This window comes from Pseudomonas sp. 1121_17 (assembly GCF_052850745.1).
The window spans coordinates 56031-113701 of the sequence record NZ_VXCX01000012.1; the positions used below are offsets into that span (position 1 = coordinate 56031).

Consider the following 57671-nt stretch of genomic DNA (forward strand, 5'->3'; position numbering starts at 1 on the left):
GTGACTCATAGCAACCGCATGCTTCTTGGCGTCAACATCGACCACGTGGCGACCTTGCGCCAGGCCCGCGGCACCCGCTATCCAGATCCGGTCAAGGCCGCGCTGGACGCCGAAGAAGCGGGCGCCGACGGCATTACCGTACACCTGCGTGAAGACCGCCGGCATATCCAGGAGCGCGATGTGCTGTTGCTCAAGGACGTGCTGCAGACGCGGATGAACTTCGAGATGGGCGTTACCGAAGAGATGATGCTGTTCGCTGAGCAGATTCGCCCGGCGCACATCTGTCTGGTCCCGGAAACCCGTCAGGAACTGACCACCGAAGGCGGCCTCGATGTGGCCGGTCAGGAAGCGCGGATCAAGGCGGCCGTCGAGCGCCTGGCCCGCACCGGCGCTGAAGTGTCGTTGTTCATCGATGCCGACGAGCGCCAGATCGAAGCTTCGCGACGGGTCGGCGCGCCGGCCATCGAGCTGCACACCGGTCGCTATGCTGATGCGCTGACCCCAACCGAGGTGGCCGATGAGCTCAAGCGCATCGCCGACGGCGTCGCGTTTGGCGTCGGCCAGGGCCTGATCGTCAACGCGGGCCACGGCCTGCATTACCACAACGTCGAGGCGGTCGCAGCGATCAAGGGCATCAACGAGCTGAACATCGGTCACGCGCTGGTGGCGCATGCGCTGTTTGTCGGCTTCAAGGCCGCCGTGGCTGAAATGAAAGCGTTGATCCTGCAGGCCTCGCGCTGATCGGCGTCACTCGGCACGAAAAAACAAGGTAAACCGGGTTGGCCCCTGCGCCTGGCTGCTGACTTCGACCTGGCTGCCGTGCAGTTGCATGATCGACTGCACGATCGCCAGGCCCAGGCCAGTACCGCCATCCAGGCGCGAGCGACCGCTGTCGGCTCGATAGAACCGCTCGAACAGGTGCGGCAGGTGCTCGTCGCTGATCCCCGGCCCGTGGTTCTCAACCCATACCCAGGCCTGCTGCGCATACCGGCCGATGCCAATGCTCACCACGCTGCCCTCGGGGCTGTGCCGTAGCGCATTGCTGAGCAGGTTGGACAAGGCCCGCTGGCACATCAACCGATCACCCAGCGCGGTGGCCCAGCCGTGACGCCTGATCTCGATATCCTTCACTTCAGCGCTGATGGCAAACAGCTCGCTGACCCGCGCGACTTCGTCGGCCAGCGCCAGCGGCTTGAGTTCGACCTGGGCCTGGGGCTGGCTTACCTGCGCGAGAAACAACATGTCGTTGATGATGCGGTTGAGCCGAGTCAGTTCTTCGATGCTGTCTGCCAGCACCTCGCGATAATCGCCGCTGTCGCGTGGGCGGGCGAGGGTCACCTGGGCCTTGCCCATCAGGTTGCTCAGCGGCGTGCGTAGCTCATGCGCGAGGTCGTCGGAAAACTGCGACAACTGGCGCACACCCTGATCGAGCCGATCCAGCATCACATTGATCGAGCGGGCGAGGTCGGCCAGTTCCTGCGGCAGGCCGCTGGAGGGCAGTCGATGGTCGAGCGCCTGCGCCGATACCTGGCCGGCGATCCGGCGAAAGCGCCGCAGTGGCTTCAGGCTGCGCTGCACCAGCTTCCAGGCACAGGCGCCAATCAGCAGCAGTAACAACGGCAAGGCCAGCAGGGTCGAGCGCAGGTAGGCGTGCAACAGGTCGTGATCGTCGGCGCGATCGAGGGTCATCATTACCCGCACCGGGGTGTCATCGCGCAGCCGCATCGCCTGCGTCACGCTGAGAAATTGCGCTCCGCTGCTGTCCTTCCATTCCTGAAAGGTCTGGCCGTCGCTCCACTGCAGCTCGCGCAGGCGCTGTGACTCCAGCGCCGGGCCCAGGCTGAGCAGGGGGGCATGGCGGCCATTCAGAGCAATCACGCTGAGGCTTAGGTTGTCATGGCCCATGACCAGGTCGAGCAGTGGGTGGGCGCGGCTGGCCAGGTCAGCGCTACGCAGGTCGACCCGCAGGTTGTGTTCTACCTGCAGCATCTTGCGCGCGAGGTCCTTGCGCGCGCGGCTGTCCAGTTCGTGATCAAGGGCAAACACCGCCAGGCATGCCAGCAGCAGCACCAGCGCGGCGCCCATTAGAGTGACGCTCAGACCAAGCCGCAGAGACAGGCTGGCGGGTTTCAACGGCGCGCCTCGAGCACGTAGCCAACACCGCGCAGGGTGTGGATCAGTTTGTCTTCGAAGGGGTCGTCGATCTTGGCCCGCAAGCGCCGGATCGACACCTCGACAACGTTGGTGTCGCAATCGAAGTTCATGTCCCACACCAGCGAGATGATCTGCGTGCGTGACAGCACCTCGCCGCTCTGGCGCATCAGCAGGTGCAGCAGCGAGAACTCCTTGGCAGTGAGGTCGATACGTGTGCTGCCACGCCAGGCCCGGTGGCGGCCAGGGTCCAGCTCCAGGTCGGCGACGCGCAGTGTGCTCGGCTGCACCTGCTGATCGTTGCGCCGCAACAGGCTGCGGATCCGCGCCAGCAATTCGGGAAATTCGAATGGCTTGAGCAGGTAGTCATCCGCGCCCAGATCCAGGCCCTTGACCCGGTCAGACAGGCGACCGTGAGCGGTGAGCATCATGATTCGCGTGGCCGACTCGGCGCGTAGCCGTTGCAGTACGGCCCAGCCGTCCAGTTCCGGCAGGTTGACGTCCAGAATGACCAGGTCATAGGCCTGCTGGCGGGCCATGTGCAGGCCGTCGATGCCAGTGTGTGCGCAATCCACGACATAGCCGTTTTCGCGCAGCCCCTGCTGAAGGTAATCGGCAGTCCGCAGTTCGTCCTCAATGATCAGTAGGCGCATGCTTGGGCTCAGGCAGAATTCGGGAGAGGGATTGTCGACCCTGAAGCTGGATCAAGGTCAAGCGCGCGATAGTACGCCAAGCCTGGGGTGGATCGGCGTGGATAACGGATTTGTAATCAGCGCGTCATCTGGCGGTTAGCCAGACTACGCGCTGAGCAGACAGGATGGGTGCGGCCGGGTTTACTTGCGCGCCAGGATCGTCGCCCGACGCGGGGCGGGCAGGCCTTCGATGGTGCGGCTGTGGTCCTGCGGGTCGAGAAAGTCGCTCAGAGACTGGTAGCGCATCCACTCGGTGCTGCGCTGCTCCTCGACACTGGTGACACTGACGTCGACGCAGCGCACGTCACTGAAGCCGGCGCGCCGCAGCAGGCGCTCCAGTGCCGGTACCGAAGGCAAGAACCAGACATTGCGCATCTGCGCATAGCGGTCTTCGGGAACCAACACTTGATTCTCGTCGCCTTCGATGACCAGAGTTTCCAGCACCAGCTCACCGCCTTTTACCAGGCAGTCCTTGAGCGCCAGCAAGTGCTCAATGGGCGAACGACGGTGGTAGAACACACCCATCGAAAACACCGTGTCGAAGCCTTCGAGGTTGGCCGGTAGTTCCTCAAGGGCGAATGGCAGGTGCCAAGCCGGCAGCTCGGGCAGGTACTTGTGCACCGCCTGGAACTGGCAGAAGAACAGCCAGTTGGGGTCGACTCCGATCACCATGTCAGCGCCGGCGCCGAGCATGCGCCATTGGTAGTAGCCATTGCCGCAGCCGACATCCAGCACACGCTTGCCGGTCAGGTCCAGGTGCGGGCTGACCCGCGCCCACTTCCAATCTGAATGCCATTCGGTGTCGACATGTACCCCAAACAACTCGAACGGGCCCTTGCGCCAAGGCGACAGGCCCATCAAGGCCTGCTGCAGCTGAGCGCGCGTCGCCTCATCGCAGGGGCTATGCAGACTTAGGCCATTGACCAGGTCAACTTCACTCGGCACCAGCTCAGGCAGCGCCTCGAGGGCGCCATGCCAGCGCTCAAGGTCACCGTGTCCTTTTTCCATCTTGCTGGCCAGTTGGGCTTGCAGGCCTTGTGACCAGGTAGCCAGGGGGGTGCCCGCCAGACGGCGGACCAGGGGAGACAAATCGATCATGGCAGGGCTATCAACGAGGCGAAGTTAAGGCATTGGAACCACGGCACTACCTTGGAGAACCCGGCGGCACGCAGGCGGGCCTGGTGGGTTTCGAGCGTGTCGGGTTTCATCACATGTTCAATGGCGCTGCGCTTCTGGGCAATTTCCAGCTCGCTGTAGCCGTTGGCGCGTTTGAAATCCAAGTGCAGATCGTTGAGCAGCGCCTGCTCCTGATCATCGGCGAAGTGCAGTTTTTCCGAGAGGATCAGCGCGCCTCCAGGCAGCAAGGCCTGGCGGATCCGCGTCAGCAGCTCCAGGCGCTGGCCGGGGGCGACGAATTGCAGGGTGAAGTTCAGTGCCACTACCGAAGCCGGCTCGAACTGCAGGCTGAGGATATCGGCTTCCATGACCTGCACCGGCAGCAACTCCTGGAACATCGAGTCCTGGGCAGTGAGGTACTGACGGCAGCGCTCGACCATCGCCGCCGAGTTGTCCACCGCAATCACTCGGCAGCCGTCGCTGCGCACATGGCGGCGCAGTGCCTGGGTAACCGCACCCAGCGATGCGCCCAGGTCGTACAGCGTGGTATCTGCCTGAGCAAAGCGTGCGGCTAGCACGCCGAGGTTTTCGACGATGGTCGGGTAACCCGGTACCGAGCGCTTGATCATGTCCGGGAACACCCGCACTACGTCCTCGTTGAAGGCGAAGTCAGGCACCTGGTCCAGGGGCCGGGCAAAGAGGCGGTCAGGGTCTGTGCTCACGGTGTGCTCGGGTGAAAAAAACAGGGGCGACATTCTAGCCAAGCCAGGCCTCGCTGCATATGGCCCAGGCGCGAACGGTCGTCCCCGCAGCACGAATTGCCCTGCGCTGGCCAGGCGCATATCCGTCAACCGGGGGCGAAAGGTACTGCTTGGTTGCAGGCGTTGTGGCGACTGTCAGCACGGCCCCTGCACCGTATTGTCGGGTGTTTCCCGAAACCCCCTTGCTCTGTGCCAGAGCTCAGTCCCCTTGCTTGAAGGCAGATGAGATTCACGGTGTATTTAGCGCACGATCACCTTGCACTCGAAGGTCTGTACCGGAACCACTTCTGGCGCCCAGGGCTGTTGATATACCAGCAACAGAGTACCCTCGCCGATGGCAGATGCCTGGAAGCGCCAGGTGGATTCCCCAGCAGTGCCAACCATGCCATTTTGTTCAGGCGTACTGTAGACCTCAGGGCCACGAGCTTGCAGGACTGCTGCGGCGGAATCCTTGAGTATCCAGCGATAGCCGGTGGTGGGGTTGCTTGGCAGCGTCACGGTCAAGCGCTGGCCAACCTGCACGCGCTGTGGGCATTCGCCTTCGGAATTAAGCTCGATGCCGTGTTGCGGCTGATGGCTGCAGGCGGCAAGCAGGGCAAGGCTCAAGGGAAGCAACAGGCGGATGGCAATCATGGGTGCTCCAAGGGCGATTCGGAGCCCTGAGGATAACCGAAGCGATCCACGCTGTAAGCCCGTCCACAGCGGAGCCAGAGCGGCTCCGCTGATTTCCACGGCAACGTTTCAGAACAGCACTTTGGCCACGTCGGCAAAGCGCTTGGCAAAGTGCACGGTCAGGCCCTCACGCAGATACTCCGGCAGCTCTTCAAAGTCGCCTCGGTTGGCTTCAGGCAGAATCAGCTCGAGAATCTTCTGGCGCTTGGCCGCTATGACTTTTTCGCGCACACCACCAATCGGTAGCACTTGCCCGGTCAGGGTCAGCTCGCCGGTCATGGCTACGCCTTTTTTCGGCACCTGATCGCGGGCCAGCGACAGCAGCGCACTGGCCATGGTTACCCCGGCGCTTGGGCCGTCCTTGGGCGTTGCTCCCTCAGGCACGTGCAGGTGGATGAACGCCTCGTTGAAGTAGGTCGGGTCGCCGCCAAATTGCTTGAGGTTGGCGCTGACGTAGCTATAGGCGATCTCCGCAGACTCCTTCATCACGTCGCCAAGCTTGCCGGTCAGCTTGAAACCTCGATTGAGGGCATGAATGCGGGTGGCTTCGATCGGCAGCGTGGCGCCGCCCATACTGGTCCAGGCCAGGCCGGTTATTACACCTTTGCCAGCCAGCACCTGTTCGCTGCGGAACACCGGCATACCCAGTGCCGCTTCAAGATCCTTGGGGCCTATCTTGAGTTTGGCCTGCGGGTCTTCAAGCAGCTTCATGACCGCCTTGCGCACCAGCTTGCCCAATTGCTTTTCCAATTGGCGCACACCCGCTTCGCGGGCATAGCCATCGATTACCAGGCGCAGCGCGGAGTCGCTGATACTCAGGCTGGTCTTGGCCACCCCGGCTTTTTCCAGCTGCTTGGGCCACAGATGGCGCTTGGCGATGGCCAGTTTTTCTTCGGTGATGTAGCCAGACAGGCGGATCACTTCCATGCGGTCGAGCAGCGGTCCGGGGATCGAGTCCAGGGTATTGGCGGTACATACGAACAGCACCTTGGACAGGTCCAGGCGCAGGTCAAGGTAGTGGTCGAGAAAGTCGACGTTCTGCTCAGGGTCGAGGGTTTCCAGCAAGGCCGAAGCCGGGTCGCCCTGGTAGCTCTGGCCCATCTTGTCGATCTCGTCGAGCATGATCACCGGGTTCATCACCTCAACGTCTTTCAGCGCCTGCACCAGTTTGCCCGGCTGGGCGCCGATGTAAGTACGGCGGTGGCCCTTGATCTCGGCTTCGTCGCGCATGCCGCCGACACTGAAGCGGTAGAACGGCCGGCCGAGCGATTCGGCGATGGACTTGCCGATGCTGGTCTTGCCCACGCCCGGCGGGCCGACCAGCAGCACGATCGAGCCGCTGATCTCGCCTTTCCAGGCACCGACGGCGAGGAACTCGAGAATCCGGTCTTTGATGTCATCCAGCCCGGCGTGATGCTGATCGAGCACCTTGCGTGCATGCTTGAGGTCGAGCTTGTCTTTGCCGTAAACGCCCCAGGGCAGGGCGCTGGCCCATTCCAGATAGTTGCGGGTGACGGCGTATTCCGGCGAGCCGGTTTCCAGAATCGCCAGCTTGCCCAGCTCTTCATCAAGGCGTTTTTTCGCGGCGGCTGGCAGGGTCTTGCCCTCCAGGCGCTGCTTGAACTGCTCAAGGTCGGCGCTGCGGTCGTCCTTGGTCAGGCCAAGTTCCTGCTGGATGACCTTGAGCTGCTCCTTGAGGAAGAACTCGCGCTGATGCTCGCCGATCTGCCGGTTGACCTCTGCCGAGATCTCGTTCTGCAGGTGGGCGACTTCGACTTCCTTGCGCAGCATCGGCAAGACTTTTTCCATGCGTTTGAGCATGGGCACGCAGTCGAGCACTTCCTGCAGCTGCTTGCCGGTGGCCGAGGTCAGTGCCGCAGCAAAGTCGGTCAGCGGTGACGGGTCGTTGGGGCTGAAGCGGTTGAGATAGTTCTTTAGCTCTTCGCTGTACAACGGGTTGAGCGGCAGCAACTCCTTGATCGCGTTGATCAAGGCCATGCCGTACGCCTTGACCTCATCGGTCGGCTCGGTCGACTGACGCGGGTACTCGACTTCGACCAGATACGGTGGGCGATGGTGTTTGAGCCAGGTACGGATGCGCACCCGGGTCAGGCCCTGGGCAACGAACTGCAGCTTGCCGTTCTCGCGGCTGGCGTGGTGGACCTTGACCAGGGTGCCGTACTCGGGCAACGCCGAAGTGTCGAAGTGACGGTGATCTTCGGGCGGCGTATCCATGAAGAACAGCGCCAGCGAGTGGTGATCGGTCTTGGCCACCAGGTCGAGGGTTTCTGCCCACGGCTCTTCGTTGACGATCACCGGCAGCACCTGGGCCGGGAAGAATGGGCGGTTGTGAATCGGGATGACGTAGACCTTGTCTGGCAGCTGTTGGCCGGGCAGGGCAAGGGCATGGCCAGGGATTGCGGCGCCTTCGAGGTGTTCGATTTCGCTGTGTTCGTCGGGCTGTTCCGAATGATCCTGCTGGTCGCTCATGAGGCACCTGAGTTAATGACTATGGTGCTTAGATGGGGTAAAGGCCAATGGGTTTCAAGCCAGCGTAGATGAAGACGTTAGTGCGCTATTTATAAGGGGCCAAAAAAAAGCGGAACCGTACAGGTTCCGCTTCTTATGCAGGTGATGCACTGGCGCGAGGATTAGTCGGCCAGTTTGTAAGCGATGATGTAATCGCCCATCTTGGTGCCCAGCGAGCCGTGGCCGCCGGCGGTGACCAGCACATACTGCTTGCCGTCCTTGCCGGTGTAGGTCATCGGTGTGGCCTGGCCACCTGCTGGCAGGCGCGCCTTCCACAGTTCGGCGCCGTTGTGCACGTCATAGGCACGCAGGTACTGGTCGAGGGTGCCGCTGAGGAAGCCGACACCGCCCGCAGTGACCATCGAACCGCCCATGCTCGGCACACCGACCGGCATACCGATCGGGATCGGCGTGCTGTCACGGGTGGTGCCGTTCTTGTGTTTCCACACCACCTTGTTGGTGAACAGGTCGATGGCGGCTACATAACCCCAGGCCGGTGCCTGGCACGGCACGCCCAGTGGCGACATGAAGGGGTGCATGATTACGGCGTACGGAGCACCGCTGTTAGGCTGCACGCCGCTGGTTTCACTTTCGCGCTTGCTGTCGGCAGCGACTTGCTCGCGCGGCACCATCTTCGACACGAAGGCCATGTAGTTGGGCGAGGTGAACATCAATTGGCGCACCGGGTCGATCGACACGCTGCCCCAGTTGAACACACCGACGTTGCCGGGGTAGATCAGGCTGCCCTGTTCCGACGGCGGGGTGTATTGGCCTTCGTAGCGTAGTTCACGGAACTGGATGCGGCAGAGCATCTGGTCAAACGGGGTGGCGCCCCACATGGCCTGTTCGGTCAGGTCCGGGCCCAGCAGGTTGAGGTCGGAGCGGGCCTGGGTCGGGGCGGTGTGGTCACCCTTGACCGCGCCCTGCGGCACCGGGATCTCGCGGATCGGCACAATCGGCGTGCCGTCGCGACGGTCAAGTACATACAGGCTGCCCTGCTTGGTTGGCACGATCACCGCTGGCTTGATGCCGTCATCGGTCTTCAGGTGCATCAGGGTCGGCTGGCTGCCGACGTCCATGTCCCACAGGTCGTGGTGAGTGAACTGGTAGTTCCAGCGGGCCTTGCCGGTGGCCAGGTCCAGGGCAACGATACCGGCGCTGTACTTCTCGGCGCCTGGGGTGCGATCCGCGCCCCACTGGTCAGGGGTCTGGTTGCCCAGTGGCAGGTAGATCATGCCCAGGTCTTCATCGACGCTGGCGATCGACCACATGTTGGCCGAGTTGCGGCTGTAGGTCTTGCCAGGTGCCAGTGGCTTGGTGTCATCCGGGTTGTTGCTGTCCCAGTTCCATACCAGATGACCATCGTGCACGTCATAGGCGCGAATCACTCCGGACGGTTCGTTGGTCGACTCGTTATCGGTGACATGGCCGCCGATGATCACCAGATCGCGGGTAATCGCTGCAGGCGACGTCGAGTAGTAACCACCTGCGGTGAACGGGCCAATGCCGGTAGTCAGATCGATGACGCCTTGGTTGGCGAAGCCTTCGCAGACCTTGCCGGTGTCGGCGTTGATGGCGATCAGGCGCGCATCGGCGGTCGGCAGGTACAGGCGGCGGGGGCATGCCTGGGCAACGACCTGGCCAGCATCGGAAATTTTCGGCGCCGGGCTGCCGTCACGGCTGACGTAGCGGTTCTCGTCATAGTAGGACGCACCCCGGCAGGTCATGTGGGCGAAGCCCTTGAAGGTGCCCACCGGGCTCTTTACTTGCGGGTCGAAGCGCCAGATTTCGGCGCCGGTGTCCGGGTCCAGCGCCAGCAGCTTGCTGTGCGCAGTACAGGCGTAGAGCATGCCGTTGACTTTCAGCGGCGTGTTCTGGTTGGTCAGCTCGACCGGGTCGTTTTCAGTGGGCAGGTCGCCGGTGCGGATGCGCCAGGCTTCTTCCAGGCGGTATGCATTCTGCGCGGTGATCTGGCGCAGCGGCGAGTAGCGGTCGCCGTGCTCGGTACGGCCATACGCCTGCCAGTCGCCGTCAGGCATGGCCGGGGCGGTGCTGGCCATTTCGCTGCTGTCGCGGTTGAACTCGCCGCGGATCTCGCCCGGGTGAGTGAATTGGCTGGCCAGAGCGGTGGCGCCGGCGGCAACTACTGCAACGCTGAGCAGCGCGGTGTTGACTCGGGAGGCCGGGCCAAGCAGCGGGCGGCGTGCCCACGGCAGCAGCAGGACTACGCCAAGGGCGAACCAGATGGCCAGGCGCGGCACCAGTTGCCACCAGTCCAGGCCAACTTCCCACAGCGCCCAGGCGGTGCTGGCCAGCAGCACCACGCCGTAGACACCAAGGGCGATCTGCCGTTTGGCCAACAGCAGGATGCCGCTGACGGCAAAGCCGATGCCGGCCAGCAGGTAGTAAAGCGATCCGCCCAGCTGACTGAGCTTGATACCGCCGGCCAGCAGGGCCAGGCCCATCAGCAACAGCAGCACGCCTAGCAGGCGCGGTAGCCAGCGGGTTCCGGTTTTGGCACCGTCAGTGCTCATCAAAGGTACTCCGTGAAAGTTGAGGTCAGAAACTGCTTTGAATCTTCAGGCCGGCGATCAGTGCGTCGTCGACTGCCGATACTCCGCCTGGATGGCGGATGTACTGCAGGTTGGGACGCACGGTGAGCCAGTCGGCCAGGTGCACGCCGTAGTAGAGCTCGGCGCTGTATTCGGTGTCTTGCACAGGCAGGTAGCCTGGGTTGTCGTAATCACTGGTCCCGGCCGCCTGATTGGCCAGGCGGGCGTTCTTGCGGTAGCCGGGGTTGACGTGCACGCGGGCGAGGGCGAAACCGATGTCGTCCTTGGCCCGGGCATCGAATGGCCCCTTGTACAGCACACCTGCCTGAACGTAGTTGTCGATGGCATTGGTCTCCTTGTCGTGCAATGTGGCATTGGCAAACAAGCTCAGGCCGCGTGACTGGTCGGACGCCTGCGAGGTCACCTGCTGCTGCGCGCCGAGCCAGAAACCGTGTTTGCTCGAGCGGCTGCGGAAGGCCGCGCCGCTGATGGCGGCGGGTTGGCCACTGCTGTCGCGCAGTACGTCCTGAGCCTTGGCATTACTGTAGTAGTAGCCGGCGCGATACTCCCCTGCAAGTCCATTGACCTGTGGGCTCCAGACCAGTTCGATCGGCATTACCGCGCCCTGGGTACCGCTGCCGCTGAGCTTGAAGCCATTGCCCGACTCGAGGTTGGAAGGGTTCTGCTCGAACACGCCGACCTGGGCGTACAGCGTAGCGCTCAGGTTGTAACGCACGCGCAGGGCCCATTGGCTGACCGGCCAGTTGTACCAGATGCCGCCAACCCAATTGCCGACCTGCGAGCCGCAGAACGCCAGGTTCTGGAAGTCGCAGGGGAAGCTGTTGAAGTCTTCGCCTTCGCCGAAGCGGCCAAATTTCACGTCGAGGACGCCATCGAAGTACTTTTGCTTGATCCACAGCTGAGTCAGGCGCCAGGTCTGGCCGCGACCCCAGACTTCCTGGGCGGAGGTAAAACCACCTACGCGCGGGTCGTTGATGCGGTCATTGCTGATGTTCTGGCCGTGGCGCTCGGTCACGGTCAACTGCACCTCGGTGGCGTTCCAGCCGAGGATCTTCTGCAGGTCAAGGTGGCTGCCAAAGGTGAACTGGTCGCTGTAGCGCGCGCTGCGGTCATGGTCGTAGCCGCCATGCAGGTTGCTGCCCATTTCACCCGTGTAGCCGAGGGTGAAGTCGTAGCCGCGCTCGCGCAGGTCACTGCGGCTGCCGTTCCAGTCGCCAAGCATCCACGGCGAGTCACTGGCGAACATTTCACCGGCAAGCGTGGCGGGCGTAACGCCACAGAGGAGTGTGGACAGGCCTAAGGCGGCATAACGACTACGGGGTAGCTGGAACATGAGATAGCGCTATCTTTGGATTGACGAAAAATACCCAAGTGCATCGAAAAGCACGCTCTTCGATGGCGTATGGCTGTGGGAATATGGGCTGAAGCGATTCAGTGCGGCGGCAGGATATAGCGGAAGGGGTAATTAAAAAAGACAAAATGTCGCACTTGATTGTTACTCCTGCAGCAACAATGGGCGTAGCGCTATGGCTGTGGTCACCATGGCCAGCTCAATCGAGCCAGCCATAACGGCCCCCAGTGCGGTTACTCAGAAGCTTGTACGCAGGCCAACCTCGACACTACGCCCAGGCGCTGGGGCAATGTCGCGCAAGATTGAACTGGCGTAGCGCACCGTCTGATTGGTCAGGTTCTCACCGCGAACAAACGCCAGCCACTCGCTCTGGCCGATATCGAAACGGTAGCCGACGCTTGCGCCCAAGGTGGTGTAGCCTTCAGTGCTGGTCTCGTTGGACGGCTTACGCTGCTGCGAGGCTGCATGTTGCACATCAACCCGCGCCTGCCAGCGGTCCAGTGACCAGAGCAGGCCGCTGTTGAGGCGTAGCGGCGCAATCCGTGGCAGCGGCTCACCCGTGTCGAGGTTGTTGGCGCGGGTGTAATCGCCTGACAGTTCCAGGGCAAAGCTGCCGTAGCGGTTTTCCAGCAACTGCCAGCGATCCTGCGCCTCGATGCCATAGAAGCGCGCACGCACACCTTGGTACAGGTATTCGGGAATATCACCGTGGTCATGGTCATGGTCATGGTCATGATCGTGATCGTGATCATCATCGCCATCATGATGATGCCCCTCACGCAGATTGCCGCTGCCGATCAGGCCAATGTAATTGCGAAAGTGGCTATAGAACACGCCGACACTGCCCTTGTGCGTGCCATTGTCAAAGCGCAGGGCCAGGTCGGCGGCGATCGCCTTTTCCTTGTTCAGGCTGGCATCACCCACTTCATAGGCGCCGGTCGCCACGTGCGCACCATTGGCATACAGCTCATAGAAGGTCGGCGCGCGCTCGGTGTAGCCGAGGTTGGCCGCCAGCGACCAGATCGGATCAAGCTGATACACCGCGCCTGAAGACAGGCTCACGGCATTGAAGGTGCTGGTGCTGTCAGCTGCCGCGAAGTCTTCGTTGCCCTTGGCATCCGGGTCTACCCGGGTGTGTTCCAGGCGGGCACCGAAGCTCAGGTTCAGGCGCTCGCCGGCCTGCCATTGCTCAAGCAGAAATAGCGCGAGGCTGTCGGTGTCGGTGTAGGGCACGAAGGCTTCTTCACCCAACGCGGAGAACTGATTGCGGCTGACCTGCGCGCCGATCACCCCTTCCACTGGCCCCAGCGGTTGATGCCTGGCCTCGATGCGCGCCTCGTAGCCCTTGTTCTTGAAGGTGGTGTGCACATCGCCGCTTTCGATCTCGCGGTGCTGGTAATCGGTGTAGCCAGCGTCGACCTTGACCGAGCTGAACGGGCCGTCGAGATCGCGCAGTTCAGAGGCGAAACCGTAGTGGTCCTGCTGCATATCCAGGCGCACGCCGGGCTCGGCAACCGAGCCGTAGTTGCTGTCGTAACGGCTGTAGGAGAACCCGCTGTAACCGTGCTCCCAGTGATAGGCGCCGCCAAGAGCGCCGCCATCCTGGCGACCGTCGCTGTTCTCCAGGCGGTGTTTGCTGCCCGGCTCGGCACTGTCGCGGACCTTGCCGCTGCGCGCATAGCCAGGAATGCGCAGGTCATTGAACTGGCGGCTGTTGGCATCCAGGTGCAAGGCGAAGTTGCCGTCACCGGCTTCGAGCTTGCCGGCGCTGCTGCGGGTGGTGTCGGCGCCGCCGTAGCGCAGCTCACCCGCACCGTGAATGCCGTCGATCGGAGCATCGGGGATGCGGTTGTCGAAGGTGTTGACCACGCCGCCGATGGCATTGCCGCCATACAGCAGCGCCGCTGGGCCGCGGACGATTTCAACCCGCTCGACGGTGACCGGGTCCAGTGGCACCGCATGGTCATACGACAGCGACGAAGCATCCAGCGCGCCGACGCCATTGCGCAGGATACGAATGCGATCACCGTCCAGTCCGCGGATCACCGGGCGGCTGGCGCCCGGGCCAAACCAGGTTGAGGCGACCCCGGGCTGCTTGTTGAGGGTTTCACCGAGGCTGGCGTGCTGCTGGTGCAGCAACGCGTCGCCTTCGAGCACTGTACTTGGCGCGGCAAGTTGAGCGTTGCCCAGCGGATTGGCAGTAATAACCTGTGGCTGCAGTTCAACGGCGTGGCTGGCGGGGGAGGCCAGCCAAAGGGCAGCGGCAAGCGGGGAAAGGCGCAGCGGTAGCGGCAACATGAGATCAAGCGTTCCTTGGCAAGGTATTAGTGTTGTTACACTATAACATTGCCTGATTGAGCGCTGGCCAGAGGTTTTTGCTTCTACACTCGTGTAATCTGCGCCTCTTTTCACCGCAGGAGCCTCGCATGAGCACGGCCAACCACAACGCATTGCACGGCAAGACGCTCGAGCAGATCCTCACCGAGCTGGTCGCTCACTACCAGTGGCAAGGCCTGGCCGAACGCATCGACGTGCGCTGCTTCAAGAGCGATCCGTCGATCAAGTCGAGCCTGGCCTTTTTGCGCAAGACGCCGTGGGCACGAGAGAAGGTCGAATACCTGTACATCAAGCTGCAGCGCAAAGGCTGAATGGCTCGTCATCAATGGCTGAGCCTGGCAGCGCTGCTGGGCTGGTTCGGCTTGAGTGTGCAGCTGTACCTGGTGTTGCTGGCGCGCTGGCAGGAGCAGGCCAGCCTGATTGGCGGGCTGATCAATCTGTTCGGCTTTTTCACCGTCTTAAGCAATACGCTGGTGGCGACCGTGCTGAGCTACGCGGCGTTTGGCCACGCCACGGCGGCACGGCGTTGGTTCTTGTCTGCGAGGGTCAGCTCAGGCATTGCTGCCAGCATTGTGCTGGTGTCGATTGCCTACAGCTTGCTGCTGCGCCACTTGTGGCATCCCCAGGGCTGGCAATGGCTTGCGGACGAGTTGCTGCACGACGTGATGCCGCTGCTGTTTGTAGTGTATTGGTGGCGAGTGGTGCCCAAGGGGGAGCTGCGCCTGTCTGACCTGGGCTGGTGGAGCCTGTATCCGGCGGTGTATTTCGCCTATACGTTGTGGCGTGGGCAGCAGATCGGGGTTTATCCCTATCCGTTCATTGATGTCGCCAGCCTTGGTTATGGGCAGGTGATGATCAATGCGCTGGTGGTGTTGGTTGCGTTCTGGGCGATCGGGCTGGTATTGCTGGCGCTGGATCGCTGGCAGGGGCGGCGAAGGACGCAGCCGCTACCCTGACCACGTCATTCCTGGGTCATGCGCGGTTCCTGTAGGAGCGGCCTTGCCGGGGCGCCGGACCGGTCGGAAAGGGCTGCGAAGCGGCCCCACATTTTTAGCTTCGCCGCTGATATCGCCGGGCCAGCTTCGCTGGCCTATCGCGACACAAGGCCGCTCCTTGTATCTCGACTGAGACTACTCGTCGTCAGTACTCCCATCGGCGCGCCAGTAGGCGGCGGCTTTCAAGGCATCCTCGTGAACGCCTTTTTCCAGCAGCAAGGTCTTGACCTGTCGAGTCAAAGACTTCTCCAGCGCGACCCAGCTGTACAGCTCGCCCTCCGGCAAAGGCAACTCGCTGATCACTGCCAGCAGGTCCTGCTTGTCACGTTGCACCCAGATCACCTCGACCTCAGCCTGGCTCGGCAACGGCTGGCGTTCCTGGTCGTCGGCAATCTGAATCAGCGCGAGCACCCGGCGACCTGCCGGCAACTCGTGCAAGCGCCGGGCAATGGCCGGGATCGCCGTCTCGTCGCCAATCAGCAGGTAGCTGTCAAAAATGTCCGGCACCACCAGCGAAGCCCTTGGCCCGGCTATGTTCAACACTTGGCCCGGTTCAGCCTGAGCAGCCCAGGTCGAAGCAGGGCCGTCGCCATGCAGGACGAAGTCGATATCCAGCTCGCCGCTGGCCAGGTCATAGCGGCGCGGGGTGTACTCGCGCATCGTCGGCCGAGCGCCACCGTCGCGGCCCGACTGGCGCGCGTCGATGGCCGCCTGTTCGGCAGCAGTCACGCCGAACAACAGCTTGATATGGTCGTCGCTGCCGAGGCTGACAAAGCCTGTCAGCTCCGGCCCGCCAAGAGTGATGCGGCGCATGCGCGGAGTCAGATCGGTCACCCGCAGTACCTGCAGCCGACGCTGTTTGATTTCGTGATTGACGCGGTGAATGCTGTTGTTCATCAAGTGTTCTCCGTGACGGAATCGGCCGGGCCGGCGGCAATGGCCTTGGCGGTGTCGTTGAGCAGGTTGCTGACCCGCTCGATCTCGGCGCTGCTCCAGCGGCCGCTGTGCATATGCAGGGCATGGCGCAGGTTGCCCACGGCCTCATGAATTTCCGGCGGGCGATCATGGCCACGCAGTGCCCGCTTGCTGACTTCGATGCGCATGCGCACACCATCGACGGCGACGGCTTGCTCGGTCAGGGCAGTGCGCCCGGCATCGGTAATGGCGTAAAGGCGTTTGCTGCCCTGGACCTGGCCGCTGATCAGTTCGGCTTCTTCAAGGAAATTCAGGGTTGGATAGATCACGCCGGGGCTCGGGCTATAGCTGCCATCGAACAACGCCTCGATCTGGCGAATCAGGTCGTAGCCATGGCCGGCCTGTTCGGCAAGCATGGCCAGCAGCAGCAATTTCAGGTCGCCGGGGGCAAATACCCGCGGGCCGCGTTCGCCGCGGGCGGGGCGGCGGTCGAAGGGATCGTGATCACGCATGGTTTAAGGGCTCCGTCTGCGATATATCGTTAGATACTACTCAAGATATATCTTAAGACAAGCCAAAGATAGCGATGATTCTCATTTGGTTATTCGATCAGTCACCACCCGGGTTGTCCGGGCGGTGACTGTGCTGTCAGTGATTGGCCGCTAACTGAGGTGGTTTGCACTCGGTGCTACTGCCTGGTTCGAGATACGGCATCAGGATCGGTGCCATCCCTTTCAGCGCCTGCACTGGCAATGCCGAAGTGAAGGTGAAGGCCTCCGCCGTGCGCCCAGGCACAAAGGCGGTGAGGGTGCCGAAGTGGTTGTCGCCCAGGAAGAACACGAAGGTTGCGGTGCGGTTCAGCGAGCGCGAACCGATCAGCCGACCGCCAGCGCCAAAGCTCTCGATGCGGTTGTCGCCGGTACCGGTCTTGCCGCCCATCACCAGTGGCGTGCCATCGTGCAGCTTGAAGCTGCCGGAGATACGCCTTGCCGTACCGGCGTCTACCACTTGCGACATCGCGCCTTTGAGCGCGCGTGCGACTTCAACCGGCAGAATCCGCTTGCCGCGGTCCGGATCGCTGATCAGCTTGGTCTCATACGGCGTATTGGCGGCAAAGTGCAGGGTGTCGAGGCGCAGTGTCGGCAAGCGCACACCGTCGTTCTGGATGATCCCGACCAGCTCGGACAGCGCTGCCGGACGATCGCCCGAGCTGCCGATGGCGGTGGCCAGGGATGGCACCAGATGATCGAACGGGTAGCCGACCTGCTTCCAACGTTGATGTATATCGAGAAACGCCTCGATCTCGACCATGGTCCGGATACGGCTGTCACGGGCACCTTGGTGGCGGCTCTTGAACAACCAGCCATAGACTTCCTGGCGCTCGAACCGACCGGCATTGAGCATCTCGCTCAGGCTCGCGCCGGGGTTTTTCAGCAGGTAACCGAGCAGCCACAGGTCAAGCGGGTGCACCTTGGCGATAAAGCCCTGGTCGGGCAGGTCGTATTTGCCGGGGCCGTAACTGTCGTACATCTGCGACAGGCGACCGTCGTCGAGCTTGGCCAAGGCTTTTTTGTCGCCCTTGCTGTGCGCGCGGACGAAGGCGTTGAAGGTTTCCTGGGAGGCTTCCGGGAACAGATAGCGGTGCACCGCTGCCAGCCGCTGGGGGGTGACCCGCATGCTGTCGAGGAAGGTATCCAGGCGCTGTTGCGAGGTCTTGCGCTGGTACTTTTTCCAGAACCGCATGAGGTAGTTGCTGCCTTCGCGATCAGCAAAGCGTGCCAGGTATTCCTGCCGACGCGGGTCGCCATCGTCCTTGAGCAGCATCGCCCGGTTGAACGGTTGCTGGTAGGTCACATAGCGGACGATGTCGCGCATCAGGCGAATGAACGGCAGGTTGATCGACTCGCGCAGTGCGTCCTTGAGGGTCGGGTTGCGACCGTTGTCTTCCTTGCGGAAGTTGTTGAACACATGCATGCCACCGCCGGTAAAGAATGCCTCACCGGTATTGGCCGAGTATTTGCGCTCAAGCGCTGCGTCGAGCATCGCATCGAGGTTTTGATTCTTGCTGTTGAGGGTCAGCCATTCCAGCGACCATTGGGTCAACCGGTCCAGCTCGGCGACATCCACCTTCTTCAGCTCGCTGACTGGCTTGCCGGCATATTTGTCGTGCAGCTCGGCGATGATCTGCAGGTAGGTGGTGAGCACTCGCAGCTTGGCAGTGGAGCCCAGCTCGAGCTTGCTGCCCTCGTTGATATCGAAGGCCTGGTCGGTGCTGTCGGTTTGCACACGAACCCGCGAGCCATCGGCGGTACGTTCGAACAGAGTGAAGCTGTAGCGCACCTGATCGGTAGTCTTGCTGGTCAGCAGGCGCTCGCCGATCAGGCCCATCTCCCCGGCAAAAGCTGGGTCGGAGAGTTTTTTCAGGTAGTCGCTGACCTGGTTCTGCAGATCACCCTGCAGGGTGCTGGTGGCCGACAGGTCGAGGCGGTCGAGGTCATACAGAGGCCGGTTGAGCATCCCGGCCAGGCGGTTGCGGGCCAGGCTGATGCCCTTGTTGGTGATGATCGGGACGATGGTCGGCTGCGCTACCCAATCGCGATAGCGCGCTTTGCTGGTCAACGCGGCATCCGCCAGTGGCCGCTCGATGATATTCGCCGCAGCCAGCACGCGAATATGCGAGTCGGTCAGTTCGGCCAGCTCGATGCGGCCTTTGGACAGGTAATGCGAAGGGCGGCGCTGGGCGATCATCAACGACAGCACCTGGCGCAAGGCCAGGCCCCGCTCGGCAAGGCTGTCGGCATCAGTGGCAGTCGAGGCGAGGGCGCGGTTGACCTGATCGAAGTCCGCGCCATACCAGACGCGCAAACCTTCGGCCATGCCGTGCACTTCGCCGTGGCCAGGTACTGCCGACAGCGGCACGCTGTTGAGGTAATCACGCACGATGCGCTGGCGCGACTCGGTGGTATCAGGGCCGCCCTTGTACGCGCGCACGCTGGCCGAGAGCATCTGGCGCAGTTTTTCGCTCCCCGAAACAGTCAGGCCGTCCGGTGAGTGGCGGTATTTCTCCAGCTGGGTGGCCAGCGTGCTGCCGCCGGCCGACTGGCCGGGCAGGGCGAAGTACTTGGCAATCTGGCTGTAGGCGGCTTTGGCGAAGCGTGGCCAATCCACTGCCGGGTTGTTGCGCGGGTCGGCCGGGTCGAGCAGGTCGCGGTTCTCGATAAACAGCAGGCTCTTGACCATCACCGGCGGGATCGCGGCAAAGTCCGGGTACAGGTGCTGCGGGTAGTTGTACTGGTAGAGCATGTCGCCGCGACAATCGGTGATGGTCAAACCCGCCTGGATCTTCTCGACAAAAGGCACGAACAGGCCATGGTCGACATAGTCCATCAATGCCGGAGAAAACCGGACCTGCTCGCTGATCAGGTAATCGCGCTTGAGCAGACGCGGCAGAAACTCACCCAGCGCGCTGTAGCCCAGGCGCTTGTCGAAAGGCCCTTCACCGGGGTAGACGATGGCATCGCTGGGGCCTGGCTCCAAGCTGTAGGTCAAGGTCGCGGCCAGGCGGCTGAACTCGCGCGATTGCAGGTTCGAGGTCTGCATTTCGTCATAGGCCGCAAAGCCGATGGCAATCATCGCCAGCAGCACGACGAGAATGATCAACCGCCACCACAACCTGCGCTGACGAGGTGGTTTTGGCTGCGGAGCATTATCCAGACCTGCTTCAGGTGCTTGGGTGCTGGAGGGTTCCGATTGCCACTGTGCGCCCATAGTCATCTATCCGGCCAAGTAATTTCGTCTTGCGTGTCTGAAGCTTAGACGCTGACCGCAGCAGGTGAAAATTTTGTGAGCGGCATCGGCGGCATGCCGCGCTGACACTGCCGACACCTGCTGCAAACGCTCAGGCGGCCTGCTCGCTGTGCGGCTCGAAGCTGTCGGCCCGAGCCAGTTGCCACATCCGCGAATAGAACTGCCCATCGACCTCGCCGGTGAGCAGCTCGCCCGGCTTGAGGAACACGTGCATCTGCGAGAACAGCTTGATTTCGGTTGCCGAAATCCGCCGTACCAAGTGCTTGGCCTCCAACTGCGCCGGGTGCTCCAGGCCAGCCGCCGCGAGCATTTCGGCCAGCGCGCGCAGGGTGTTGTGGTGGAAGTTGAGGACGCGGTTGGCTTTGTCCGGGACCACTAGCGCCCGCTGGCGCAGTGGGTCCTGGGTGGCGACCCCGGTCGGGCACTTGTTGGTGTGGCAGCTTTGCGACTGAATGCAGCCGATGGCAAACATGAAGCCACGCGCCGAGTTGGCCCAGTCGGCACCGATGGCCAGCACGCTGGCGATGTCGAAGGCGCTGACGATCTTGCCGCTGGCGCCGAGCTTGATCTTGTCACGCAGGTTCAGCCCGACCAGGGTGTTGTGCACGAACAGCAGCCCCTCACGCAGGGGCACGCCGATATGGTCGGTGAATTCCACCGGCGCGGCGCCGGTGCCGCCTTCCTTGCCGTCGACGACGATGAAGTCGGGCAGGATGCCGGTCTCGAGCATGGCCTTGGCGATGCCCATGAATTCCCACGGGTGCCCCAGGCAGAACTTGAAACCAACCGGCTTGCCGCCGGACAGCTCGCGCAGCCGGGCAATGAACTGCATCAACTCGATAGGCGTCGAGAAGGCGCTGTGACGGGACGGTGAAATGCAGTCTTCACCCATCAGAATGCCGCGGGTTTCGGCAATTTCGGCGGTGACCTTGTGCTTGGGCAGGATCCCGCCATGGCCCGGCTTGGCGCCTTGGCTCATCTTGATCTCGATCATCCGCACCTGCGGGTTGCGTGCCTGTTCGGCGAAGCGCTCGGGGTCAAAGCGACCGTCGGCGGTGCGGCAGCCAAAGTAGCCGCTACCCAGCTCCCAGGTCAGGTCGCCGCCGTGTTCGCGGTGATACGGGCTGATGCTGCCCTCGCCGGTGTCGTGGGCGAAGTTGCCCAGCTTGGCGCCTTGGTTGAGTGCGCGAATGGCGTTGGCGCTAAGCGAGCCAAAGCTCATCGCCGAGATGTTGAAGATCGATGCCGAATACGGCTGAGTGCACTGCGGGCCGCCGATGATGATCCGAAAGCTGGCTGGGTCTGCCAGCGGCGCCGGGCGCATCGAATGGCCGATGAACTCGAAGCCCGACTGGTAAACGTCGATCAGGGTGCCGAAGGGTTTGTCCGACGCCTCGTTCTTGGCCCGCGCATAAACCAGCGAGCGCTGAGCGCGGGAGAACGGCAGGGCGTCGCTGTCGGATTCCAGCAGGTACTGACGGATTTCTGGGCGAATGGCCTCGACCAGGTAGCGAATATTGCCCAGGATCGGGTAGTTGCGGCGCACCGCGTGGCGCTTTTGCAGCAGGTCGAACACGCCGATCAGGCTCAGTACGGCGCTGGTCAGGGTGAGCGGCCAGAGCCATTCATGATGGATGAACGGCAGGCTGGCGAGGGTGAACAGGACGCATGCGGCGAAAAATGCATAGCGGCTGAGAAGTGACAGGCTCATACGAAATCCTTGCGATGGCTCGGTCAGGCTCAGGGCCTGGGGCAAACCACGACCATAGCGCTAACGCCCGGCACATGGCCAGCGCAGTCAACCGCGCAGCAGCTTTTGCCGCCAGCCATCCTGCTCCTCGGCAGCTGCCTCGAGCAGAAACACATAGCGCCCGCCGACCCGCGTTGCCACGGGCACACCGTCCTTGTACAGCAGCCGATTACCGGCCACTGCCGGCAGTTTGCCGCCTGGCAGCAGGGTACCAAGCAGATTCAGTGGATCGCTGCCGCTGATCAGCACTAGCTCGCCATCCAGCGGCCTGCGCCTGACCTGGCGCAGCAGCCCGACTGCGTCCGGCAGGGCGAATTGTTCGCCGGCCAGCCCGGCGATAAACCGCCCGCCGCGGATTTCGCCGCGGGCTTCCAGGCGCTGGTAGCAGCGCAGCAGCTCACGCCAGCTTGGCAGCGCGTCCGACTCACGCGCCAGCAGACGCCAGCAGATCACCCCGTAGCGGCGCAGCAGCGCCAGCGCTATGTATTCGAGGCGCAGGTCGTGATCGGGTTCGTCGCTGGTGCGCCGGAGCAGTGCCCAGCGCCCGGCGTGGGCCATGTCGCTGAACAACGGTGGCCGACCCCGCCGGCTGATACGCGGTTTGCGCTTGGCGGCGGGGGTGATCAGGCAGCGCAAGCCGATGAAACTGTCGGCGCCGACCAGGCCGGCCCCGACCAATTCCTGCAATGCGGTTTCCAGCTCGCTGGGCAGCAGATGCGCCTCCTGTGAGAGCTCCTCGAAAAACAATGCCCCATGTGCCTGCAGTGCGGCATGCACACGCTGCGCCCGCGGCCCGAGGCTGGCGACCTCAGGTGTGCTGGTCAGGCTGCGCCATAGGCTCAGCTGCCCGCGTGGCAACAGTGCCAGTGGCGTACTCGCCAAGGTGCTGCTGGCCGCAGTTGACGCCAGCCTGCTCCAGGTCCATTGGCCGCTGCGGCAGGCGTCATCCAGCCACAGCGGGCTGTAATCGCTGATGCGCGCCGGCAGTAGGTCGGCCTCCCAGGCACCGGCGCCGCCGGGGAACCCTTGCAGTTGGCCGAGTACTTCGCCGAGCGCCTCGCGGCCGCGCATACGCTGGTCCTGCGCCAGATGCTGCCAGTCGAACAGGAAGCGCATGTAGTCCTGCAGGCTGACCGGTTCGATCTCCCGGCGCAGCCGCTTGACCGTGTAGCGATGGATGCGCGCCAGTAGATGCCGTTCACACCACTGCAGTGCCTGCGCGCCTGGGCTGAAATAGCCGCGCAACAGCACACCTTGTTGTTCAAGGGCGGCCAGGGCCTGCTCGATCTGCGCCGGCGGCAGGCCCAGTGGTGCGGCTATCTGCTCACGGCTTTGCGGGCCGCATCCGCTCAGGCGAGAGCGCAGCAGCTCGGGTAGGGCGCTGTCGGCATCGACCGGCATATCGAAGCCCGGTAACAAGGTCACGGCCGGCTCGAACAGTGCCTGCGGGTACAGCGCGTTGAACAGGTTCAAGCGCTCACGGGCCACCCACAGCGGCTGCTCGGGGCCGTCCAGACGGCTGCTGCGACCGCTCTTGGCCAGCCGCTGCAGCAGCGCCAGCCAGCCCGGATTGGCCGCTGCCTCGGCCTGGGTGATGCAACCCAGGCTCATCAGCGCTTCGTGCATCTCGTCGCTGTTGCTCGGTTGCGGCCAGGCTTGCGCTGCGACCGCGCCGATAGCGTCGGCATCCAGCGCACCGAGTTCATCGGCGCTGTCGACCTCGCTCCAGCGCCGGTTGAGCACCGCCTGGGTGCGTCGCTCTTCCAGCGGTGCATCGTCCAGAAACGCATAGGGCCGGGCATTGAGAATAGCCGCTGCCAACGGCGAAGGTGCCGGCAGGTCGCGGCTGATCAGGCGTAACTGACCGCCTTCCATGCGTTTGAGCAGGGCCAGCCAGGCGTCGCTGTCCAAGGCTTCGTGCAGGCAGTCGTACAAGGTCTGGGCAACCAGCGGATGCTCAGGAATCTGCCGCTCGCCGGCGATGTTTTCCAGGCAGGCCAGTTGGTCGGGGAATACTGCTGCGACCAGGTCTTCGCTCTTCATCCGTTGGATTTGCGGGGCCACCTTGCGCCCGCCGACAAAGCGCGGCAAGGCCAGCGCGACCGAGGCAATCCAGCGCCAGCGCACGCCAAACAGGGGCGCGTCGAGCACCGCCTGGATCAGGATCGCCTCGGCGCTGTTGCTCGAGAGATAGCGCCACACTTCATCCAGCTCGAAGCTGTGGCCAGCAGACAGCGACAGCACGATCGCGTCTTCACTGGCCGCCGCCTGCAGCTCGAAGTTGAAAGTGCGGCAAAAGCGTTTGCGCAGGGCCAGCCCCCAGGCGCGATTGATGCGGCTGCCGTAGGGCGAGTGGATGATCAGCTGAGTACCGCCGGACTCATCGAAAAAGCGCTCCATGATCAGCGTCTGCTGGGACGGTAAAGCGCCCAGCACCTGCCAGGTGCGCCCCAGATAATCGACCAGTTGGCTGACGCAGGCGTCATCTAGCTGGTACGTAGTTGCCAGCCACTGGCTGACCGGTTCAAACGCACCCTGGCTGGCTTGCAACTGCTGATCGAGTTGGCTTTGCAGGCGTGCGACTGCCGTCGACAGTTCATCGCTGCGCCCGGGCGCCTCACCAAGCCAGAACGGGATGGTCGGCGGTAGCCCGCGCGCATCCTCGACCCGTACCTTGCCGGCCTCGACCCGTAGGATGCGGTAGGAGGCATTGCCGAGCTGGAAGATATCGCCGGTGATGCTCTCGACTGCGAAGTCTTCGTTGACGCTGCCGATGTTCAGCGCCTGGGGCTCGAGCAGCACGCTGTAGTCGGCGTTCTCGGGGATGGTGCCGCCGCTGGTCAAGGCCGTCAGCTGGCTGCCGCGGCGGCCGCGCAACATGCCGCTGACCGCATCACGGTGAACATACGCACCGCGCACGCCGAGGCGGCCGTTGTAGCCTTCGGCAAGCAAGCGCAGCAGTGCCTGATAGTGCTCATACTCCAGCGCGGCAAATGGTGCGGCCTGGCGCAGACAATCGAACAAGTCCTGCTCCGACCAGGGCTGGTTGCTGACTTCGGCAACGATCTGCTGGGCCAGCACATCCAGCGGCGCCTTGGGTAGGTGCAGCTCATCCAGTTCGCCGCGGCGCACGCATTCCAGGAGCGCCACGCATTCGATCAAGTCGTCGCGGGAGGTGGCGAACAGGCGCCCCTTGGGCGTGCCGTCGACCTGGTGGCCAGAGCGGCCAACGCGCTGGATGAACGCCGCGATCGAACCCGGCGATGCGATCTGGCAGACCAGCTCGATCTCGCCGATATCGATGCCCAGTTCCAGCGATGCGGTGGCGACCAGCACCTGCAGCTCGCCAGCCTTCAGGCGCTGCTCGGCCAGCAGGCGGTGCTCCTTGGCCAGGCTGCCGTGGTGCGCGGCAACCACCTGCTGGCCAAGCCGCTCGCCAAGGTGGCGAGTCAGACGCTCGGCCAGTCGGCGAGTATTGACGAACACCAGAGTCGTTCGGTGGGCGCGGGCCAGCTCGGCTAGGCGGTCGTAGACCAGGTTCCAGGCATCACTGGCCATCACCGCGCCGAGCGGCACCGGCGGCACCTCTATGGCCAGATCGCGCTGGCGCGCGTGGCCGACATCGACGATGGCGCAGGGCCGCTGCTGGCCGACCAGAAACTGCGCCACGCGTTTGACCGGGCGCTGTGTAGCTGATAAGCCGATGCGGCGTAATGGCTTGCCGGTCAGGGCTTGCAGGCGCTCCAGCGTCAGCGCCAGATGGCAGCCGCGCTTGTTGCCGGCCACGGCGTGGATCTCGTCGACGATGACCGTGTGCACGCTGCCCAGACCTGCGCGCCCGGACGCCGAGCCGAGCAGCACATAAAGCGATTCAGGCGTGGTCACCAGAATATGCGGCGCGCGCCGGCGCATCGCCGCACGCTCTTTTTGCGGGGTGTCGCCGGTGCGTACCGCGGTGGTGATCTGCGGCGCCTGTAGCCCCTGCGCCTGAATCACCTGGCTGATGCCTTCGAGCGGCGCCTGCAGATTAAGACGGATGTCGTTGGACAGTGCCTTGAGTGGCGACACGTAGATGACCTGAGTCTGCTCGGCCAATTGACCGTCATTGGCCAGACCCTCGCGGAACAGCTCGTCGAGTACTGCCAAAAAAGCGCTGAGGGTCTTGCCCGAGCCGGTCGGCGCCGTCAGCAGCACCGATTGGCCAGCATGGATCAGCGGCCAGGCACGGGCCTGAGCATCGGTAACCGTGGCGAAGCGCTGGCGGAACCAGCTGCTGACGGCGGGGTGAAACAGCGCGAGGGCAGGGTGCTGCGAGGTAGGCAGGTTCATGTTCTGGTTATGGCGCTCGAACGCGCACTTGGCAAGGGGCCGTTCGTCTAGCGGCGTGTGCTTGATACGCGGGGAGGTTGGATCGGCTATCCTCGCCGGCTTAATCCCGCCCCGAGTTATCCATGCCGAACATCATCCGCATCGCCGCCGCTCTGCTCATCGACCCGCAAGGGCGCACGCTGCTGGTGCGCAAGCGTGGCACTCAGGCGTTCATGCAGCCAGGCGGCAAGATCGATGCCGGGGAAACGCCGCTGGCAGCATTGGGCCGTGAGCTGGAAGAAGAGCTCGGCCTGCGCATCGATGCCGCTGCGGCCGAGTACCTAGGCCAGTTCAGCGCGCCGGCAGCGAACGAACCTGGCTTCGAGGTACAGTGCGAGCTCTACCTGGTCGACTGCGCTGATGCCGTGGCACCGGCCGCCGAGATCGAAGAAGTTCTCTGGCTGGGCACCGAGCAACAGCAGGCGCCCCTGCTGGCGCCGCTGACCCGCGACCTGATTCTGCCGCTGTACCGCCGGTTGCTCAACGCACCGCGCTGACCCCATCAAGGGTGGCGAACGAGGTGTCCTTGGCGGTCAGCAGGAAGTCGCGCATGTACGGTGCGTCGAGCATGTCTGTGCGCACCCCGGCGTAGAGCGTGGCAAACAGGCCTTTTTCGCCCAGCCGCTTGCCCTTCACATAACCGCGCGAACTGTACTCATGCAAGGCCCAGTGCGGCATGCCGCAGACGCCACGACCGCTGGCCACCAGCTGCATCATCATCACCGTCAGCTCCGAGGTGCGGATGGCGGCGGGCTCGATGTCGGCGGGTTCGAGAAAGCGGGTAAAGATGTCGAGACGGTCACGTTCCACCGGGTAGGTGATCAGGGTCTGGTCGACCAGATCCTGCGGGACGATGTAAGGCTTGCTCGCCAGCGCATGCTGGTTGGCTACCGCCAGCATTGCCTCGTAGGTGAACAGCGGCACGTAAGTGATCCCGGCCAGGTCGAGGGGGTCGGAGGTCACCACCAGGTCGAGATCGCCGCGGGCCAACGCCGGCAGCGGGGCAAAGGCAAAACCAGAGGCCAGGTCCAGTTCGACTTCCGGCCAGGCATCGCGGAACTGGTCGATGGTCGGCATCAACCATTGGAAGCAGCTATGGCATTCGATCGCCATGTGCAGGCGCCCTGCAGTGCCACCGGCCAGCCGCGCGATGTCGCGTTCGGCGCCGCGCAGCAAGGGCAGGGTGGCGTCCGCCAGTTGCAGCAGGCGCAGGCCGGCGCTGGTGAAGCGAATCGGTTTGGTCTTGCGTGCGAACAGCGGCATGCCCAGGCGCTCTTCAAGCTCTTTGAACTGATGCGAGAGTGCCGACTGGGTCAGGTGCAAGCGCTCGGCGGCCTCAACCAGGCTGTCGGATTCGCGCAGTGCATGAAGGGTTTTCAGGTGACGAATTTCAAGCACGAACAACTCCGGAGCTAAACGCGATAGTGCGTGAGTTTCGCTCATGTTGGCGCTGTTGTCATGCGTTCGATGTACTGCTGCAGATCCCGGACAACGAATACCTGCATGAAGTCGCGGCGTCCATCAGCCTGCTTGCGCAGTTCGACCAAAGTGCCCAAGCGCTGGATGTCGACCGCCTTTTCCGTCAGCAGATAGTCAAGCCTGGCTGCCAGCGAGCGCTGCTGGGTCGGCGGCAGCACTGGCGGATTACTCAAGGTAAAATTGCCGCTGCCCTCCTGGACGTAGATTTCGGTGTGGCCACTAACCCCGGTGATGCGGTAGGTATTGCCCTGCTGGACGCGTTCGCCGACCAGATACTGGTTGGCCGAACCGAGCCGGGTCGGGCTGCTCAATCAACTGCGCGTGCCGACCCTGGTGGTGCACGGAACGGCAGACCCGCTGTTGCCGGTGATGCATGGGGAGCACCTGCAGCGCATATCCAGGGCAGCCAGTTACGCTTGATCGCGGGGCTGGCGCATCGTTTTCAAGCGCTGTTCAAGGCGCCTTTGCTGGGCGCGGTATTACCGTACCTGAAGGCTGCCCAGGGCGAGCAACTCGGGCACCTTGCTAGGCTTTAGCAGCGGGCAATGTTCAGTGCAGGCGCACCCAGACCGTCACCAACACGGTCGCCGCAATCAGCCAGGCCAGCGTGGCCAGTGCCAGCGATGCTTCCAGGCGCATGCGCTCGACCAGCACATACAATGACAGCAGGTAGATGAAGTAGGGGATGATCGACCACATGCCGAACAGGATGGTGGTCTTCAGGTCCTCGATCGAGCGGCCCTTGCCGACAATGTAGTGAGCGATCAGGGCGAAGGTCGGAAACAACGGCACCAGCCCGGCAATGTAGTAATTACGAGTCTTCGACAGGAGCGCCAGCAGAATCACCACACCGGCGCCGAGGGCCGCTTTGAATACCAGGTCCACAGAATTTTCCCGTAGCAGTTGAGGTCAGCCGAGGCCGTATTTTTTCACCTTGTCGAACAGCGTGGTCTTGGCCATGCCCAGCTCCAGGCTGGCCTGGCTCAAGTTGCCGCCGCTGCGTTGCAGCGCATCACTGAGCAGGTTGCGCTCGAATGCCTCAACCGCTTCGGCAAAACCCAGGCCCTGGCTGGCGCCGCCGCTGGCGGTTTTCTTGAATGCCGGCAAGCCAAGCGCATAGCGTTCGGCGACGTTGCGCAGCTCGCGAACGTTGCCTGGCCAGTCGTGGGACATCAACCGCGACAGGGTGTGGCTGTCCAGCTCAGGTGTTTCGCGGTCAAAGCGCAGCGCCGACTGCTGCAGGAAATGCTCGAACAACTGCAGGATATCCTCACGTCGTTCGCGCAGCGGCGGCAGCTCAAGGGTAACCACATTGAGCCGGTAATACAGGTCGCTGCGGAACTGGCCGCTCTGGCCTAACGCATTCAGATCAGACTTGGTCGCGGCAATCAGGCGGCAATCCACTGCAATGCTCTGGTTCGAGCCCAGCCGCTCCAGAGTCCGCTCCTGCAGCACGCGCAGCAGCTTGATCTGCAGGTTGATCGGCATGCTCTCGACTTCGTCGAGGAACAACGTACCGCCGTTGGCATGCTCGATCTTGCCGATGCGGCGCTTGCCAGCACCGGTGAAGGCATTGGCCTCGTGGCCGAAAATTTCACTTTCGAAGAGGTTCTCCGGCAACCCGCCGCAGTTGAGCGCGACGAACGGTTGCGCCTGGCGCCGGCTGAAGTCGTGCAGGCAGCGGGCGACCAGTTCCTTGCCGGTGCCGGTCTCACCTTCGATCAATACATTGGCCGAGGTGTCGGCGACATTGGCGATGAGTTCGCGCAGCTCCTGCATGGCCGGTGAGCGGCCGATGATGCGGCCCTCCAGCGTACTCTGGCTGGCCAATTGGCGGCGCAATGACACCACCTCGCGGGCCAGGCCGCGTTGTTCCAGGGCCCTGCGTACCACTTCGACCAGACGCTCGGGCGAAAACGGTTTTTCCATGAAGTCGTAGGCGCCGTTGCGCATTGCGCCGACAGCCATGTCGATGTCGCCGTGGCCGGTGATCAGCACCACCGGCAGGCCGCGGTCACGGGCCTTGAGTCGGCTCAGCAGCTCCAGGCCATCGATGCCGGGCAGACGGATGTCGCTGACCACGATGCCGGCGAAGTCGTCGCCGATGCGCTCCAGGGCAAGCTCGGCGCTGCCCACGCCTTCGCAGGCGATGTCTTCCAGAGCCAGCGCCTGCTGGCAGCCGAGCAGTACATGCGGGTCATCTTCGACGATCAGGACGGTCAAGGGTGCTTGGTTCATGGGGACCCTTCGCTCATGGCTGCTGTGGCGGTTCTGTGGGGGCGTTGACCAGCGGCAGGGCGAGGACGAACGCCGTACCGCCGCTGGCGGGATGCTCGACGCTGAGTGAACCTTTGGCGGCAGCTGCGAGGCTTGCTGACAAGGTCAGACCCAGGCCCAGGCCGTGTTCGCCCGGTTTGGTCGTGAAAAACGGCTCGAACAGGTGCTTGCGCGTATCGTCATCGATACCGTGACCATTGTCGCGCACCAGCAACCGGTATTTGTCGGCCTGGAGTTCACCTTCCAGCCACAGCTGCGGCTGCGGCTGGCTGGCCATGGCGTCCAGCGCGTTGCCGATGAGGTTGACCAGAATCTGCTCGAGGCGGGTCTGATCGATGGCCAGCAATTGATCCTCGTACAGATTGTGCAGCTGCACATGGCTGCCGGCAATCCGGTTGGCCAAGACCTGCAGGCTGGCCTCCACGGCCTGTGCCAGCGAAGCCTGGCCACCGTCATCGGCGCGGCGGGCGAACGAGCGCAGGCTGGCGGTGATCCGCCCCATGCGGTCGATAAGGCCGTTGATGGTCTGCAGGTTGGCACTGGCAGTTTCCAGTGCGCCGCGTTCAAGGAAACGCACGGTATTGCCCGACAGCGTGCGCAGCGCTGCCAGCGGTTGGTTGAGTTCGTGGGCGATGCTGGTCGACATCTGCCCGATGGCCGCCAGCTTGCCGGCCTGGACCAGCTCGTCCTGCGCCTGGCGCAGGGTCTGTTCGGCATGCCGGCGCTCGCGAATCTGGCCCTTGAGGCGTTCGTTGCTGGCGCGCAGGTCCGCCGTGCGCTCGGCAATCTTGCGTTCAAGGTGGCTGTTGGCTTCTTCCAGCGCCTCACGTGCGGCCAGGCGCGTGGCGATGACCTTGCGCCGTTCGTTCCAGGCAATGCCAAGGATAGTCAGCAAGGCGAAGGCCACCGCGACCAGCACGCCCTGGATCATCGACTCGCGGCGCAGGTCCTGCAGTGGCGTGAGCAGGGTGAAGTGCCACGGTGTATCAGCCAGGCGACGGGTCTGCGCCAGGTAGGTGACCTCGTGCAATTTGCCCTGGGCGGTTTCGCTATTGGCCGGGAAGGTCAGTTTCTCGACGCCATCGGCGAGGGTTTCGCGGGCCAGCGGCTCCAGCTCGTTCAGTGGCCACCAGTAATATTGCAGGCTGCGCGCCAGGCGTTCCTTGGTCTGCGGACTCAGTGCACGGACTGCCTTGAGCCGCCTCGCTGGGTCGCTGGAAAGGATGATGATGCCGTTTTCATCACTGACAAAAGCCTCGAGGCGGGCACGCTGCCAGCGTTCTTCGAGGGTGTCCAGGCGGACCTTGATCACGGCCACGCCGATGATCTTGCCGTGCTCTTCCAGGCCGTGAGCCAGGTAGTAGCCGGCTTCGCCGGTGGTGCTGCCGATGCCGTAGAAGCGCCCAGGCTCGCCCCGCACCGCGTCCTGGAAATAGGCACGGAAAGACAGGTCTTCACCCAGAAATGAATCAGCGTCGCGCCAGTTGCTGGTCGCCTGGACTCGGCCACTGGTATCGAGGACGAAGATGGCCCGGCTGCGGCTACGACGGTTGAGCCCTTCAAGGTATTCGTTGACGCTCTGCCGCGCACCGCCCTCAGGCTCGCTGAGCAGTTGCGATACGCTGTCTTCCAGCTCAAGCAGGCTCGGCAGATAGGTGTACTTGCTGATTTCACTCTCGACTGTGCGCGCGTGCAGCTCGAGTTGCCGTTCGCCGTTTTCGCTGAGGATACGAATACCGCTGTTGTCACTGAGCACATAGCCGATCAGGCCCAGGCCGACCATCAGCAGGATGATCAGAGGTGGTAACAGCAGTTGGCGGATCAGACGGGATTTCACGGCAGGCAGGGCAGGGCGCAGGAGCGAGGGGTCGCATTTCATCACAGTAGCCTTGTCACGACCAGCACCCCCAGCCCGGATCGGACCGAACCAGGGGCGCTGCGGCCGGCTTAGTGTTGCAGGATTTTGCTGAGGAAGTGCTGAGTGCGCTGGTCGCGGGCAGTCTGATCACCGAAGAATTCGTCTTTGGTGCAGTCTTCGACGATGTTGCCCTTGTCCATGAAAATCACCCGATCAGCCACTTTGCGAGCAAAGCCCATCTCGTGGGTCACGCACATCATGGTCATGCCTTCGTGGGCAAGCTGGACCATTACGTCGAGCACTTCGCTGACCATTTCCGGGTCAAGTGCCGAGGTTGGTTCGTCGAACAGCATGACGATAGGGTCCATCGACAGGGCGCGGGCAATCGCCACACGTTGCTGCTGACCGCCGGAGAGCTGGCCAGGGTGCTTGTGGGCGTGGGCTGACAGGCCAACCCGCTCAAGCAGGGCCAGGCCTTTCTTGGTGGCTTCTTTCTTGCTCCGGCCAAGCACCTTGATCTGCGCGATGGTCAGGTTCTCGGTAATGGTCAGGTGCGGGAACAGCTCGAAGTGCTGGAACACCATGCCGACCCGCGAGCGCAGCTTGGGCAGGTTGGTCTTCGGGTCAGAGATCGAGGTGCCATCAACGACGATGTCGCCCTTCTGGAACGGCTCCAGCGCATTGACGCACTTGATCAGGGTCGACTTGCCCGAACCGGAAGGCCCGCAGACCACGACCACTTCACCCTTTTTGACATCGGTGGTGCAGTCGGTGAGCACCTGGAAGTCGCCGTACCACTTGTTGACGTTCTTGATGGAAATCATACGGTGATCCTTTTTTGCAGGCGCTTGACCAGCCATGAAGCGGAGAAGCTGATAATGAAGTAGACGAGACCGGCGAAGAGCAGGAACTCATTCGCGCGGCCGACGATATCGCCACTGGCACGGGCCGAGTTGAGGAAATCGACCAGGCCCACGGTGTAAACCAGCGAAGTGTCCTGGAACAGGATGATGCTCTGCTGCAGCAGCAGTGGGGTCATCTTGCGAAACGCCTGCGGCAGGATGATCAGGCGCATGGTCTGGCCATAGGTCATGCCCAGCGCCTGGGCAGCACCCATCTGGCCTTTGGCAATAGACTGCACACCGGCGCGGACGATTTCGCAGAAGTACGCCGCTTCGAACATCATGAAGGCCACGACGCACGAGGTGAACGCACCGATTGGTGTGTCTTCGCCGGTGATCCAGCGCAGCACGAACGGCACTGCCAGGTAGAACCAGGTGATCACCAGCAGCAGCGGGATCGAGCGGAAGTAGTTGACGTAGGCGCCGGCAATGTTTGCCATCAGCTTGCTCGATGACAACCGCATCAGCGCCAGCACGGTGCCCAGGGCAATACCGCCGACCACACCCATGACCATCAATTGCAGGGTCATCAGCATGCCGTTCCACAGGCCCGGCAGCGCGGGGATGATGTCCGAGAAGTCCAGTTCCATCACTTGCCTCCTACGGAAATCAGGCCAGGTACGGCCACTTTCTTCTCGACCATGCGCATCAGCAGCATCAGGCCCATGTTCAGGGTGAAGTAGATCAAGGTGGCCAGGGTGAAGGCCTCAAACAGGTTGGCCGAGAATTCAGCGGTCTGTTTGGTTTGCGCCAACAGCTCCATAAGGCCGATCAACGAGGCGACCGAGGAGTTCTTGAAGACGTTGAGAAATTCCGAGGTAAGCGGCGGAATGATGATCCGGTACGCTTGCGGCAGCAGTACGTTGCGATAGATCTGGGCCAGGCTGAAGCCCATTGCCCGAGCGGCAGATTCCTGCCCGCGTGGCAGTGCCTGGATACCGGTACGCACCTGTTCGCAGACCCGCGCTGCGGTGAACAGGCCCAGGCAGATGACCACGCTGATCAATGCCGAGGTAGTCGGGTTGAGGTCCTGCTTGAACCATTCCTGCAAGCCTTCGGGCAACAGGTCGGGGATCAGGAAGTACCAGATGAACAGCTGCACCAGCAGCGGCACGTTGCGGAACAATTCGACGTAGGCGGTAGCGATCCCTGATACCAGCCTGTTCGGTACGGTGCGCATGACGCCGAGCAGCGAGCCCAGCAGCAAGGCAATGATCCAGGCGCAGATGGCAATGGCGATGGTCCAGCCCAGGCCGGTGATGTACCAGTCCAGGTAAGTTTCGCTGCCGACGCCAGTGGACTTGAAGAACACGCCCCAGTCCCAGTTGTAATTCATCGGGATTTCCCCTCGGATCGTTGTTTCACGGGCACCTTCGAACATCCAAGGGCGCGAGCGCCCTCGGATGAAAGGTTAGACACTAACTAGCTGCGGGTCAGGACTTCTTTTCGTCTGCCGCTTTATCGGTAGGATTGGCAATCAGCTCTTTCAGCTCATCGCTCATCGGGAAGTTCAGGTTCAGGCCTTTTGGTGGGACTGGCTGGGTGAACCATTTGTCGTAGATCTTGTTGATCTCGCCCGACTTGTACAGCGCAACGATCGCGTCATCGACGGCTTGCTTGAACGGTGCATCACCCTTGCGCACCATGCAGCCGTAGATTTCATAGGATTGCGGGGTGCCGGTCACGGCCCAGAGGTTTGGATTCTTGGCCTTGGCCATTTCACCGGCGAGCAGGGCGTCATCCATCATGAAGGCGACTGCACGGCCGGATTCGAGCATCTGGAAGGCTTCGCCGTGGTCCTTGGCGGAAATCACGTTCATGCCCATCTGCTTGTCGGCGTTCATGGCCTTGAGGATGCGCTCGGACGTGGTACCGGCGGTGGTCACCACGTTCTTGCCTTTCAGGTCAGCGAAATCCTTGTAGGAGGAATCTTTTTTCGACAGCAGGCGAGTACCTACTTCGAAGATGCCTACCGAGAAATCGACCTGCTGCTGGCGCTCGACGTTGTTGGTTGTGGAACCACACTCGACGTCAACGGTGCCGTTCTGCACCAGCGGGATACGGGTCTGGGAAGTAACCAGGTTGTACCTGGCTTTCAGATCCGGCTTGTTGAGCTCTTTTTTCAGGTGCTCGACGATGGCCAGTTGAATGTCGTGGGAGTAGCCGACCGGTTTGCCCGAGGCATCGGCAATGTAGGAAAACGGAATGGAACCGTCGCGGTGGCCCAGGGTGATGGTGCCCGAGTCATTGATCTTCTTCAGGGTGCCGGTCAGCTCTGCAGCCATGGCCGGCGAAGCGATAACAGCGGCCGCGATAGCGGCGCCCAGCAATTGACGAACGATACGCATCAAATTTTCCTCGACATGTTTGTTTTTTTTATGGAGCCGTTGGCGGACTCTTCGTTCAACGAATACAGCATGAAGCGGTGCATTCGGCTTCCAAGTGTAGAGCATGACTCGTGCCAAGCCTTGCTGTCGACCTTAACGACTTATCATTGCGTGAGTTTGACTGTTTGAAAGTTCCGCAGATGTTCGACCTGCCGAACGATGCACGGTTTTGTGTTCGGTTATCCGAACGCGAGGCGCTGGCAGACAGCCGATGCTATAACTATGTAATGCACGACAGGGGCGTTCACTTGGTGTGCTGTGCGCTTTGCCAGCCGAGGCTCGCCCATGCCCACTGATCAGCCCCAGAGCGACTCCATTGATACCCTCATCGCCCAATGCCTGCCTAGATGGCTGGTGGACCACACGCAACCGGAAAGGCTCGATGCCCTTCGCCATGCCTTGCGCCGCCAGGCCTTGTGCCATTCACGGCTTGATCCGGTCCTGAAAGCCATCCCCTCCTTGCATACCTTTGCGAAAGACTTGCTCAAGCCGAAACTGCGCGCGAGTGGTATCAGCAACCCGGACGTGACTGGTAGCAAGGTGCGCGTCTCGCAGCGGCTGGTGGTGCCTACCTTATCCCCGGCGCTGCCGCATTCCACCTACATTCGTCGTTCCAAGCGGTCATTGCTGGAAGCGGCGCTGCATAACTATCACCGGGTGGAAACGCGCCCTAGGCTGCAGTTCAAGGGAGAACTGGTCGACTGCAAGGGCGCTCGCTTGCCGATGAGCTTTCCGGCGTTCGCCTCCGCGTGTCGCGAGATTGACGTAGGTGGCAAGTACCAGGCGTTGCTGGCGCGCCATCTACAGCCTGAAGACGGCCCGGAGGATGAGCCGGGCCAGGCGACCTCCCGTTTGCACGGGCTGTTCGAAGCCAATTTCAGGGCCAATTTCGAAGTGGCTATGCGGATCGCTGCGTTCAAAGGCGATATTGACGAGCGCACGTATTTCTTGTTGTTGCCGCAGGTGAGCGAAAAGCCGGTGGTTCCGTCGGTGGTGGGCACGGTTGTGCCTCGTCAGTTGTACCTGTTGGGTCGACCGGTGCAAGGGGTGCTGGCGCTGGAAGTGCGCCCTTCCCTCAACGAGGCAGTGGAGTCGGTGGTTCTCTGGATACCTGACGACCCTCAGGTGCCTGTTTCCCGTCATGCCAGTTGGGCAGCGCTGAACCGGCATCTTGGCGAGCGTTTCCGTGAACCGGCGTACCGACGTTTTTTTGCACGCTTTGTAAGCGAGCGTGAGCGCATCAATTTCTATCGGGTACTGAACGAGCGGGTTTCAGAGGCGCGCGCAGCCTCAGTGGAGCTCGATGCCCGTTCGGCCTCGATCACCGACTCGCCGTTTGAACACCTGCGCAGGCAATATCTCGCCAAGATCATGGACGACGCCCAGGTACTCGCCGTGCCCACCAATGTCGAAGACGACGAGGACCGGGAGGCGCGCATGCAGGGCTACATGGAGCTGGGTTTGAATGTGCTCAATTTGGCCGGCTTCTTCGTGCCGGTGCTTGGCGCAGTGCTGATGGTGGCGAACGCGGTACAGATTGTAGGCGAAGTGTATGAAGGATACGAAGACTGGCGCATGGGTGACCGCGAAGGGGCCTTGAACCACCTGTTCAACGTTGCCGAGAACGTCGTAGTCGGCGTGCTGATCGCTGGCGGCAGCAAACTTGCCGTACGCGCCGTTGAACGCTTGGCTTTCGTGGATGACCTGGCTCCGGTGTACACCTCCACTGGCAAGGTCAAACTCATGGCCACAGACCTGCCGGGTTACGATGCCCAGCCTGTACGTCGTGTAGGCGCACAGGAATGGCTCTGGCATGTCGACGAGGGGCGTTACCGGGTTGTTGACAATCCTCAGGACGGCCGCTCGAGGATCATGCACCCGGGTCGCAGGAGTGCTTACCGGCCGGTTATCGAAGAGAACGGCGGCGGGGGCTGGCGCCACGAACTGGAAGCTCCCCAGCACTGGGCAGGAAGGGCCAATCTGGTCCGTCGCCTGAGTACTCCACTGGCAGAGCTGCCGGAGGCAACCTGCGACTATCTCCTACAGGTGACCGGGCTCACCGAAGCACAGATTCGTCGTTTGCATGTGGAACACATGGGCCCACCTGCACGCTTGCTTGATGCCCTAGAGCTTCATCAGGCGCATGAACAACATCCAGACTTCGGCGCGCCGCGCCTGGCCCAGCACGTTGCCGCGCGGCAGGTGCGGCCCAAGGGCATTGAGCGACTACTGCAGCGAACATTCCCGAGCCTGTCGATTCGCTGCACGCGCGAGGTCCTGCAGCAATGCAGCGGGGCCCAACTCGATACACTCAGCGACGCACAGCGTATTCCCCTGGCGGTGGCCGAGCGCGCCCGATGGTCACTGCGCGAAAGCCGCCTGGATCGGGCGTGCGCCGGTTTGCGCCTGCCGCGGTGCGTCAATCCCGACACTGAACGCTTGGCCCTTGGCTTGTTGAGGCGTCAGGTAGCCTGGCCGGAAACTCTGCGGATCGAAGTGCGTGAAGGCAGCCAGAGCGGCCGGCACCTGGCCAGTATTGGCACAGAGGAGGCCCTGGACGTGCGGTGTATCGTGCGCCGCAGCGACGGCTACCGCTATGCGGGGCACTCCACCTCTGGCTCCTATCTGGCTGCAGTGCTGGCTGCGCTTGACGAGACGCAAACAGTTGATCTTGGCGATGCCGGGGTCAGTCCTGACGCCTTGGGCACGCTGCTGATCGAAGCAGCCGCCACTGATCGCCGCCAGGCGGCCGAGCTCTGTGGCATGGCGCGCCTGGGCGCCGGCCTGCGGCCGCCGACCCGGTTGGGTGACGGGCGTGTCGGTTACCCATTGAGTGGCCGAGGCGAGAGCAGCCGGCGGGCGATGAGGCGTGGTATTAACCAGGTTTTTCCGACATTGACGGACGACCAACTACAAGCCTATCTGTTCGACCTCACGGAGCGGCGGGTAGGGCTGTGGGAACATTACAGCCAGCTGATGGACCAGTTGTCGAGCCTGCGTCGAGGGTTGCGCCAGTGGCGCAGGGACGCCAGTAATCCGCTGGATGCGCTGCGCCGGCGCCGGGTCGCTACGGCGATACGGCGCAGCTGGCGGCGAAAGATTACGGATGAGCGCGGCGACTACGCGTTGCTTATCGACGGCGAGCGAATCGGTAGCCTGCCCGATTTACCGCAGGGGGTGAGCTTTGATCATGTCCGGCGTCTGATCCTGACCGACATGGGCCTGACTGAAATCGATGGGGAATTTCTCAGGCGTTTTCCAAATTTGGTGGAGCTCGACCTATCCGGCAATCGCCTGGCTGCGATCCCCCACGGCATTGAACAGATGCCCCACCTGCGGTATCTGAATCTGCGGCGCAACAGGGTGGTGATGGACGAGGGCGGGGAACTGCGGCTTGTTGGGGCAAGCGCACTGCGACGTGTCGACCTCAGCCACAACCCGTTGGGGAGGGCACCGGTATTGACCCGTCTGGGCCATTTGCGGGAGGTCAACCTGCGCTCTGCCGGCCTGGAGGCGTTACCTGAGCGGGTTTCGTTTCGTGCTTTTGTGGACTTGCGCAACAACAACATTCGCGCACTACGTCGAGAGGTGCAACAGTTGCGCCTGCAGGTAGAACAGTTGTCCTTGCACGACAACCCGCTGAACGCAGCTGACGAAGCGCTGCTCGATGAAGCCCGCGGGCTTAGCCCGGGGCAACGGGGGGCAGCGTCCGCACGGCATCGTGCGGTTGACAGCAATCTGTTCAACAGGTGGGCCGGTAGTGCCGCGGATTCCGCCGAGCGTGACCGCCAGCAGGCGACCTGGACAGCACTGCTTGAAGAACCGCAGTCGCAAGGGCTATTTCGCTTCCTGGCAGACTTCGCCCACACCGAGGACTTCGAGCAGCACTCCGGGCATTACCGCAGCCGTATCTGGCGCATTCTGGAAACCTGCGAACAGCATGAGCAGTTGCGACAGCAGATCTTTCTCGAGGCATCTGGCCCACGCAGCTGTGAAGACCGGCTGATCCTGCTGCTGGAGCAAATGGAGCTCGGCGTGCTGGTGCAGCGTGCTGTTGAAGATGCCCATGGTTACCGGATCGAAGCCCGCTTGCTGGGCTTGGGCCGTGGCCTGTCCAGACTCGACGAGGTCGACCGCCTGGCTACGCTGCACGTGCAACGCATGCAGGCCGAGCACGCTCCACATGTCGATGAAATCGAGGTCAGGCTGTTCTACCGGCAGCGGCTTACGCATCCCCTGGGCCTGCCGATCGAGATCGACGAAATGCACTACCCGGGTTTCGCGAACATCACCACCAGTGATCTGCTGCGGGCGCAGGACATCGTGCTGAGCAACGAATCTGTCGAAACCCTGATTCAATCGTTGGCTCAGCGACCGTTTTGGGAACAGTATGCGCGGGAGTTTCATGCGCAGCGATTTGAAGAGCTTGTGCAGCCGCTGCACCAGCGCATGGAGGCGTTGCAGGCTCAGGTTGATGAGCAAGTGATCGACGAAAGCGAATTTCTGCAACGCTGTAAAGCACTGAGGACTGATTACGACCGCAGCGAGCGTGCACTGCTGGTGCGCCTTGCTCGGGAAGCCTATGAACGCTGAGCGTGCACGCCCCCTTGAAGAGTCAAGAGGGCTGGGCCGGCATGATCAGGCTGCGCGGCGGTCGGCGCGAATCTTACGAGCCTGCTTCAGGTATTGCTCCAGGTCGGTGTGTTCTTGTGCGGTCAGCGACAGGCCCAGCTTGCCACGACGCCAGAGGATGTCATCGGCTGTCTGGGCCCATTCCGCCTCCAGCAGGTAATCCACCTCGCGGGTGAACAGCCCGGCGCCAATCGCCTGGCCCAGATCCTCGGGGCCGTTGGCGCCATCAAGCAGCCGCCATACGCGGCTGCCATAGGCCAGTACCCAGCGCTTGGCCATGTCCACGGGCAACCAGCTGAAACGTGCCGTAACGGCATCGACCAACGCCGGTACCGTTGTCATATTCTCGCCGCCCGGCAGTGGTGCAGTGGCCGTCCAGCTGCCGCGCATCTGGGTGAAGAATGGCTTGAGTTCAGCCATGGCCGATTCGGCCAACTTGCGGTAGGTCGTAAGCTTGCCGCCGAATACCGACAACAGCGGCGCCTGGCCGGCTTGCGCGGAGAGGGCAAGAGTGTAGTCGCGTGTCACTGCCGAGGGGTTGTCCGACTCATCGTTGCACAGCGGCCGCACACCCGAATAGGTATGCAGGATGTCGGCCTCACTCAGCTGATGGTTGAAATGCTCGTTGACGACCTTCAGCAGGTAGCTGGTTTCCTGTTCGGTAATCGCAACCTGGGCCGGGTCGCCGGTGTACTCGCGGTCCGTAGTGCCGATCAGGGTAAAACGCTCAAGATACGGGATGCAGAATACGATGCGCTGGTCTTCATTTTGCAGGATATAGGCATGTTCGCCCTCGTAGAGGCGCGGCACGATCAGGTGGCTGCCCTGGATCAGACGGATGCCGTAAGGGGCCTGTAGCTTGAGGTCGTCCTTGATGAAGCTGGCCACCCACGGGCCTGCCGCGTTGACCAGCGCACGGGCACGAATGGTGCGCAGTGTGCCGTTGGTCTCCTGCAGCTCGACCTGCCACATGCCGTCAAGGCGTGCGGCACTGAGGCAGCGCGTACGAGTATGGATATGTGCGCCGTGTTCGCGGGCAGCCATGGCATTGAGTACTACCAGACGGGCATCGTCGACAGCACAGTCGGCGTACTCGAAACCCCGGCTGATCGATGGTTTGAGCGGATTGCCAGCGCCAAAACGCAGGCTGCGCGACGCGCCGAGGCGCTTGCGTTTGCCCAAATGATCATAGAGGAACAGCCCCGCCCGGATCATCCACGCAGGGCGCAGGTGCGGCCTGTGTGGCAGCACGAAGCGCATTGGCTTGACGATGTGCGGAGCCTTGGCCAGGAGCACCTCTCGTTCAGCCAGGGCCTCACGAACCAGACGGAATTCGTAATGTTCCAGATAGCGCAGGCCACCATGGATCAGCTTGCTGCTGGCCGAGGAGGTGTGTTGCGCCAGGTCGTCCTTTTCGCAAAGGAACACTTTCAGGCCGCGCCCGGCAGCGTCAGCGGCAATGCCCACACCGTTGATACCGCCGCCAATCACGGCAATATCGTAGCAATCGGCAGGGACGGGCTGGGAGGAAACGGGCTGGGACACGGGCAAGGCCTCCTGAGGCTGATACCATCGAAAATGAACATCGATGTTCGTTTGCGAAAATACTAGCGCAACATGCAAGCATTCGCCAGCGAGTCTTCATGGAAAACTTCAATAGGCGGGGCGAAATGAACAATAGCGAACATGACGCGGCGCTCAGTGCGACGCCGCGTGCAGGTCACACCACTTCCAGGCGGACCTTGTTGTCGTTGAGCAGTTGGTTCAAGGCGGGCGAGGGCGGCTGATCGGTCACCAGGCAATCGACCAGATTGATCGAGCCGAGCCGGACCATTGCGTTGCGCCCGTACTTGCTCGAGTCGGCGGCGAGGATGACCTGCCGCGCATTGGCAATGATCGCCTGGGAAACACGCACTTCCTGATAATCGAAATCCAGCAGGCTGCCGTCTTCATCGATGCCGCTGATGCCGACCAAGGCGAAATCGACCTTGAACTGGCTGATAAAGTCGACACTCGCCTGGCCGACCACGCCGCCGTCACGGCGCACCGTGCCGCCAGCGACCAGCACTTCGAAGTCATCCTTGGCACTGAGGATCGACGCCACGTGCAGGTTGTTGGTAATGACCTTGAGGTGATTGTGATTGAGCAGAGCGCGGGCAATCGACTCGGTGGTGGTGCCGATGTTGATGAATACCGAGGCATGGTCCGGGATCTGCCGGGCCACGGCTTCGGCGATGCGCTGTTTCTCGTCGCGCATCTGGTCGGCGCGCATGGCATAGGCGGTGTTTTCGATGCTCGAGTCATACGCCGCGCCACCATGGTAGCGCCGCAGCAGGTTGCTCTCGGCAAGCTGGTTGATATCGCGGCGAATGGTTTGCGGGGTAACGACGAACAGCTGGGCCATTTCTTCGATACTGACGTAGCCGCGTTCGCGCACCAGTTCGAGGATTTGTTGTTGGCGCGGGGGCAGATTCATGGGCGGTCCTTGGGGGCTGCCGGACAAATGCTGCAATGATGCCGTAGGAAAGGGATGACAGCCAGTGTGCGCAGTACAAACAAGTCGGTCGCCATGTGCTGAACATGGCGACCGAAGTGGGCAGGGCATGAAACGCTACAGTTTCAATCAGGCGTCGTGATCTTCCCAGTCACGGGTACGCTCGACCGCTTTCTGCCAGCCGGCATAGAGCTTCTCTTTCTGCGCTTCATCCAGCTGCGGGCTGAACTCGCGCTCGATGATAGCCTTGTCGCGCAGCTCATCCAGGCTGCTCCAGAAGCCGCTGGCCAGCCCGGCCAGGTAGGCAGCGCCGAGGGCGGTGGTTTCGCGCATCTTCGGCCGCTCGACACAGCTGCCGAGGATGTCGGCCTGGAACTGCATGAGGAAGTTGTTGGCCACCGCGCCGCCATCCACGCGCAGTTCGCTCAGGCGCTGGCCGCAGTCCTGCTGCATGGCATCGAGGACGTCGCGGGTCTGGTAGGCGATCGACTCCAGTGCGGCGCGGATGATGTGATCGACCTTGACCCCGCGGGTCAGGCCGAACAGTGCGCCGCGTGCGTACGGGTCCCAGTAGGGCGCGCCCAGCCCGGTGAAGGCCGGCACCAGATAGACTCCGTTGCTGTCCTTGACCTTGCTGGCGAAGTACTCGGTGTCGAGCGCATCGTTGACGATCTTCAGTTCATCGCGCAGCCACTGCACGGTCGAGCCGCCGTTGAACACTGCGCCTTCCAGCGCGTAAGCGACTTCGCCACGGGGGCCGCAAGCGATGGTGGTAAGCAGGCCGTGGGAGGAGCTGACCGCCTTGTCGCCGGTGTTCATCAGCAGGAAGCAGCCGGTGCCATAGGTGTTCTTGGCCTGGCCTGGCTCGACGCACATCTGGCCGAACAGCGCCGATTGCTGGTCGCCGGCGATACCGGCGATGTCGATGCCGCTCTTGGTCTGGCCATACACCTCGGAGGAGCCGCGCACCTCTGGCAGCATCTGGCGTGGCACACCGAGCAGCTCGAGCATCTTTTCATCCCACTGCAACGTGTGGATGTTGAACATCAATGTACGCGAGGCGTTGGTGTAGTCGGTGACATGTACCTTGCCGCCGGTGAATTTCCAGATCAGCCAGGTATCGATGGTGCCGAACAGCAGTTCGCCGCGCTCGGCGCGCTCGCGGACACCTTCGACGTTGTCCAGGATCCACTTCAGCTTGGTCCCGGAGAAGTACGGGTCGGTGACCAGACCGGTGGTTTCGCGGATGTAGTCTTCATGGCCATCGCGCTTGAGCTGGGCGCAGATCTCGGTGCTGCGCCGGCACTGCCAGACGATGGCGTTGTACACCGGGCGGCCGCTTTCCTTGTCCCACACCACCGTGGTTTCACGCTGGTTGGTGATGCCGATGGCGGCGACCTGGGCGTGGCTGATGCTGGCCTGGGCCAGGGCCTCGACCATGGTCGCGCTCTGGGTGGCGAAGATTTCCATCGGGTCATGCTCGACCCAGCCAGCCTGCGGATAATGCTGGACGAACTCACGCTGGGAGGTGCCCACCACGTTTGCGTCACGGTCGAAGATGATCGCTCGCGAACTGGTGGTGCCCTGGTCCAGGGCGATGATGTAGTTCTTGTCCTGGGTGTCTGTCATGTCAGTGGCCTTGCACAAAATAGGGGGGAGGCCAGGCGCTGTGCCTGGCTGTCGGCAGCGGCTCTCCGGTCAGGAGGCCCGCGCATCGCTCTGAGAATTATCGTCTGTTTGCCCGAGTGCAACCTGCGCGGTGGGCAAGTTGCGGGCGATCAGGCCACGGTAGGCGGCAGCGCCCAGGCATGCACCCACAATGGGCGCGAATATCGGAATCAGGAAATACGGAATGTCACGCCCGCCAGTGAAGGCGATATCACCCCAGCCTGCCAGGAACGTCATCAGCTTTGGACCAAAATCTCGGGCAGGGTTCATCGCAAAGCCGGTCAGGGGGCCCATGGCGCTGCCAATTACCGCGATCAGCAAGCCGATCAGCAGCGGTGCCATGGCCCCGCGCGGCAGGCCATTGTTGTCGTCGGTTAAGGCCATGATCACTGCCATCAGGATCGCGGTGATGATCATTTCAACCAGAAACGCCTGGCCGATCGACAGCGCCGGGTGCGCATAGGTGGAAAACACCGACGCCAGCTCCAGGCTGGCCTGGCTGCCGCGGACCATGGCGTGGGATTGTTCGTAATCGAAGAACAGCGTGCTGTACAGGCTGTACACCAGCGCGGCGGCACAGAAGGCGCCAGCTACCTGGGCGAGGATGTAGAACGGCAGTTTGCGCTTTTCGAAACCGGCGAACAGGCTCAGGGCGATGCTCACTGCCGGGTTTAGATGGGCGCCGGATACACCGGCTGTGAGGTAGATCGCCATGCTCACGCCGACCCCCCAGATAATGCTGATTTCCCACAGGCCGAAGCTGGCGCCCGCGACCTTGAGCGCGGCGACGCAACCGGTGCCGAAAAATATCAGTAGCGCAGTGCCGAAAAACTCGGCCATGCATTGGCCCCGAAGGGTGGGTTCGCGTAGTGCAGTCGTCATGTATGACCTCGGTTCTTGTTGTTGTGAGGCGCGGAGCGCTCGACAGCAAGGCCCAGAGTCGATCCCCATTGACCCCGGGCGGATAAGCGAAAGCGCACTTTAAGAGTGCGCCATTTATTCAGAAACGAAAAAATATAGGCAAGAAACGCTCATGTCAAAGGTCGAAAGTGAACGCTCAGCCACAATTTGACCCGCAGCGAGGTCTCTGACTATTCCGACAGCATCTGGCGATTTGCCGACAAGCTGGCTGGCTCGCGGCTTTTCACCTAAAGTAGCCGCCGAACTTCTCTGCTCGGAGCCCCGCATGACCCCCGCTCTCGACCTGCTGAAAAAAGCCCGCGCCGAACACCGCGTGCACACTTACGAACATGATCCGAAGTCGGCCTCGTATGGCCTGGAAGCCGCTGAAAAGCTCGGCATCGATCCTGTGCAGGTGTTCAAGACGCTGCTCGCCAGCAGTGAAAAGGGCGAGTTGTTGGTGGCCGTTGTGCCGGTGGTGGGCACGCTCGACCTGAAGGCTCTGGCCCATGCGGCGGGGGTCAAGAAGTGTGAAATGGCTGACCCGGCGGCGGCGCAGCGGGCCACGGGGTATCTGGTCGGCGGGATCAGCCCACTGGGGCAGAAGAAGCGCCTGCGCACCTTTATCGATCAATCAGCGCAGCAGTTCGCAACCATTCACGTAAGTGCTGGCCGGCGCGGACTTGAGGTCGAATTGGCTGCTGCGGTACTGGCCGAGCATACCCAAGGGAAATTTGCCGAGATCGGCCGGGGCTGAGTAGCCGGGTGATGCTGCCGTCACCCGGCATCGTGTCCCAAGCCGTGTCTCAGCTCGCCGAGCTGTAACGGCGAACGCCGTTTTCCTGACGAGCGTGCTGGGTGGCGACGCTGCCCGGCACCGGGAACAGCACGAGATGATCGGCCTTCACTGCAATGCCGACGTCCTGGCCGACCTGATGATCGATGTGGCTGGCGAAGATCGCTTCCAACTGGCTGCCGGTCGCCAGCTGCAGGCGATACAAGGTTGAGGCACCGAGGAAGCTCTTGCCAACCACGCTGGCGCGCAGGGGGCTGTCTGGGGCATGGACGATGTCGTCCGGGCGCAGCAACACGTCAACCGAACTGCCAACGGCCATGGTGTAGGCGCGATTGCCACGCAGCTCGCCGAGCTCGGTGGTCACCGCTTCATGGCTGCTCATCTGCCCACGAATGAAATAGCCCTGGCCGATGAAGCTGGCCACAAACGGCGTCTGCGGTTCGTGATACAGGTTGTAGGGGGTATCCCACTGCTCCAGCCGACCTTCCTTGAACACGCCGACATGATCGCTGACGGCAAACGCCTCTTCCTGATCATGCGTGACCAGAATGGCGCTGGTGCCACGGCTTTTGAGGATGTCGCGGACCTCATGGCTGAGGCGCCTGCGCAGTTCCACGTCAAGGTTGGAGAACGGCTCGTCGAGCAACAGCAGTTGCGGCTCCGGCGCCAGTGCTCGGGCCAGGGCAACGCGCTGCTGCTGGCCGCCGGACAGCTCGTGCGGGTAACGCCCACCGAGCCCGACGAGCTTGACCAGCTCGAGCATCTCTTCAACCACAGCGGCCTGGCGCGGATGCTTGCTGATGCCAAAGGCAATGTTGTGCGCGACCGTCAGGTGCGGGAACAGCGCGTAGTCCTGGAACACCATGCCGATCCGGCGTTTCTCTGGTGACAGAGTAAAACCCGCCCGCGAAATGACTTCGCCAGCGAGCTGGATTTCACCGTCGTGCACCGGCTCGAAGCCGGCAATCGCCCGCAGCGTGGTGGTCTTGCCGCAACCCGATGACCCGAGCAGGCAACCGATGTCGCCTGCGTTGAGGTGCAGATTGAGGTTCTGGACGATGCGCTGGTCGCCATAGCCGCAGGCGAGGTTGCGCAGGTTGAGCAATAACGGATGACTCATGCGTGGTGGTAAGCCGGTTCGACAAGAAATTCGAGAAGGGCCTTTTGTGCATGCAGGCGGTTTTCAGCTTGGTCCCAGGCGACCGAACGTGGGTCGTCGAGCAGGTCCAGGCTGATTTCCTCGCCACGGTGGGCGGGCAGGCAGTGCATGAACAAGGCGTCGGGTGCAGCCAGGTCGAGCAGTTCGCGGGTGACCTGATACGGTGCGAAATGCGCCAGGCGCCGTGCAGTTTCCTCTTCCTGGCCCATGGAAGTCCAGACATCGGTGGTAACCAGGTGGGCGCCGGCAATCGCTTGCTTGGGGTCGCGCACGATCTGCACCCGCTCACCGGCAAGGGCGAGGAAGCGCGGATCAGGCTCGTAGCCTTCCGGGCAGGCGATGCGCAGCTGGAAGTCGAACTGCTGGGCGGCTTCGATGTACGAGTTGCACATGTTGTAGCCGTCGCCGATCCAGGCCACGGTCTTGCCCTGGATCGAGCCACGGTGTTCGAGGAAGGTCTGCATGTCGGCCAGCAGCTGGCACGGGTGCGACTCATCGGACAGGGCGTTGATCACCGGCACCCGCGAGTTGGCCGCAAATTCGGTGAGGATGCGGTGGTGGTGGGTACGGATCATCACCGCATCGAGCATGCGCGACATGACGATGGCGCTGTCGGCGATCGGTTCACCACGGCCCAGCTGAGTGTCGCGCGGCGACAGGAAGATCGCCTGGCCGCCAAGCTGGATCATGCCGGCTTCAAACGACAGGCGGGTCCGGGTCGAGGCTTTCTCGAAGATCATCCCCAGCACCCGGTTCTTCAGTGGTTCGAACAGTACGCCGCGGTTACGCAGGTCCTTCAGCTCGATGCCGCGACGGATCACGCCGAGCAATTCGTCAGCAGTGAAATCCATCAGGGAGAGAAAGTGCCTAGCGCTCATGATTGACTACCTTAATTGCAACGGTTCGCAGGCCAGTCGTTGGCTTTAATTGACAACGGGAGAGACCTGCGGCGTAAGCCGCACGGAGCGGACGAAATAGGGAAAGGCGCAATACTATAATTAAATGTCGCGTGAAACAAAGGGGGTTCATCGTGCGCCTGTATCAACGGATGTCCTAAGGCTATGGCCCGGCGCCGTTTTTTATTCATTACGGAGTTTTTACACGGCGGGTGAGGGGCTTGGCAAACCCGCTGTCGTTAATCGCCTGCCTGATGGCGCAAGATTCAGCCGGCGAAGTGCGCTGGCGAGCGCTTTCAGCCCGGCCCATAGTGGCTGCTCCCCTTGAGCGGAGCGAGTCGACCATGGCCACCACTGTGCATCATCGTGCGTGTCATCTGTGCGAGGCCATCTGTGGCCTGAACATCGAGATCGACCAGCCTATCGGCGCGGCTGCACGCATCGTCTCGATCAAAGGCGATCCGCTCGATACGTTCAGTCGCGGCCATATCTGTCCCAAGGCGGTAGCATTGGAGGATATACAGGACGATCCGGATCGCCTCCGACAACCGCTGCAACGGGTTGGCGAGCGCTGGCAGCCGATCGACTGGGAGGCTGCATTCGAGCTGGCTGCAGAGAAACTCTGGAGCATCCAGCAGGCGCACGGGTGCAACGCGGTGGCCGTGTATCAGGGCAACCCCAGCGTGCACAACTACGGGCTGATGACCCACAGCAACTACTTCCTTGGCCTGCTAAAGACCCGCAACCGCTTTTCGGCAACCTCGGTGGACCAACTGCCGCAGCACCTGACCAGCCATCTGATGTATGGCCACGGCCTGTTGCTGCCGATCCCTGACATCGATCACACCGACTTCATGCTGATTCTGGGCGGCAATCCGCTGGCCTCCAATGGCAGTATCATGACCGTACCGGACGTGCACAAGCGCCTCAAAGCACTGCACGCCCGCGGCGGGCAACTGGTGGTGATCGATCCGCGCCGCAGCGAAACGGCCGCCATTGCCGATCAGCACCTGTTCATTCGCCCGGGCACTGACGCTGCATTGTTGTGTGGCTTGCTCAATACCCTGTTTGCAGAGGATCTGACCAAGAGCTCGCACTTGCCGGTCAATGGCCTGGAGCAGGTCCGCGCAGCGATTGCGCCGTTCGATGTTGAGCGCATGAGCGCAGTGTGCGGGGTGCCTGCCGAGCAGATTCGGCAACTGGCGCGGGATTTCGCTGCAGCCGAACGGGCGGTCTGTTATGGCCGCATGGGCGTCTCGACCCAGGCCTTCGGCAGCCTTTGCCATTGGCTGATCCAGCTGATCAATCTGGTGACCGGCAATCTTGATCGGGTCGGTGGGGCGTTGTGCACAGAGCCTGCGGTGGATCTGGTCGCTACAACCTCAGGCGGCCATTTCAATGCCTGGCAGAGCCGCGTCTCCGGGTTGCCGGAATACGCCGGCGAGCTACCCGTGGCAGCTTTGGCCGAGGAGATGCTCGTGCCCGGTGCTGACCAGGTGCGGGCGCTGATCACCGTGGCGGGCAATCCGGTGCTGTCGACGCCCAATGGCCGTCAACTGGACCAGGCCTTGGGCGGCCTTGAGTTCATGCTCAGCATCGACCTGTACCTCAACGAAACCACGCGCCACGCTGACCTGATCTTGCCGTCGACCACGGCACTGGAAAACGACCACTACGACACCACCTTCAACCTGCTGGCGGTGCGCAATGTCACCCGTTTCAATCGGGCAGTGCTGGCCAAGCCTGCCGGTGCCTTGCACGACTGGGAGATCTTCGTTGGTCTGGCCAAGGCGTTCGCCAGGCGTGCGCAGAAGGAACTGAAGCCGACCATGCCCCCGGCGCAGATGATCGACCTGGCGTTGCGCCACGGCCGCTATGGCCAGGCGTCGCCGTGGGCGTTGTCACTGGACGCCCTGGATCAGCATCCACACGGCCTGGACCTGGGGCCCTTGCGCGCCAACCTGGCAGCGCGCCTGGCTACCCCCGGCAAAGCGGTCGAGGCAGCGCCGACGCAACTGCTTGAAGACTTGCAGCGCCTTGCCAGACAGGCCCCGGCAGCGCCGGACGAGCTGCTGTTGATCGGTCGCCGGCACGTGCGCAGCAACAATTCGTGGATGCATAACTTTCATCGGCTGGTAAAAGGCAAGCCGCGCCATCAGTTGCTGATGCATCCCGATGATATGCAGCAGCGTCAGTTGAGGGATGGCCAGCGCGTGAGCATTCAATCGCGCACGGGTGTGGTCGAGGTGGACGTGCAGGCCAGCAGCGAGATCATGCCCGGCGTGGTCAGCCTGCCCCATGGCTTCGGCCATCGCCGCCAGGGCGCGCGATTGCAGATCGCCGCTGAGCAGCCAGGGGTCAGTGCCAATGATCTTACCGACGAGCTGCAGCGTGACGCCGTGTCGGGCAATGCTGCGTTGAATGGTGTGCCGGTGCGGGTCACGGCCGTTTGAACGCGCACTGCTGATCCGACCGCGTGCAGGTCGACCCACGGCCGGGCTTTCCGATACAATGGCTGACCGTGCCGACCATCGAGTCGGAAAGTTCAGACGAGGTGCTTCATGGATATCATCGAAACAATCAAAGAGCAGATTGCCAACAACACCATTCTGCTTTACATGAAAGGCTCGCCGAACGCGCCTCAGTGCGGCTTTTCGTCCAAGGCGGCCCAGGCTGTTATGGGCTGTGGCGAGAAATTCGCCTATGTCGACATCCTGCAGAACCCGGAAATCCGCGCCAACCTGCCCAAGTACGCCAACTGGCCGACCTTCCCACAGCTGTGGGTTGCCGGTGAACTGGTCGGCGGCAGCGACATCATGATCGAGATGTTCGAGAACGGTGAGCTGCAAAAGCTGGTCAAGGAAGCGGCTGCCAATGCTGCCAAGGCTTCCGAAGCCTGATTGACCTTACTGGGCAAGCAGCCAAGGTTGTTTGCCCAGGCATGAAAAAGCCCCGCACTTGGCGGGGCTTTTTCGTATGGGCTGAGAGTTACTCTTCGCCCATCTGCGACTGCAGGTAGTTCTCGATGCTGATCTTGTCGATCAGGCTCAGCTGGGTTTCCAGCCAGTCGATGTGCTCTTCCTTGGATTCAAGGATGTCTTCCAGCATTTCCCGCGAGCCGAAGTCGCCAGAAGTTTCGCAGTGCGCAATAGCTGCCTTGAGATCGATCAGGCCGCTTTGCTCGATTTTCAGGTCGCATTCCAGCATCTCTTTGGAGTGCTCGCCGATCAGCAGCTTACCCAGGTCCTGCACGTTAGGCAGGCCTTCGAGGAACAGGATGCGCTTGATCAGCTTATCTGCGTCCTTCATCGCCTCGATGGACTCTTTGTACTCGCGCTTGCCCAGGGCGTTGAGGCCCCAGTCTTCATACATACGCGCGTGCAGGAAGTACTGGTTGATAGCGACCAGCTCGTTCCCGAGGATCTTGTTGAGATGCTGGATGACGCTGACGTCGCCTTTCATGTCCGTATTCCTGCCGTGTTGAGTGTGTCAATACCCGAAGTCTGAGCCGGACAACTTCCAGTGTCAAACCTAAGTTGTTGAATAATAAATGAAATTTAATCGGAATAAGAATGTTTGTGAACCGCGTTGGCACGCTAACTTATTGAATTAAAGGCATAAAAAAACCGGACACAAGGTCCGGTTCTTAAAAATACGGGGGGAAATCAGACTGCATTAAATTCGACGGGGTAGGGCAGGGCGGGCTGCTGGCTGACCTGGAGGTCGGTCAACGTCTCACGCACCACCTGCTTGGCAAGGCACGCGCACTTGCCGCATTGGCTCGCCACGTTGGTGGCCGCCCGGACTTCCTTGTAGCTACAGCATCCCTCGTAGATCGCATCGCGAATCTGTCCGTCGGTGACGCCGACACAAAGACACACATACATAGAGGCTGACCATCGTCGTTGAGTCGATGCGTTGGAGAGTAATAGTAATGAGAATGCTTGTCAAAGCGGTTTCTGAAACTAAATGTGCAAGGGCGACCGGCGGTTGGACCTGGCCTGTCATCTTAACCTGTGTATGATGGTCAGCCTTTGCTGGATGCTTGGCGGGTTTGCCGCCGGGCAACGTTTTTTCACCTTCATCAGGAGATAACGATGAGCGTACTCGTTGGTAAACAAGCCCCCGACTTCACCGTTCCAGCTGTGCTGGGCAACGGCGAAATCGTCGACAGCTTCAACCTCGCTTCGGCGATCAAGGGCAAGTACGGCCTGGTATTCTTCTACCCGCTGGACTTCACCTTCGTCTGCCCGTCCGAGCTGATCGCGTTGGACAACCGCATCCCAGACTTCGCTGCGCGCAACGTCGAAGTGATCGGCGTGTCGATCGACTCGCACTTCACTCACAACGCCTGGCGTAACACCCCGGTCAACAACGGCGGCATCGGCCAGGTCAAGTACACCCTGGCGGCTGACATCACCCACGAAATCTGCAAGGCCTACGACGTTGAGTCCGAAGGCGGCGTAGCCTTCCGTGGCGCCTTCCTGATCGACCTGAACGGCGTTGTCCGCTCGCAGATCATCAACGACCTGCCGCTGGGCCGTAACATGGACGAGCTGCTGCGTCTGGTTGACGCTCTGCAATTCCACGAAGAGCACGGCGAAGTCTGCCCTGCCAACTGGAAAAAAGGCGACAAGGGCATGAACGCTTCGCCAGAAGGCGTTGCTGCTTACCTGAGCGAGAATGCCGGCAAGCTGTAATCGCCACGCATAAAAAAACCGGCCCAAGTGGCCGGTTTTTTTGTGTCCGCCGCGCGCCCCACAGACACCGCACCCTGTGTAGGAGCGGGCTTGCCGGGGCGCCGGACCGGTCGGAAAGGGCTGCGTAGCGGCCCCAGGATGTGTACAGCGCCGCAAAACTGCCGGGCCCGCTACGCGGCCTTTCGCGACACAAGGCCGCTCCTAGAGACAGGATGCAAGGCCGCTTCTCTGGCTGCAATCAATCGCGCCAGCCGCCCAGATCCTTCCAGCGGTTGACGATGCCGCAGAACAGCTCGGCAGTCTTCTCGGTGTCATAACGCGCCGAATGCGCCTCACGGCCGTCGAAATCGATGTCGGCGCTCTGGCATGCTCGCGCCAGTACGGTCTGCCCGTAGGCGAGGCCGGCCAGGGTAGCAGTGTCGAAGCTGGAGAATGGGTGGAACGGATTGCGCTTGAGGTCATTGCGCGCAACCGCAGCATTGAGGAAGCCCAGGTCAAAGCTGCTGTTGTGGCCGACCAGGATCGCCCGCTTGCAGCCGTTGGACTTGAGCGACTTGCGAACGCTGCGGAAGATTTCGGTCAGCGCGCTCTCTTCACTCACTGCCATGCGCAGTGGGTGGTCAAGCTTGATCCCGGTGAATTCCAGTGCCGCCGCCTCGATGTTGGCGCCTTCAAACGGCTCGACGCGGAAGAAGTGCGTGTGTTCAGGGAACAGGAAACCCTTCTCGTCCATGCCGATGGTGACCGCAGCGATCTCCAGCAGGGCATCGGTAGCGCTGTTGAAGCCACCGGTCTCGACATCGATAACAACCGGCAGGTAACCGCGGAAGCGCTCGGCCATCGGGTGGCGTGGGCCACCGCTGGAAACTTCCTGGTCGTCTTCGTACAGATCTTCGCTCACGCGTTTTCCTCCAGCAGGCGCCAGCGCAGTTTTTCACCGGCGCGCAGCGGAATCACAAGGTTGTCGCCAAACGGCAGGCTGCTTGGCGCAGTCCATTCTTCACGGACCAGAGTAATCCGGTCAGTGTTTGCTGGCAGGCCATAGAACGCTGGGCCATGCAGGCTGGCAAAACCTTCCAGCTTGTCCAGCGCGTTGCGCTGTTCAAACGCTTCGGCGTACATCTCGATCGCCGCATACGCGGTGTAGCAACCGGCGCAGCCGCAAGCGGCTTCCTTGGCGTGCTGGGCGTGGGGCGCCGAGTCGGTGCCAAGGAAGAACTTGCGATTGCCGCTGGTAGCAGCGTCCAGCAGCGCCACCTGGTGGGTGTTGCGCTTGAGGATCGGCAGGCAATAGAAGTGCGGGCGAATACCGCCGACCAGCATGTGGTTGCGGTTGTACAGCAAGTGCTGAGCGGTAATGGTCGCACCGACATTGGCCGGTGCTTCACTGACAAACTGCGCGGCATCGGCCGTGGTGATGTGTTCGAACACCACCTTGAGCGTCGGGAAGCGGTCGACCAGACGGCGCATGTGCTCGTCGATAAAGCGTTTTTCGCGGTCGAATACGTCGACATCGGCATGCGTCACTTCACCGTGCACCAGCAGCGGCATGCCGGTTTCGGCAAGGGCTTCGATGGCCGGGAAGATCTTGTCGATGCTGGTCACGCCGGAATCGGAGTTGGTCGTGGCGCCAGCCGGGTACAGCTTGGCGGCGTAGACAAAACCACTGGCCTTGGCCGCGCGGATGTCATCGGCACTGGTACGGTCGGTAAGGTACAGCACCATCAGCGGCTCGAAGCGGCTGCCAACTGGGCGCGCGGCAAGGATCCGCTCGCGGTAGGCACCCGCTTCGGCGGCATCGCGCACCGGCGGAACCGTGTTGGGCATGACAATGGCGCGGGCGAAGGTACGCGCTACGTCGCCAACGGTGTGGGGCAGGACAGCACCATCGCGCAGATGGATATGCCAGTCATCGGGACGCAGGAGGGTCAGGCGGTCGGACATTGGGGATTCCAGGCGGGTCGAACTCAAGTGCGAATGCTACCGGAAAACCCTTGGTCGAGCACGGCTATCAAGTTTTCCGGCGCGCGACCGATAGCCTGCAGGTAAGCCGTCAGAATTTGTGGAGCCGCCCGTGCGCCAGCGTTACCTAGCCCTGTTCACCTTGTTTGCCAGCCTGCCGGCAGGCGCATTGACCTTCCAGACCCGGATGGAGAACATCGCCTGGACGGTCGAAGGCGATCAATTCGAATGCCGCCTGGTCCAGCCGATAGACGGCTTTGGCAGTGGCGAGTTCGTGCGTCGCGCAGGCGAGCAACCAACCTTCCGCCTGCGCTCGGACACCAACCTGCTCGGCGCCGGCTCTGCCACCTTGCTCGCCGCCGCTGCGCCATGGCAGCCGGGGCGCAGTGATGTCAGTCTCGGTGCCGTACGCCTGGCCCGCAGCGGGGTGTTGTTCACGTCCTCGCAAGGCCAGGCCAGTCGCTTGATCAACGGCCTGATGGATGGGCGTAGCACGGTCGTGCGCAACCATGCCGGCGAGGGTGGTCGAGCAATGGAAGTGCGAGTGCTGCCCGTCAGCTTCGCGAAGGCGTTCAACGACTATCAGCTGTGCGCGAGCAAGCTGTTGCCGATGAACTACGACCAGATTCGCCAGACGCAGGTCGCCTTCCCGCGTGGGGTCGAACTGGACAGCAATGGCCGGGCTCGGCTGGACGTGATTCTCGATTACCTGAAGGCCGATCCGACGGTCAATCACATCGAACTCAATGGTCATTCCGACAACGGCGGCAATCGTCTGGCCAATCGCGAGGATTCGCGGCGCCGGGCGCTGGCGGTTGCCGAGTATCTGGTCGCACATGGAGTGCCTGAAGCGCAGATCATCGTGCGCTTCCATGGCGAGCGCTACCCGCTGGCGAAGAACAACAGCGCGGCCAATCGGGCGCGTAACCGTCGCGTCAACATCGAGCTGGATCGCGTCACGCCAGTGGCCAAACCGGCGGAAAAAGCGGCCGAGCCTTCCCCAGCTGGCGCTCCTGTGGCCCCTGCGCCTGCGGCCAAGCAACTGTAAACAGCCAGATCCGCGACCGTTAGTCGCTGTATCGAAAGTTCTTGTCGCTTTGTCGTCAGAAGCTGTCGCCCCACTGTAAATTTGCCCGCGAGGCCGGTAGAATCGACGGCTTTCCGTAAACCCCGTGGAGTGATGGCATGGCGGACGTAAATAAGGTCGTACTGGCGTATTCCGGCGGCCTTGATACTTCGGTGATTCTCAAGTGGCTGCAGGACACCTACAACTGCGAAGTGGTGACCTTCACCGCTGACCTAGGCCAGGGCGAAGAGGTCGAACCGGCCCGCGCCAAGGCTCAGGCGATGGGCGTGAAAGAAATCTACATCGATGACCTGCGCGAAGAATTCGTGCGTGACTTCGTGTTCCCGATGTTCCGCGCCAACACCGTCTACGAAGGCGAGTACCTGCTGGGTACTTCCATCGCGCGTCCGCTGATCGCCAAACGTCTGATCGAGATCGCCAACGAAACTGGTGCTGACGCCATTTCCCACGGTGCGACCGGCAAGGGCAACGACCAGGTTCGTTTCGAGCTCGGCGCCTACGCGCTCAAGCCAGGCGTCAAGGTCATTGCACCATGGCGCGAGTGGGACCTGCTGTCCCGCGAGAAGCTGATGGATTACGCCGAGAAGCACGGCATCCCGATCGAGCGCCACGGCAAGAAGAAGTCGCCGTACTCGATGGACGCCAACCTGCTGCACATCTCCTATGAAGGCGGCGTGCTGGAAGACACCTGGACCGAGCACGAAGAAGACATGTGGAAGTGGAGCGTCTCCCCGGAGAACGCCCCTGACCAGGCGACCTATCTCGAGCTGACCTTCCGCAATGGCGACATCGTTGCCATCGACGGCGTCGACAAGTCGCCAGCTACCGTGCTGGCCGACCTCAACCGCATCGGCGGCGCCAACGGCATTGGCCGTCTGGACATCGTCGAGAACCGTTACGTCGGCATGAAGTCGCGTGGCTGCTACGAGACCCCTGGCGGCACCATCATGCTGCGCGCTCACCGCGCCATCGAGTCGATCACCCTCGACCGTGAAGTGGCTCACCTGAAAGACGAGCTGATGCCCAAGTACGCCAGCCTGATCTACACCGGCTACTGGTGGAGCCCGGAGCGGATCATGCTGCAGCAGATGATCGACGCTTCGCAGGTCAACGTGAACGGCGTAGTGCGCTTGAAGCTGTACAAAGGCAACGTCACCGTGGTCGGCCGCAAATCCGACGATTCGTTGTTCGATGCCAACATCGCTACCTTCGAGGAAGATGGCGGCGCATACAATCAGGCTGACGCGGCTGGCTTCATCAAGCTCAACGCACTGCGTATGAGGATCGCCGCAAACAAAGGTCGTTCGCTGCTGTGATCGACTGCCAGATGGCGTGATCAACCCCGGCCTAGCGCCGGGGTTTTTTTTGCCCGCCAGCGACCTCGAACAGCACTGACTGAGGGGTGTCGGCGAGCGCCTCGACGGCCAGATGGATCTGCTTGTGCGCGTGCAGGTTGTACAGCGTCCAGCTGCGCGGACTCGGCTCTGGGTCGGCCAGCGTGCGGTGGATATGCTGTTCTATCAGTTCACCAGCGTCCGGACCGGAAAACGCAATGGTCGCCGAGGCCTGCCCATGCATTCGCTCCGCTTCGATTGTTGGCTGCCGCTGCGCCGCTTCATGTGCAGCGGGCTGGTAGAGGGTCTGGTGATTGAAGTTCAAGGTCAGGAAGAACAGTACCGTGAGAAAAAATGGAAAGCCGACCAGAAACCATGTGTAGATCATCTGGCTGGCTTCGCTCAGGAACGGCAGCGAGGCCAACGCCGATGCCTCGACGATGCCTGCAAAGATCGCTATGAGCGTCAAAGGACTCAGACTTTTTTCATTTTTCATGTTTGCAGCCCCCGTCGATTTAGCTCTTGTTTACCCGTTGCAGCGTGCGCCGAAAAGGTAGCCGAGTTCCTCGCTTGGTTAGAGTGCCGCCGCGTCATCAGAGCATTGATGTTGAGTCCTGCCTTGTGGGCTGATTGATCCTGCATGCGTCAGCGATGATGCTGGCTTGAATAGCGCTCATGTCGCTCGGCTGCCGTCTGGTGAATAGGGGCAGGGGGCATGATTTCCTAAGATGCCTATTTGTAGGAAATTTCCTTGATTAACGTAGGTTCCATCTCTGCGTGTCCTACGGGCCCCGCCCCCCGCGCTATTTGCCGTTGCGCTCGGTTATGGTGGCGGCTGGATAAAAAAATAAATCAATGGATATCGCATGAATAAAGTGCTTATCGTGGATGATCACCCAGTCATTCGCCTTGCTGTGCGCATGCTGATGGAGCGGCATGGTTATGACGTTGTGGCAGAAACCGACAACGGCGTAGATGCGCTGCAGCTGACCCGGGACTACCTGCCAGATATCGTGGTCCTGGACATCGGTATACCCAAGCTCGATGGGCTTGAGGTGATTGGCCGCATCGGCCTCGCCAGCCCCAGCAGCAAGGTACTGGTGTTGACGTCGCAGGCGCCAGG

General features: G+C 62.1%; 46 protein-coding genes and 1 pseudogene (1 of these 47 only partly in view). 13 read left to right on the forward strand and 34 right to left on the reverse strand.

Annotation, left to right across the window (positions count from 1 at the left end; all coding sequences use genetic code 11):
* Positions 1-18 precede the first annotated feature (18 nt).
* Positions 19-741 (forward strand): pyridoxine 5'-phosphate synthase, encoded by a 723-nt coding sequence (gene pdxJ / locus FW789_RS19900; protein ID WP_219855757.1) that lies wholly within the window; start codon positions 19-21, stop codon positions 739-741.
* Positions 742-747: 6 nt separating this feature from the next.
* On the opposite strand, the gene FW789_RS19905 is transcribed toward pdxJ, so the two are convergent.
* The 9 genes from FW789_RS19905 to FW789_RS19945 form a co-directional block, all read right to left on the reverse strand.
* A complete protein-coding gene (locus tag FW789_RS19905; RefSeq protein WP_103438386.1) occupies positions 748-2133 on the reverse strand; it encodes a heavy metal sensor histidine kinase in 1386 nt (461 codons plus the stop codon).
* Positions 2130-2804 carry a heavy metal response regulator transcription factor gene (locus tag FW789_RS19910; RefSeq protein ID WP_101321878.1) on the reverse strand — a complete coding sequence of 225 codons (675 nt, stop codon included), beginning with the start codon at positions 2802-2804 and terminating at the stop codon, positions 2130-2132. The genes FW789_RS19905 and FW789_RS19910 overlap by 4 nt, the downstream gene beginning before the upstream one ends.
* Positions 2805-2984: 180 nt before the next feature.
* Positions 2985-3941 carry a tRNA 5-methoxyuridine(34)/uridine 5-oxyacetic acid(34) synthase CmoB gene (gene cmoB / locus FW789_RS19915; RefSeq protein ID WP_340612180.1) on the reverse strand — a complete coding sequence of 319 codons (957 nt, stop codon included), beginning with the start codon at positions 3939-3941 and terminating at the stop codon, positions 2985-2987.
* Positions 3938-4681, reverse strand: a complete 744-nt coding sequence (cmoA, locus tag FW789_RS19920; RefSeq protein ID WP_411564363.1) for a carboxy-S-adenosyl-L-methionine synthase CmoA — start codon at positions 4679-4681, stop codon at positions 3938-3940. Before cmoA ends, cmoB begins: the two co-directional genes overlap by 4 nt.
* Before the next feature lie 279 nt (positions 4682-4960).
* Entirely contained in the window at positions 4961-5353 is a 393-nt protein-coding gene (locus tag FW789_RS19925; protein ID WP_411564364.1) for a protease inhibitor I42 family protein, read from the reverse strand.
* Between the two features lie 108 nt (positions 5354-5461).
* Positions 5462-7882, reverse strand: a complete 2421-nt coding sequence (lon, locus tag FW789_RS19930; RefSeq protein ID WP_103438383.1) for an endopeptidase La — start codon at positions 7880-7882, stop codon at positions 5462-5464.
* 161 nt (positions 7883-8043) lie between these two features.
* The gene (locus FW789_RS19935) at positions 8044-10455 is read right to left on the reverse strand and encodes a glucose/quinate/shikimate family membrane-bound PQQ-dependent dehydrogenase (RefSeq protein ID WP_186700784.1); all 2412 of its coding nucleotides are present in this window, start codon (positions 10453-10455) and stop codon (positions 8044-8046) included.
* A 25-nt stretch (positions 10456-10480) separates the two neighbouring features.
* Complete coding sequence (locus FW789_RS19940; RefSeq protein ID WP_446431932.1) at positions 10481-11827, reverse strand: carbohydrate porin; 1347 nt, start codon at positions 11825-11827, stop codon at positions 10481-10483.
* Between the two features lie 255 nt (positions 11828-12082).
* Positions 12083-14143 (reverse strand): TonB-dependent receptor, encoded by a 2061-nt coding sequence (locus FW789_RS19945; RefSeq protein WP_446431933.1) that lies wholly within the window; start codon positions 14141-14143, stop codon positions 12083-12085.
* Between the two features lie 128 nt (positions 14144-14271).
* Between FW789_RS19945 and FW789_RS19950 the strand changes: the two genes are divergently transcribed.
* Complete coding sequence (locus tag FW789_RS19950) at positions 14272-14493, forward strand: VF530 family protein (protein WP_101321868.1); 222 nt, start codon at positions 14272-14274, stop codon at positions 14491-14493.
* Positions 14494-15138, forward strand: coding sequence for a Pr6Pr family membrane protein (locus FW789_RS19955; protein ID WP_103438379.1), 645 nt, complete (start codon positions 14494-14496; stop codon positions 15136-15138).
* Between the two features lie 174 nt (positions 15139-15312).
* Here FW789_RS19955 and FW789_RS19960 read toward each other — a convergent pair whose 3' ends face one another.
* The 5 genes from FW789_RS19960 to FW789_RS19980 form a co-directional block, all read right to left on the reverse strand.
* Complete coding sequence (locus FW789_RS19960) at positions 15313-16074, reverse strand: siderophore-interacting protein (RefSeq protein WP_411562658.1); 762 nt, start codon at positions 16072-16074, stop codon at positions 15313-15315.
* The gene (locus tag FW789_RS19965; protein WP_103438377.1) at positions 16074-16604 is read right to left on the reverse strand and encodes a PadR family transcriptional regulator; all 531 of its coding nucleotides are present in this window, start codon (positions 16602-16604) and stop codon (positions 16074-16076) included. Before FW789_RS19965 ends, FW789_RS19960 begins: the two co-directional genes overlap by 1 nt.
* Positions 16605-16740: 136 nt before the next feature.
* Positions 16741-19860, reverse strand: a complete 3120-nt coding sequence (locus FW789_RS19970; protein WP_103438376.1) for a transglycosylase domain-containing protein — start codon at positions 19858-19860, stop codon at positions 16741-16743.
* Positions 19861-19990: 130 nt separating this feature from the next.
* Positions 19991-21610: an FMN-binding glutamate synthase family protein gene (locus FW789_RS19975; RefSeq protein WP_103438375.1), complete on the reverse strand. Its 1620-nt coding sequence runs from the start codon at positions 21608-21610 to the stop codon at positions 19991-19993.
* An 87-nt stretch (positions 21611-21697) separates the two neighbouring features.
* Positions 21698-25978, reverse strand: a complete 4281-nt coding sequence (locus FW789_RS19980) for a DEAD/DEAH box helicase (protein ID WP_446431934.1) — start codon at positions 25976-25978, stop codon at positions 21698-21700.
* Between the two features lie 122 nt (positions 25979-26100).
* Here FW789_RS19980 and FW789_RS19985 point away from each other — a divergent pair, with 122 nt between their 5' ends.
* The gene (locus tag FW789_RS19985; RefSeq protein ID WP_411562660.1) at positions 26101-26514 is read left to right on the forward strand and encodes an NUDIX hydrolase; all 414 of its coding nucleotides are present in this window, start codon (positions 26101-26103) and stop codon (positions 26512-26514) included.
* Here the strand turns inward: FW789_RS19985 and metR are convergent.
* Together metR and FW789_RS19995 are read right to left on the reverse strand one after the other, a co-directional pair.
* Positions 26498-27415: a transcriptional regulator MetR gene (gene metR, locus FW789_RS19990; RefSeq protein WP_101321860.1), complete on the reverse strand. Its 918-nt coding sequence runs from the start codon at positions 27413-27415 to the stop codon at positions 26498-26500. The two genes, FW789_RS19985 and metR, sit on opposite strands and share 17 nt — an antisense overlap.
* 41 nt (positions 27416-27456) lie before the next feature.
* A complete protein-coding gene (locus tag FW789_RS19995) occupies positions 27457-27807 on the reverse strand; it encodes a hypothetical protein (protein WP_427117118.1) in 351 nt (116 codons plus the stop codon).
* On the opposite strand from FW789_RS19995, the pseudogene FW789_RS20000 reads away from it, so the two are divergent.
* Positions 27776-28032: pseudogene (locus tag FW789_RS20000) on the forward strand (alpha/beta fold hydrolase); the annotation flags it as partial. The gene FW789_RS19995 and the pseudogene FW789_RS20000 overlap by 32 nt on opposite strands.
* A 13-nt stretch (positions 28033-28045) precedes the next feature.
* On the opposite strand, the gene FW789_RS20005 reads toward FW789_RS20000, so the two are convergent.
* The 7 genes from FW789_RS20005 to FW789_RS20035 all read right to left on the reverse strand — a co-directional run bounded on the left by FW789_RS20005 (position 28046) and on the right by FW789_RS20035 (position 34881).
* Positions 28046-28381, reverse strand: coding sequence for a GlpM family protein (locus FW789_RS20005; RefSeq protein ID WP_103438371.1), 336 nt, complete (start codon positions 28379-28381; stop codon positions 28046-28048).
* Positions 28382-28405: 24 nt separating this feature from the next.
* A complete protein-coding gene (locus FW789_RS20010; protein WP_101321857.1) occupies positions 28406-29734 on the reverse strand; it encodes a sigma-54-dependent transcriptional regulator in 1329 nt (442 codons plus the stop codon).
* Positions 29735-29747: 13 nt separating this feature from the next.
* Positions 29748-31652, reverse strand: coding sequence for a sensor histidine kinase (locus FW789_RS20015; RefSeq protein ID WP_103438370.1), 1905 nt, complete (start codon positions 31650-31652; stop codon positions 29748-29750).
* A 68-nt stretch (positions 31653-31720) separates the two neighbouring features.
* Positions 31721-32455, reverse strand: a complete 735-nt coding sequence (locus tag FW789_RS20020) for an amino acid ABC transporter ATP-binding protein (RefSeq protein ID WP_446431935.1) — start codon at positions 32453-32455, stop codon at positions 31721-31723.
* On the reverse strand, positions 32452-33123 hold the full coding sequence (locus FW789_RS20025; RefSeq protein WP_101321854.1) for an amino acid ABC transporter permease: 672 nt from the start codon (positions 33121-33123) through the stop codon (positions 32452-32454). The genes FW789_RS20020 and FW789_RS20025 overlap by 4 nt, the downstream gene beginning before the upstream one ends.
* The gene (locus tag FW789_RS20030; RefSeq protein ID WP_103438369.1) at positions 33123-33869 is read right to left on the reverse strand and encodes an amino acid ABC transporter permease; all 747 of its coding nucleotides are present in this window, start codon (positions 33867-33869) and stop codon (positions 33123-33125) included. Before FW789_RS20030 ends, FW789_RS20025 begins: the two co-directional genes overlap by 1 nt.
* A gap of 97 nt (positions 33870-33966) precedes the next feature.
* Positions 33967-34881: a glutamate/aspartate ABC transporter substrate-binding protein gene (locus FW789_RS20035; protein WP_207073256.1), complete on the reverse strand. Its 915-nt coding sequence runs from the start codon at positions 34879-34881 to the stop codon at positions 33967-33969.
* Positions 34882-35205: 324 nt separating this feature from the next.
* Between FW789_RS20035 and FW789_RS20040 the strand changes: the two genes are divergently transcribed.
* Positions 35206-39513: an NEL-type E3 ubiquitin ligase domain-containing protein gene (locus FW789_RS20040; RefSeq protein WP_446431936.1), complete on the forward strand. Its 4308-nt coding sequence runs from the start codon at positions 35206-35208 to the stop codon at positions 39511-39513.
* A gap of 45 nt (positions 39514-39558) precedes the next feature.
* Here FW789_RS20040 and glpD read toward each other — a convergent pair whose 3' ends face one another.
* The 4 genes from glpD to FW789_RS20060 form a co-directional block, all read right to left on the reverse strand.
* The gene (glpD, locus tag FW789_RS20045; RefSeq protein WP_446431937.1) at positions 39559-41097 is read right to left on the reverse strand and encodes a glycerol-3-phosphate dehydrogenase; all 1539 of its coding nucleotides are present in this window, start codon (positions 41095-41097) and stop codon (positions 39559-39561) included.
* Between the two features lie 175 nt (positions 41098-41272).
* Complete coding sequence (glpR, locus tag FW789_RS20050; protein WP_101321849.1) at positions 41273-42028, reverse strand: DNA-binding transcriptional repressor GlpR; 756 nt, start codon at positions 42026-42028, stop codon at positions 41273-41275.
* A gap of 147 nt (positions 42029-42175) precedes the next feature.
* Entirely contained in the window at positions 42176-43675 is a 1500-nt protein-coding gene (glpK, locus tag FW789_RS20055) for a glycerol kinase GlpK (protein ID WP_101321848.1), read from the reverse strand.
* A 69-nt stretch (positions 43676-43744) separates the two neighbouring features.
* On the reverse strand, positions 43745-44596 hold the full coding sequence (locus tag FW789_RS20060) for an MIP/aquaporin family protein (protein ID WP_103438365.1): 852 nt from the start codon (positions 44594-44596) through the stop codon (positions 43745-43747).
* Positions 44597-44900: 304 nt separating this feature from the next.
* On the opposite strand from FW789_RS20060, the gene ybaK reads away from it, so the two are divergent.
* Positions 44901-45371: a Cys-tRNA(Pro) deacylase gene (ybaK, locus tag FW789_RS20065; RefSeq protein ID WP_186700765.1), complete on the forward strand. Its 471-nt coding sequence runs from the start codon at positions 44901-44903 to the stop codon at positions 45369-45371.
* A gap of 49 nt (positions 45372-45420) precedes the next feature.
* On the opposite strand, the gene FW789_RS20070 is transcribed toward ybaK, so the two are convergent.
* Together FW789_RS20070 and argF are read right to left on the reverse strand one after the other, a co-directional pair.
* Positions 45421-46530, reverse strand: coding sequence for an ABC transporter ATP-binding protein (locus tag FW789_RS20070; protein ID WP_103438363.1), 1110 nt, complete (start codon positions 46528-46530; stop codon positions 45421-45423).
* A complete protein-coding gene (gene argF / locus FW789_RS20075) occupies positions 46527-47447 on the reverse strand; it encodes an ornithine carbamoyltransferase (RefSeq protein ID WP_103438362.1) in 921 nt (306 codons plus the stop codon). The genes FW789_RS20070 and argF overlap by 4 nt, the downstream gene beginning before the upstream one ends.
* Before the next feature lie 362 nt (positions 47448-47809).
* Between argF and FW789_RS20080 the strand changes: the two genes are divergently transcribed.
* Complete coding sequence (locus FW789_RS20080; RefSeq protein WP_446431938.1) at positions 47810-49918, forward strand: molybdopterin-dependent oxidoreductase; 2109 nt, start codon at positions 47810-47812, stop codon at positions 49916-49918.
* A gap of 108 nt (positions 49919-50026) precedes the next feature.
* Complete coding sequence (gene grxD, locus FW789_RS20085) at positions 50027-50365, forward strand: Grx4 family monothiol glutaredoxin (protein WP_101321842.1); 339 nt, start codon at positions 50027-50029, stop codon at positions 50363-50365.
* A gap of 88 nt (positions 50366-50453) precedes the next feature.
* Here the strand turns inward: grxD and bfr are convergent, their stop codons facing one another.
* Both bfr and FW789_RS20095 read right to left on the reverse strand, forming a co-directional pair.
* Positions 50454-50927: a bacterioferritin gene (gene bfr / locus FW789_RS20090; protein ID WP_103438360.1), complete on the reverse strand. Its 474-nt coding sequence runs from the start codon at positions 50925-50927 to the stop codon at positions 50454-50456.
* A gap of 203 nt (positions 50928-51130) precedes the next feature.
* On the reverse strand, positions 51131-51352 hold the full coding sequence (locus FW789_RS20095) for a bacterioferritin-associated ferredoxin (protein ID WP_101321840.1): 222 nt from the start codon (positions 51350-51352) through the stop codon (positions 51131-51133).
* Between the two features lie 210 nt (positions 51353-51562).
* On the opposite strand from FW789_RS20095, the gene FW789_RS20100 reads away from it, so the two are divergent.
* Complete coding sequence (locus tag FW789_RS20100) at positions 51563-52165, forward strand: peroxiredoxin (protein ID WP_101321839.1); 603 nt, start codon at positions 51563-51565, stop codon at positions 52163-52165.
* Positions 52166-52403: 238 nt separating this feature from the next.
* On the opposite strand, the gene rnt is transcribed toward FW789_RS20100, so the two are convergent.
* Complete coding sequence (rnt, locus tag FW789_RS20105) at positions 52404-53006, reverse strand: ribonuclease T (RefSeq protein WP_189691781.1); 603 nt, start codon at positions 53004-53006, stop codon at positions 52404-52406.
* Between the two features lie 56 nt (positions 53007-53062).
* A complete protein-coding gene (gene pyrC / locus FW789_RS20110; protein ID WP_101321837.1) occupies positions 53063-54109 on the reverse strand; it encodes a dihydroorotase in 1047 nt (348 codons plus the stop codon).
* A 130-nt stretch (positions 54110-54239) separates the two neighbouring features.
* Between pyrC and FW789_RS20115 the strand changes: the two genes are divergently transcribed.
* Positions 54240-55175 (forward strand): flagellar protein MotY, encoded by a 936-nt coding sequence (locus tag FW789_RS20115; RefSeq protein WP_446431939.1) that lies wholly within the window; start codon positions 54240-54242, stop codon positions 55173-55175.
* A 137-nt stretch (positions 55176-55312) separates the two neighbouring features.
* Positions 55313-56530 (forward strand): argininosuccinate synthase, encoded by a 1218-nt coding sequence (locus FW789_RS20120; protein ID WP_101321835.1) that lies wholly within the window; start codon positions 55313-55315, stop codon positions 56528-56530.
* A gap of 31 nt (positions 56531-56561) precedes the next feature.
* On the opposite strand, the gene FW789_RS20125 is transcribed toward FW789_RS20120, so the two are convergent.
* The gene (locus tag FW789_RS20125; protein WP_446431940.1) at positions 56562-57044 is read right to left on the reverse strand and encodes a hypothetical protein; all 483 of its coding nucleotides are present in this window, start codon (positions 57042-57044) and stop codon (positions 56562-56564) included.
* A gap of 370 nt (positions 57045-57414) precedes the next feature.
* On the opposite strand from FW789_RS20125, the gene FW789_RS20130 reads away from it, so the two are divergent.
* Positions 57415-57671 carry the beginning of a response regulator transcription factor gene (locus FW789_RS20130; protein WP_186700757.1) on the forward strand. Its footprint extends 370 nt past the window's final position, so only the first 257 of its 627 coding nucleotides appear in the window; it begins with the start codon at positions 57415-57417; its stop codon lies off the right edge, out of view.

What these genes read in the sequence shown, in the direction of transcription:
- pdxJ (WP_219855757.1), top strand. Translation starts at nt 19, where the DNA reads ATGCTTCTTGGCGTCAACATCGACCACGTGGCGACCTTGCGCCAGGCC.
- FW789_RS19910 (WP_101321878.1), bottom strand. Translation starts at nt 2,804, where the DNA reads ATGCGCCTACTGATCATTGAGGACGAACTGCGGACTGCCGATTACCTT.
- cmoB (WP_340612180.1), bottom strand. Translation starts at nt 3,941, where the DNA reads ATGATCGATTTGTCTCCCCTGGTCCGCCGTCTGGCGGGCACCCCCCTG.
- FW789_RS19925 (WP_411564364.1), bottom strand. Translation starts at nt 5,353, where the DNA reads ATGATTGCCATCCGCCTGTTGCTTCCCTTGAGCCTTGCCCTGCTTGCC.
- lon (WP_103438383.1), bottom strand. Translation starts at nt 7,882, where the DNA reads ATGAGCGACCAGCAGGATCATTCGGAACAGCCCGACGAACACAGCGAA.
- FW789_RS19935 (WP_186700784.1), bottom strand. Translation starts at nt 10,455, where the DNA reads ATGAGCACTGACGGTGCCAAAACCGGAACCCGCTGGCTACCGCGCCTG.
- FW789_RS19940 (WP_446431932.1), bottom strand. Translation starts at nt 11,827, where the DNA reads ATGTTCCAGCTACCCCGTAGTCGTTATGCCGCCTTAGGCCTGTCCACA.
- FW789_RS19945 (WP_446431933.1), bottom strand. Translation starts at nt 14,143, where the DNA reads ATGTTGCCGCTACCGCTGCGCCTTTCCCCGCTTGCCGCTGCCCTTTGG.
- FW789_RS19950 (WP_101321868.1), top strand. Translation starts at nt 14,272, where the DNA reads ATGAGCACGGCCAACCACAACGCATTGCACGGCAAGACGCTCGAGCAG.
- FW789_RS19955 (WP_103438379.1), top strand. Translation starts at nt 14,494, where the DNA reads ATGGCTCGTCATCAATGGCTGAGCCTGGCAGCGCTGCTGGGCTGGTTC.
- FW789_RS19960 (WP_411562658.1), bottom strand. Translation starts at nt 16,074, where the DNA reads ATGAACAACAGCATTCACCGCGTCAATCACGAAATCAAACAGCGTCGG.
- FW789_RS19965 (WP_103438377.1), bottom strand. Translation starts at nt 16,604, where the DNA reads ATGCGTGATCACGATCCCTTCGACCGCCGCCCCGCCCGCGGCGAACGC.
- FW789_RS19970 (WP_103438376.1), bottom strand. Translation starts at nt 19,860, where the DNA reads ATGGGCGCACAGTGGCAATCGGAACCCTCCAGCACCCAAGCACCTGAA.
- FW789_RS19975 (WP_103438375.1), bottom strand. Translation starts at nt 21,610, where the DNA reads ATGAGCCTGTCACTTCTCAGCCGCTATGCATTTTTCGCCGCATGCGTC.
- FW789_RS19980 (WP_446431934.1), bottom strand. Translation starts at nt 25,978, where the DNA reads ATGAACCTGCCTACCTCGCAGCACCCTGCCCTCGCGCTGTTTCACCCC.
- FW789_RS19985 (WP_411562660.1), top strand. Translation starts at nt 26,101, where the DNA reads ATGCCGAACATCATCCGCATCGCCGCCGCTCTGCTCATCGACCCGCAA.
- FW789_RS20010 (WP_101321857.1), bottom strand. Translation starts at nt 29,734, where the DNA reads ATGAACCAAGCACCCTTGACCGTCCTGATCGTCGAAGATGACCCGCAT.
- FW789_RS20015 (WP_103438370.1), bottom strand. Translation starts at nt 31,652, where the DNA reads ATGAAATGCGACCCCTCGCTCCTGCGCCCTGCCCTGCCTGCCGTGAAA.
- FW789_RS20020 (WP_446431935.1), bottom strand. Translation starts at nt 32,455, where the DNA reads ATGATTTCCATCAAGAACGTCAACAAGTGGTACGGCGACTTCCAGGTG.
- FW789_RS20025 (WP_101321854.1), bottom strand. Translation starts at nt 33,123, where the DNA reads ATGGAACTGGACTTCTCGGACATCATCCCCGCGCTGCCGGGCCTGTGG.
- FW789_RS20030 (WP_103438369.1), bottom strand. Translation starts at nt 33,869, where the DNA reads ATGAATTACAACTGGGACTGGGGCGTGTTCTTCAAGTCCACTGGCGTC.
- FW789_RS20035 (WP_207073256.1), bottom strand. Translation starts at nt 34,881, where the DNA reads ATGCGTATCGTTCGTCAATTGCTGGGCGCCGCTATCGCGGCCGCTGTT.
- FW789_RS20040 (WP_446431936.1), top strand. Translation starts at nt 35,206, where the DNA reads ATGCCCACTGATCAGCCCCAGAGCGACTCCATTGATACCCTCATCGCC.
- glpR (WP_101321849.1), bottom strand. Translation starts at nt 42,028, where the DNA reads ATGAATCTGCCCCCGCGCCAACAACAAATCCTCGAACTGGTGCGCGAA.
- glpK (WP_101321848.1), bottom strand. Translation starts at nt 43,675, where the DNA reads ATGACAGACACCCAGGACAAGAACTACATCATCGCCCTGGACCAGGGC.
- FW789_RS20060 (WP_103438365.1), bottom strand. Translation starts at nt 44,596, where the DNA reads ATGACGACTGCACTACGCGAACCCACCCTTCGGGGCCAATGCATGGCC.
- ybaK (WP_186700765.1), top strand. Translation starts at nt 44,901, where the DNA reads ATGACCCCCGCTCTCGACCTGCTGAAAAAAGCCCGCGCCGAACACCGC.
- FW789_RS20070 (WP_103438363.1), bottom strand. Translation starts at nt 46,530, where the DNA reads ATGAGTCATCCGTTATTGCTCAACCTGCGCAACCTCGCCTGCGGCTAT.
- argF (WP_103438362.1), bottom strand. Translation starts at nt 47,447, where the DNA reads ATGAGCGCTAGGCACTTTCTCTCCCTGATGGATTTCACTGCTGACGAA.
- FW789_RS20080 (WP_446431938.1), top strand. Translation starts at nt 47,810, where the DNA reads ATGGCCACCACTGTGCATCATCGTGCGTGTCATCTGTGCGAGGCCATC.
- grxD (WP_101321842.1), top strand. Translation starts at nt 50,027, where the DNA reads ATGGATATCATCGAAACAATCAAAGAGCAGATTGCCAACAACACCATT.
- bfr (WP_103438360.1), bottom strand. Translation starts at nt 50,927, where the DNA reads ATGAAAGGCGACGTCAGCGTCATCCAGCATCTCAACAAGATCCTCGGG.
- FW789_RS20095 (WP_101321840.1), bottom strand. Translation starts at nt 51,352, where the DNA reads ATGTATGTGTGTCTTTGTGTCGGCGTCACCGACGGACAGATTCGCGAT.
- FW789_RS20100 (WP_101321839.1), top strand. Translation starts at nt 51,563, where the DNA reads ATGAGCGTACTCGTTGGTAAACAAGCCCCCGACTTCACCGTTCCAGCT.
- rnt (WP_189691781.1), bottom strand. Translation starts at nt 53,006, where the DNA reads ATGGCCGAGCGCTTCCGCGGTTACCTGCCGGTTGTTATCGATGTCGAG.
- pyrC (WP_101321837.1), bottom strand. Translation starts at nt 54,109, where the DNA reads ATGTCCGACCGCCTGACCCTCCTGCGTCCCGATGACTGGCATATCCAT.
- FW789_RS20120 (WP_101321835.1), top strand. Translation starts at nt 55,313, where the DNA reads ATGGCGGACGTAAATAAGGTCGTACTGGCGTATTCCGGCGGCCTTGAT.
- FW789_RS20125 (WP_446431940.1), bottom strand. Translation starts at nt 57,044, where the DNA reads ATGAAAAATGAAAAAAGTCTGAGTCCTTTGACGCTCATAGCGATCTTT.